Origin of the sequence: Niveispirillum sp. (assembly GCF_052437035.1) — a bacterium.
In the GTDB taxonomy this organism is placed as follows: domain Bacteria; phylum Pseudomonadota; class Alphaproteobacteria; order Azospirillales; family Azospirillaceae; genus Niveispirillum.
In genome coordinates this window covers 460,689-518,021 of the sequence record NZ_JBQVOH010000003.1, presented here as the reverse complement: position 1 = coordinate 518,021, position 57,333 = coordinate 460,689, and the positions used below count along the sequence as shown (strand labels likewise).

Here is a 57,333-nt window from a genome sequence, read left to right as displayed (position 1 = left end):
AAGGCCTTGGTTTCAAGATATTCCTCAATACCGGTCGGCCCGCCCTCGCGCCCCAGGCCGGATTGCTTGATCCCGCCGAAGGGTGCCATCTCCATGGCGATGGAGCCGGTATTCAGCGCCACCATCCCGGCCTCCAGCCCCTCGGCCACCCGGAAGGCGCGGTGCAGGTTCTCGGTATAGAAATAGGCCGCCAGGCCGAAGGGCGTGGCATTGGCGATGTCCAGCGCCTCCCGTTCATCCGTGAACCGGAACAGCGGGGCGACGGGACCGAACGTCTCCTCCGAGGCCAGCCGCATGTCGGTGCTGGCCCCAGTCAGGATGGTGGGGGTGGCGAAGCGGCCCGTGCCGGGGCCATCGGCTTGTGCGAAGATTTTGGCACCCTTGGACAGCGCGTCATCGACATGAGCGCTGACCTTGGCCACGGCGGCATCATTGATCAGGGGACCGATGGTTGTGCCGGGCGTGAAGCCGGGGCCGACGCGCAGGGCCGCGACGGCGGCGGCCAGCTTGTCCGCGAACCTTTCATAGACGCTATCCTGCACCAGGATGCGGTTGGCGCAGACACAGGTCTGGCCGGCATTACGAAACTTGCTGGCCATGGTGGCGGCCACGGCAATGTCCAGATCGGCATCGTCGAACACGATCAGGGGGGCATTGCCGCCCAGTTCCAGCGACAAACGCTTCACACTGTCCGCGCACTGCCCCATCAGCAGCGCGCCGATGCGGGTGGAGCCGGTGAAGGACAGCTTGCGCACCAGCGGGGACCCGGTCAGGGCGGCGCCAATCCCGGTGGGCCGGCCCGTGACGACATTGAACACGCCCGCCGGAATGCCGGCCCGTTCGGCCAGCACGGCCAGGGCCAGGGCGGTGAAGGGCGTCAGGTCCGACGGCTTGATCACCACCGGGCAGCCGGCGGCCAGGGCCGGCGCGCATTTGCGGGTGATCATGGCGGCGGGGAAGTTCCAGGGCGTAATGATCGCCGAGACGCCGACCGGTTCCTTCCAGGTCAGAATGCGGCGGTCGGTATCGGGCGCGGGGATCATCCCGCCATAGATACGCCGCCCTTCACCCGCGAACCATTTCACGAAGGTGGCAGCATAGCGGATTTCGCCGGTGGCCTCGGCCAAGGGCTTGCCCTGTTCCACCGTCATGATGCGGGCCAGATCATCGATATGGGCCAGGATCAGGGCGTGCCAGCGTTCCAGAAGATCGGCGCGGGCACCCGCCGTCAACGCCCGCCAGGCCGGCCAGGCGGCATTGGCGGCGGCAATGGCTTGTTCGGTATCCGAAGCATCGCAGTCAGGCACGCTGCCGATGATGGAGCCGTCGGCGGGATTGTCCACGGTCAGCATGGACAGGTTGCCGGCCTGACGCCATTCACCGCCGACGAAGGCGGACTGACGGAAAAGAACGGGATCGGAAAGGGTCAGCGTCATGATTACCCCAGCGCCTGGGTGACAAGGGAGAATGTCTGGAAATCCGGATCGTGGGCCGGCGGCGTGCCCCGGATCATGCGGGTGACGCGACCGACACATTGCAGGCCCAGTTCATCCAGCCACGGGGAAAGGCCGCTTGCCTCCGTCACGTCCACGCGACAGAACATGCCGGCATTGGTGCCCAGCCAGTGGGAGATCAAGGCCTTGGCACCGCCCAGGTCGGGGGCCACCGTGGGGCCGACGACATAGCCACGTCCGAATTTGCGGAACAGGGCGAAGCCCGCCACCTCATGCTCGCGCGTCAGCATGACGCCCAGCGCGTTTTTATCCATGGTGTCGATCAGGCGGCGGCGGTCCATGCCGGTGGCACGGGCGTCCAGTTCGGGAATGATCTCCATGTCCCGCTGCCCCATAGGACGGACCCGTTCATCGGGCAGAAGGTCGGGCAGCGGGACGGAGAAGGCCGTACCCTGGTGTTGCAGAACATCGCCGACAGGCCTGAACCCCAGGCTTTCATAAAGCGGCATCCCCTCCGGCGTGGCGTGCAACATGATGGTGCGGTCGCCCAGGATATCCATGACGCCGGCCATCAGCCGACGACCGATGCCCAGCCCCTGTGCCGCCGGTGAAACGATGACCATGCCCAGCGTACCCGCCTGTTCCCCGAACAGCCAGCACATGGCGGTGCCGATCACGGCCCCATCCCGTTCCGCAACCAGCCCCTGCCCGAATTCCAGAAAGAACTGCCAGTCCTCCATACGGTGCGGCCAGTTCAGTTCGCGCGACAGGGCATGGGCCTGTTCCAGGTCCGCCTCGGTCATCGCCCGCAAATTCACGGCGGGCCGGGTCGGTTTTTCCATCACGTCATCCCCTCGGATACCGGTTTGCGGCGGCATGAACTGCTGCGGCCGCAAACCCAGCTGTCATGCGGACATATTAAGCATGGGCGCATGGCATTCGCTGCCGGGATGCGGGTGATTTCGGAAGATTGTGGCGTGGCTCTTCCGGGTGATCCCGACCAAATGCCGTGCCATCGGGATTATCCATGGCGCATGTGGAATGCCAGCCGGAGTTGCCGTTCGTGAGCGCCTTTGACCCCAACAGCTTGACCCTGCCCGCCGCATCCAACTTCATCAATGGCGTCCGCGTGGCCGGCGTCGGGGCCGAAATCCCCGTGCGCCGCCCGTCGGACGGACAGGTTTATGCCCAGTTGGACAGCGCCGGTCAGACACAGGTGGATGCTGCCGTCCAGGGAGCCTATGACGCCTATCGGAACAGCGGCTGGGCCAAGGCCGATCCGCGTCAGCGCATGCGGGTTCTGCGACGCTGGGCCGACCTTCTCGATGCCCATGTCGCGGAACTGGCGGCACTGGAGGCGGTGGGGTCCACCCGCACCATTACGGAGGCGACGGCCTGGGACATTCCCTATTCGGCGGAATGCATCCGCTTTTACGCAGAATTCGCGGACAAGGTGGGGGGAGAGGTCGCGGCGACCACGCCGGACAAGCTGGGCTTGACCATCACCGAGCCCTATGGCGTGGTGGCGGCGGTTGCCCCTTGGAACCTGCCCATCGTTATGGCGATGTGGAAGGTGGCTCCCGCGGTGGCGGCGGGGAATTCTGTGGTGCTGAAACCGTCGGAGATGACGCCCTTTTCTATCGTGCGGGTGGCGGAACTGGCGATTGAGGCGGGCCTGCCGCCCGGCATCTTCAACATTGTGCAGGGGGATGGCCGCTCGGTGGGCGACACGCTTTGCCGGCACCCGCTGATCGCCAAGGTGACTTTCACTGGCTCCACCCGCACGGGGGCCGCCATCATGACGGCCTGTGCAGAGACGGGGCCAAAGCCGGTCACCCTGGAACTTGGGGGAAAAAGCCCGCAGCTGGTGTTTGCGGACTGCCCGGATATGGAGAAGACGGCGGCAATCGTAGCCCGCGCCATCACGCTGAATGCCGGTCAGGTCTGTGTGGCGGGGTCGCGTCTGATCGTACAGGAAAGGGTTGCTGGACAGGTGGTGGACCTGATCACCGGCCGGGTCCGCGCCCTGAACCCGGCACCGACCTGGGACCCAGCGGGCACCCTATCCCCGATCATCAGCCATCCGCAGCTTGACCGCATTCACGGCATTGTCGGGCGCACGGTGGCGGCGGGTGCAACCCTGGTGACTGGCGGGGGACGTGCCGCCGGGCCGCAGGACGGATCGTTCTTTCAGCCGACCATCCTTGCCGGTGTGGACGCAAATGCCGAGGCGGTGCGGGAGGAGATTTTCGGCCCCGTCCTGACGGTCCAGACCTTCCGGGATGAGGAGGAGGCCCTGGCCCTGGCCAATGACACACAGTTCGGCCTGGCCGCCGGCGTGCATACGGGCGATGTGGGCCGCGCCTTGCGGGCCGTAAGGGGCCTGGAGGCCGGGACCGTGTGGGTCAACCGCTATGGCCGCTCCAACGATTTCATGCTGCCCACGGGTGGGTTCAAGCGATCCGGTATCGGCAAGGATCTCGGGCGCGAGGCCTATATGGCGAATTTGAAGGTGAAGACGGCGCTGGTGGAGTTTTAAGTATCTGAATACCCGAACCGGGTTCATGACGTGCAGGCCTTGGAAAGCCTGCACGTCATCGGTGCATGTTTCGAAGTCATGCACGAGCCCTGTGGTGGCGATCACCACATCTGCTGTGATGCGTGCCCTACCCGTTCCTTGTTGCGTGTTTGGTCACACGCAATTCTGGCATCAATTATCAGTCGCGCCTCCAGATATGGATGTCGGCGAGCTTATCATTTTACGCCCGTAAACCGTTCCACCCGGTAATGCGACAGGTCGATCCCCGTGGCCCCCGTGGCGATCAGTTCGGCCATGGTCTGGCCCACGCCCGGCCCGATCTGGAAGCCGGAGCCGGAGAAGCCGAAGGCGTAGAACAGGCCACTGGTGGTGCCGCTTGGTCCCATCACAGGTAGGCTGTCATCCATATAGCCTTCGATACCGGTCCATACCCGGATGATGTTCAGCCGGGCCAGGGCCGGGGCGAGGCGGCGCAGTTGCTGCAACTGGGTCAGCGTGTTCTGCGGCTTCACGAAGGAGCGGTAGGTTTCCGCCACCGCCGGCCCGCGCGTGGACCCGCCCAGCACAATATTGCCGCGCGCCACCTGCCGGAAATAGACGGTTTCCACCTCCAGCGGCGTCATCACCCCGACGGCGGGGGCGATGGCATAGGGGACAGGTTCGGTGACCGACATGGTGGGGCTGCGCGCCGTCAGCTTCACCGGTTCCCCGAACTGCGCCGACAGTTCCCCAGCCCAGGCACCGGCGGTGATCAACAGGATGGGGGCCTTAAACACCCGCCCATCCTTCGCCGTGGCGATGAAATCGGTACCCGCCTTGGTGACATGGCTGATGCGGGTATTCTCGAAAACCTGCGCGCCCAGCTTCTGGGCCGCGCGCGCGAAGGCCGGGGCCGCAAGACGGGGGTTGGCATGGCCATCCAGGGCGGAATAGGACCCGGCCACCACATCGGTGCCGAAGAACGGGAACCGGTCGCGCAGCGTATTGCCGGTCAGGATTTCCAGATCCAGACCGTTCTGCCGCGCGTCCGCCGCATATTCCTCCATCTTGGCGATGTTTTCCGGCCGCTCGCGGTAACAGACGCGGATATGCCCGGATTGCAGATATTCGACATCCGATCCCAGCAGTTCATTGGCCTTTCGCCAGATTTCCAGCGAGCGGTTGGCCAAGTGCAACTGATGGATGGGACGCCCCTGGCGGCGAACATTGCCGAAATTGGTACCGCTGGCCTGCCGCCCCACCAGATCGCTTTCGATCAGGGTGACGGATTTGCCGTGGGTCTGGCGCAGGAAGAAGGCCGCCGACGAGCCCATCAGGCCGCCGCCGATGATCAGCACATCGCTATGCGTCACAGGGTTGGTCATCATTCCGCCTCCCCGATAGCGATAGGCAGGGGTTTCACCGGGGCTTGACCGCGCAGGCGGCCCGCATCGGCCACGGGGAAGTCGCCATGGGCGGCAATCACTTCGGCTGCCGCATGCCCGCAGTAACGGCCCTGGCAGCGGCCCATGCCAACCCGGCTGAATGCCTTGGTGCGGTTGGTTTCCGCCGCCCCCGTCACATCCATGGTCCGGCGCACATCCCCCACCGTCACGCATTCACAACGGCAGAGGATCGTATCATCGGCAAGCGCGGCTGCCTGCTGGTGCGGCCAGGGGAAGGCCTTGGCCAGACCGCGCGAGAAGCGGCCATAGCGCCCGACCTCCCGCCGCAGCATGATCATGGCCCCCTTGTCGACTGGCAGTCCCAGATCGGACAGCGCCGCCAGGGCGGCAAGCCGGCCCGACGCCTCCGCCGACCGCGCACCCAGCACCTTGGCCCCGTCACCGGCAAGATAGAGCGGTGTCGGCGCATCGGCCCTTCCATCCTCATCCCGCACCGGCAGGTACTGGCGCGTCAGCTTATCAAAGGCAAAGGTACAGCGCGCCAGATCGGCCAGCTGCGTTTCGGGCCGCAGGTGATACCCCATGGCCACCGCGTCCGCCGCGAAATGCCGTTCTTCCCCATTGCCCAGCCGCACCGTCACCCCGGTGACACCCGTTTTGGCATCCCCCTGAATGGCCACCGGTGTGACCCCGGTCAGCAGCGGCACGCCCGCCGCCTTGATGGCGCGGGTCAGGGCGATGCCGTTCCACAGCACTGATGGCAGGGCCAGAAGGTCGGGGAGGGCGGTGATGCGCGCGGTGAAGCTGGACGTATCCAGTACCGCCGCCACCCTGGCCCCCGCCTTGATATACTGCGAGGCCACCAGATACAGCAGCGGGCCGGTGCCCAGGAACACCACCTGCGACCCGATGGACACGGCCTGTGCCTTCAACGCCACCTGCGACCCGCCCAGGCTGTAGGTGCCGGGCAGGTCCCATCCCGCCATGGGCATCAACCGGTCCGTGGCCCCGGTACACAGGATCAGGGCGTCATAGGGCAGGGCCTCCTGCGCCTTGCCGCTGGCGGTCCAGACATGGCCGTCGGCAATGTTCCAGACCAGGGTTTCGGCCCGGTAGTCGATGCTGTCGCCCAGGGCGTCGAACCCGTCATGCACCGCCTTGGCGCGTTCTGCCTCAGTGCCATAGAGGTCGCCGTAGGGCCGGCGGAAATTGTCCGGCTGCCGGCGATAAATCTGTCCCCCGGCCCGCCGCCCCTCATCAATCACGATGGGGGTCAGGCCGGCGGCGGCGACGGTTTCGGCGGCCCGCACACCGGCGGGACCGGCGCCGACGATGATCACCCGTGGTTCGGCCATGATGCCCCCGGCTGGCTGGTGGTGACGGACATGCCATCCTCGGCGACGGTGGAACAGGCGCGCAGCCGGTGACCGCTTTCGGTCCAGACCCAGCAGTCCTGGCACGCCCCCATCAGGCAGAACCCCGCCCGGTTGCCCTCGGTAAATTCCGATTGGCGCAGCGTGCCGCCCGCCGCCAGCATGGCGACCATCAGCGTGTCGCCTTCCATTGCCCGCACGCGGGTCCCGTCGATACTGATATGGATGGCGGGCCGGTCCCTTTCGGCCAGCCGTACGAAACGCCCTTGGCTCACGATGCCCCCTCCGATGCGCCCTCTGGCCGATGGCAAAGGATGATATTGCCGCCCGGCGTCACATGCCGGGGCGGGGTGAACTCTTCACAGGTGCCGCAGATACGCCAGGAACAGCGGGGCAGGAACCGGCACAGATCGGCCCCGTCCTTGGGCTGGCCGATGACGGGCGGGGCAGGGCGCGTGCCCTGTTCCTCCAGCCAGCCGGACCGCAATTCCGGCACCGACCCGATCAGCAGGTCGGTATAGGGATGGCGCGCCACCCCGTCATATCCCTGCCGCCGGCCCGTCTCCACCTGCGTACCGGCATACAGCACCATGATATCGTCCGCGATGGCGCGGACCGTGCCGATATCATGGCTGATGAACAGGTAGGCCAACCCCAGTTCGCGCTTCAGTTCCGCCAGAAGGTCCAGGATGGCCGCCCCCACCACCGTATCCAGCGCCGATGTCACCTCGTCGCACATGATCAGGTCGGGTTTGGCGGCGAGCGCGCGGGCCAGGTTGATGCGCTGCTTCTGCCCGCCCGACAGGCCGCCACAGGGCCGGTCGGCCAGGGATGCGGGCAGCTTGATCAGGTCCAGCAGTTCCGCCACGCGCTTCGCCGCCGCCGGCCCTTTCAGCCCGTGATAGAAGGCAAGCGGCCGCCCAATGATCTCCCCCACGCAATGGGCGGGGTTCAGGGCCGTGTCGGCGTTCTGGAACACCAGCTGGATACGCCGGAACTGTTCCTTGTCACGCATGGACAGTGAGGGCGGCAGGCGGGCGCCGTCGAAACTGATCGCACCGGTGGAGGGCGGCAGCATGCCGGCAATCACCCGGGCCAGCGTCGACTTGCCCGACCCGCTCTCCCCGATCACGCCCAACGTGGCGCCCCGCGCGATGGTCAGGTTGATATCGCGCAGGATGGGCGTGGTGCCATAGCTGGCGCACATGCCCTTGATTTCCAGCAACGGGGCTGCTGTCACCTTCGGCGCGTCCACCGCCGCCCGTTCCGGGCGCGCCGCCGCCATCAGGGTACGGGTGTACTCATCTTCGGGCTGTTGCAGCACCTGCACCGCACGGCCATTCTCCCGGATGCGGCCCTTGTTCAGCACAACGATGGCATCAGCCATCTGTGCGACAACGGCCAGATCGTGGGAGACATAGACGGCCGTCGCGCCTTGTTCGCGCACCGCCTGCTTGAAGGCGCGCAGCACCTCGATCTGGGTGGTGACATCCAGGGCCGTGGTCGGTTCGTCCAGAATGACCAGTTCCGGCCCCGTGATCAGGGCCATGGCCGCCATCAAGCGCTGCAGCTGCCCGCCCGACAACTGATGCGGATACCGTTCGCCGATCGTGTCGGGGTATGGCAGGGCCAGCGACCGGAACAGGGCCACCGCCTTCTTCTCCGCTGCCGCGCGGTCCATCCTTCCATGGATCAGGGCGGGTTCCACCACCTGATCCATGATGCGCCGCGACGGATTGAACGATGCCGCCGCCGATTGCGCGATATAGGACACCCGGTCCCCACGCAGGGCCGCCAGCCCATCCTCATCCAGCGCCAGGACATCGGTATCGCCCACCCGCACCGATCCGCCCGCGATGCGGCAGCCAAGGCGGGCATAGCCCATGAGCGCCATGGCGATGGTGGTCTTGCCCGAGCCGCTTTCCCCGATCAGGGCCAGCACACCGCCGCGCGGAATGCTGAAATCCACATCCGCAACGATGGTATGGGCACCGGCGGTGACGCACAGGTCGCGCACTTCGACATGGGTCTGCATGCTTATTCCTTCCCGGCCATGCGGCGGCCCCGACCGGGCAGCGCATCGATCAGCAGGTTGACACCGACCGTCAGGGTGGCAATCGCGATGGCCGGCATCAGGATGGCGGGTGCGGCCTCTCCCAAACCGGAGATGTTCTCGCGCACCAGCGACCCCAGATCGGCATCCGGCGGCTGCACGCCCAAGCCCAGGAAGGACAGGCCCGACAGCAGCAGCACGATGAACACGAAGCGCAGACCGAAATCGGCCAGCATCGGGTGGATCATGTTGGGCAGGATTTCCCGGATGGCGATATAGGCCGCCCCTTCGCCCCGGCATCGGGCCACCTGCACATAATCCATCTGTGCCAGATTGACGGCCAGCGAGCGGGCAATACGGAAGGAACCCGGCATATAGGTGATGGAGGCGACCAGCAGAAGCAGCGGCAGGGAGGAACCGACGACCGCCACAAGGACCAGGGAGAAGATCTTCGACGGGATGGAGATCAGCGTATCCATGAACCGGCTGACCCCCTCATCCAGCCAGCGCGGGCTGACCGCCGTCAGCAGGGCCAGGGTGATGCCCGCCGTACTGGCCAGCAATGCTGCGGCGAGCGCCAGTCCGACAGAGTAGCGGGCCCCCGACAGCAGCCGGCTTAACACATCGCGGCCCAGATAATCGCTGCCTAGCAGGTGAGCGCCGGTGAAGCTGGCGAACACGTCATGGGCCACGAAGGCGCCGGGATCATACGGGGCCAGGAATGGGCCGATGATGGCGATCAACAGCCAGAACACCACCAGCGCCAGACCGATGAGGCCACTGCCGGAAAGGGCTTTCACCCAGGATCGGATCGCGTTCGTCATCGGTTGCGCAGCCTCGGGTTGGCCAGGATGGCGACGGTATCGGCAATCAGCACCAGCAGCAGATAGGCGGTGCAGAAGATCATGGCGCAGGCCTGCAGCAGCGGCATGTCGCGGCTGGTGACGGCATTGACCATGAGGCTGGCCAGACCTGGATAATTGAAGATCGTCTCAACGATGATCGCCCCGCCCAGAAGGTATGACAGCGACAGTGCCATAGCGTTGACGATGGGGCCGATGGCATTGGGCAGCACATGGGTCAGCACCACCCGCGCCGGCTTGATGCCCTTCAGCAGCGCCATCTCCACATAAGGCTGGCTCAACTGTTGGATGATCGCGGCACGGGTCATGCGGGCCATCTGGGCGATCACGATCACCGACAGGGTCAGGATCGGCATGGCCAGCGAGCGCAGAATCAGCCACGGGCTGGCATCAGGCGGGATAAGGGCGATGGAGGGCAGCCAGCGCAGCTGAACCGAAAAGACCAGCACCGCCAGCGTGGCGACCAGGAACTCCGGCAGCGCCACCATGGACAGGGTCGCCACATTCAGGCCCCGGTCCAGGCGGGCATCGCGGTGCATGGCCGACAGGATGCCGATGGTCAGGGCCACCGGTACCGACACCAGGGCCGACAGGGCGGCCAGCAGCAGCGAATTGGGCAGGCGCGCCGCGATGACATCGGAAACCGCCATGTTCGCGACCAGCGAATATCCCGGATCGCCCGTCACCATGCCGACCAGCCAGCGGACATAGCGTTCAGGCGCAGGTCGATCCAGGCCAAATTTCTCCCGCAGGGCCGCGACCGCATCGGCGGTGGCCGCCTGGCCCAGCATCTCCTGGGCAGCGTCACCGGGCAGAAGCTGGGCGATGAAGAACACGACAAGCGAAACCAGCAGCAGCGTCAGCATACCCGACGCAATACGCTTGCCGATCAGGGGCAGGGCGGTGGCCAGCAGGCCACGGGTCGCGGGTCCGGCCATGATGATCAGCCCTCCCACCAGACATGTTCGGGGAATTTATAGCCCATGAAGCCGCCCAGCGGGATGGGCCGCAGGCCTTTGACCCGCTTGTCGAACCCATCGATCAGGGTGATGAAGACGGGGATCGCCGTGCCGCATTCGGCCGCCACGATCTCCTGCATCTCGCCATAGATTTCCTTGCGCAGCGCAAAGTCCCCCTGGGCGCGGGCTTCCAGCAGCAGCCGGTCGAACCGTTCATTCTTCCAGCCGCTTTCATTCCAGGCGGCGGTCGATTTATAGAACAGGCTGAACATCAGATCGGCGGTGGGGCGCGGGTTGGTATTGCCGAAGCCCAGCGGGTGCTTCATCCAGTGGGTGGACCAGTAGCCATCGGCCGGCATGCGGTTCACTGCCAGCTTCAGACCGACCTTCGATCCATATTCCTGCAGCACCGACGCCATGTCGACCGACCCTTCCGCCGCGGGCGAGCAATAGAGCGGCAACGGGGTGGAGGGCAGACCGGCCCGGGCGAAATGATAGCGCGCCCGGTCCAGGTCCAATGTTCGCTGCGGCAGGTCGGCCCGGTAGAGCGGGTCGAAGGGCGGGATCGGATGGTCATTGCCGATGGTGGCGTAATCACGGAACAGGGCGCGTTTGATCAGTTCCCGGTCAAACAGATATTTCATGCCCAGCACGAAATCCGGGCTGCTCGTCGGTACTGCATCGCGGCGCATGATCAGGTTGGTGTACAGGCCCGACGGCGTTACCAGCAGGTCATGCGTGCCGCTTTCCCGGATGCGGCGGGTGGAACGGGGATTGATGGCCAGGATCATCTGCACATCACCCGACAGCAGCGCATTGACGCGCGCCACCTCGTCCGGGATGCCGATCAGTTCCAGACTGTCCAGATAGGGGCGGCCATCGCGGAAATAATCCTCGTTGCGCACACCCAGGGTGCGGACACCCGGCTGGAACGTCTGGCACCGGAACGGCCCGGTGCCGTTGGCCGTGCTGAAATTCGTCGTTCCGGCCTTGATGATGTAGAAATGCGACTGCGCAAGGATCGACGGCAGGTCGACATTCGGGCTGGTCAGCACAATCTCCACATCGCGCGGCGAGACGGCCCGAACAGACGCCATCTGCGATGCGATGGGCTTCACCTTCGATCCCGATGCCGGGTCCTGAAGGCGCAGCAGGGAGAAGACCACGTCATCGGCGGTCAGTTTGCTGCCATCATGGAACTTCACATCGTCGCGCAAGACGACGCGCCAGGTCATCTGGTCACTGCTGTCCAGGCTTTCAGCCAGGCTCAGGCGCGGCTGGGCATTGTCATCATAATCCGTCAGGCCGTTATAGAACATGGCATGACGGCAGTAATCGGTGGACAGCGCGCCCTTGGCGGGGTCCAGCGTGTCGGCGGTGGAACTGGACATGCAGGCGGCGGTGACATGGCCGCCGCGTCGGGGTTGCGCGCTGGCCATCCGGGGGAGCAGCGGCATTATGCCGGCGGCAAGGCCCGTGCCCAGCATCTGTCGTCGGGAAAGGCGCATGGGGCCCCTCAATGCAGGATGTCCTGGATACGATAGTAAAGACCGACCAGCGGCAAAAACCAGGGCTTGCCCAGATGGCCCGGAACCGGGGGCCAGGACAGGTCGGCCCAGGGGTTGGCGTCACGCTCGCCACCCATCACGCGGGCCATACGCTCGCCCATATGCACCGCCATTTGTGTGCCATGGCCGCTATAGCCCATCGCGTAGAAGATGCCGTCATGTTCACCGGCGCGGGGCAGGCGGTCGGCTGTAAGGTCGACCATGCCGCCCCAGCAATAATCAACCTTCACATCCTTCAACGCTGGGAACAGCATGCGCAGCGTGGTGTCCAGGATGCGCCCGCTTTTGGCGTCTGACAGCGGGTCCGACACGGCAAACCGCGCCCGCCCGCCGAAGATCAGGCGGTTGTCAGGCGACAGGCGGAAGTAGTTCCCGATATTCTTGCTGGTGACATAGTTCCGCTGGCCCGGAAACAGGCTTTGCGTCACCGCCTCTGACAACGGCTCGGTCGCAATCACGAAGGACCCGACCGACACGATGCGCCGCCGGAACCAGCCGAACGGACCCACCGGGCTGGCCCCGCCGGTAGCGACCAGCACCTGCTTGGCCTGCACAATACCCTTCGGTGTCCGAAGCTCCCAGCCGCCGCCGGCAGCGTTGGCCAAGCCGGTGACCGGTGCCCCTTCATGGATCAGGGCTCCCTTTCGTGCTGCTGCCTCCGCCAGGCCCACCCCGAACCTGCCGACATGCAACTGGCCGCTGGTGGTTTGCAGCAGGCCGCCGTGGAAATCGTCAGATTTGATTTCAGAGGCCAGATCGGCACGTGACAGCAGGTGGACATTGGGATCGACAGTCGCCAGCGTTTCCGCCGCGCGTGCCAGCTTGTCATAATGTTCGGGCTTGGCCGCCAGCTTCAACCGGCCACAGCGGCGGAAGGAACAATCGATCCCTTCCTCCCGCGCGATCCGCTCCACATCGTCCACGGCATCGACATGCGCCTGATAGAATTTGCGCGCCGTCTCCACCCCGAACCGCCCGGCCAAGGCGGCGAAATCATGGGCGGTGCCGCTATTGCACTGCCCGCCATTACGGCCCGACGCCTCGCCCGCCACCCGGCCCGCCTCCAGCACCATGGTGCTGGCGCCTCGCTTGGCCAGCGCCAAAGCCGCCGATAGGCCTGTGAACCCGCCCCCGATGACCGCCACATCCACCCGCCCCTCAACAGGCCCCGCCGTCCCACCGGTAAAGCGGGGGGCCGTGTCCAGCCAGTAGGAAAGGGTTTGCGATGCGGTCATTTGGGTACCTATCGTAGGTCAGGTCGAGCCAGAGGCGAGCCCTGACGGCATTGAATTTAAGACTTTTCTGTCAGGGCTCCGGCTTTCGCCTTCGACCTGACCTACGACGCTCACAACCCCAGCAGCGCCGGCAGGATGCCGATATGCGGGATTTCGTAATCGCGGTAATTGGGGTTGGTCGGCTCATGACCGCGCGCCACGAAGACACGGGCGCCGAAGCCCAGGTCGGTGGCGCTGTTCTGGTCATAACGGAAGCTGGAGGAGACATGCATCATGTCCTCCGGACCACAGCCCAGCTGATCGAACATATATTCAAACGCCTGGAAGCGTGGCTTGTAGGCCTGCGCCTGCTGTGCCGTATAGACGCGGTGGAACGGCGCGCCCAGCAGGGCCACATTATGGTGGATCTGCTCGTTCATGGCGTTGGACAGGATGACCAGCGGGATTTCCTTGGCGACCTTGGACAGGCCTTCGGCCACATCCGGATGGGGGCCCCAGGTCGGGACGGCGTCATAGATGCGGCGCGCTTCCTCGGGCCGGAACTCGACCTTCCACTTCTTGCACGTCCGCTCCACGGCATTGTGGATCACCTGATCATAGGGCTTCCAGGCGCCCAGCACCTCGTCCAGGCGATATGCTGCGAAGTCCTTGCAGAACTTCTCCATATGTTCGGGCGCGATACGGTCCGGGAACATCTCGCGCGCCATCTCCGACATGCGGAAACGGGTCAGCGTGCCATAGCAGTCGAAGGAGATGTATTTGGGCCGGAAGGGGGCCATGGCGTCGTCTTTCCATTGCTGCGGTGAAGATCGGGAGGGGCCGTTCAGCCCCCTGCACAAGAGATATTAGGCCATGGTGAAACCGGAACTTCTGTCCGAAAGCGGGAAGGGGACAGCAGGGAATGCGGATTTGCCGGCCACCTGTGCGGCATGTTCTGCTGTACCCCGCGGGGCTCAATATCCGCGCGAACGATCCACCTGTCCTTGCATCGGCTGGCCTGCCTGATGGCGGCGGATATTGCCGATCATAACCTCCACGGACGAATCATCTCTTGTCTGGCTGGCCACATGCGGGGTCAACAGGATACGGGGATGCGACCAGAATGGATGGTCCGCCGCCGCCGGTTCGGTATTCAGCACATCAATGACCGCCCCTGACAGCTGCCCACTGTCCAGAGCGCTCAGCAGATCATGCTCCACCAGATGCCCGCCGCGCCCGACATTGATGATGCCGGCACCGCGCGGCAGAAGATCGAAGCTTTTGCGGCACAAAATGCCGCGCGTCTCCCCGGTAAGCGGCAGCAGGCAGATCAGGACATCGCAGCCCGACAGAAAGGCGGGCAGGGCATCAGCGCCAGCGAAAATCTCCACCCCATTCACCGCGCTGCCCGACCGGCTCCACCCACGCAAGGGGAAGCCGAAGGGGCGCAGGGCGTTCAGCACCGCCATGCCCAGATTGCCCAGGCCCATCACCCCGACACACCGCTGTGCCGCCGGCAGGAGATGGCGTGGGGCCCAGCGATGGTCGGCCTGTGCGGTCCGGTAATCCAGCATGTCCCGGTGCAGGGCCAGGGTGGCGAAGGTGGCGTATTGCACCATGCCGTCGGTCAGGCCCGGTTCCATCATCCGCACCACCTGCACATGGGCGGGCACCTGCGACAGGTCCAACTGGTCCACGCCCGCACCCACGGAGAATAGGACCTCCAGGTTGGGCAGCCCCTCCAGCAGGTCACGCGTCACCGTCCAGGCCGCCATATAGTGGATATCGCCGGCGTCACCTACATCGGGCCAAGTACGGAATGGCATGTCGGGCAGCAGCCGGGTAAAGGCCTCACCCCAGACACGGCCACGTTCCGCCGATGATTTGAACAGGAAAGCCATGATGATCGCTCCTGTCAGAACAAACAAAAACCCCCGCCCAGGGGGAACCATCGGGCGGGGGCGTGGAGTTTACAAGGAAGGAGCGCGAGATCAGAAGTTGTAAGAAACCCGGCCCGTAACGGTGCGCGGCGTACCGGGCGCCACCCACAGGCGGGCGTAGGAGGAAGCGTAGTAGCGCTTGTCGAACAGATTGTTCACATCGACCGAAAGCTTCACCTGCTCCATCGGCTCGTAAGAGGCCTGGAGCTTCACCAGCGTGTAGCTGGGCAGGAAGAAGTTGACACCCGTCTCGCCCAGACGCTTGGAGACATGGTTGATGCCGCCGCCGACACTGGCCGTACCCGTGCCGACCTCGAAATCCTTGAACAGCATCAGGTTGGCCGTGTGCTTGGGCACATTGATCAGCGCGTCACCCTCGCGGATCGGCAGGGCGAAATTCGGATCGAGGAAATCCTCCGCCACCTCGGCGTCGGTATAGGCATATGTGATGAACAGGCGAGTATCGGCAGGCAGCTTGGCGTTCAGATCGAATTCCATGCCCTTGCTGCGGGCGGACCCGACGGCCATAGAGAAGCCGGCATTGACCGGGTCGGCCGTCAGTACGTTGCTCTTCTTCATGGTGAACAGCGAGACGGTACTGTTCAGGCGGCCATCCTCGCTCTCATACTTGGCGCCCACCTCGTAGGACTTGGACTTTTCCGGCTCGAACAGGGTACCATTGGCGGCGCTGCCGCTGTTGGGACGGAAACCTTTGCCATAGCTGGCATAGAGGCTGATTTCGTCCGTGGCGTTATAGACGATGCCACCCTGCGGGCTGAATTCCGTATAGGAACGGACCTTGGGATTGGTGGCCGACAGCGCTACGGCATTGTCGCGCAGGTTACGCTTGAAATCGTCATAACGGCCGCCGAAGCGGATCTTAAAATTCTCTGTGATGTCGATCTGGTCCTGCAGGTAGATGCCCCAGGCGTCCTGAACCTCGTGGGTGTTGGTCAAGACAGCATTGGGGGTGGCAAGATTGCCATAGACAGGGTTGAACACGTCGATGGCGTTGTTGGCGGTCGTGATCGGGCGACCGGCGGTGTAAGCCGGTGGACGATAACGGCGTTGCAGCGTGTCGATGGTGAACTTGTCCCAGTCGGCGCCGGCAATCAGGTGATGGGTGACAGCGCCCGTCGTGAAGGTGCCGGACAGTTCACCACGCACCACACCATGTTCGGTGTCATAGTCGCGCTGACGGCGCTGACGCGACAGATATTGATTGGTGGAATTCAGCGTCTGGCGCCCACCGGCTAGTTCCGCCTCGGTGGAGAAGCCCTCGAACGAAGTCTCCTTGTAGCTGCCACCCAGCAGCACAGCCCAATTATCGTTCAGATCATGCTGCAACTGTACCTGATGGCCCAGCACATCGATCTCGATAGGACCGTCGCCCGGTTCACCCAGGAAACGGGAGATGGGCAGGGCGCCAAGATCGCCGTTCACGGCCACGATACCGCGGTCAAACGGCACCTTCTGGTTCACATACTCCATCTCATAGGACAGTGTCGTATCCTCTGTCAGGACGGCCAGGATGGAGGGGGAGGCGACCAGCTTCTTGCTGTCCAGCGTGTCGCGGAAGCTGCCGGCATCCTCGTATGCCGCGTTCAGGCGCACGGCGATGCTCTGTGTGACGGGGCCGGTGATATCGCCTTCGACACGGTAGGTGTCATAGCTACCGGCAGAGGCTGCGACGCTACCCTTGGTCTTGAATTCAGGCTTCTTGGTGATGATGTTCACCGTACCGCCGGGCTCCCCACGACCGAACAGAGCGGAATTGGGGCCCTTCAGGACTTCGATCCGTTCCACGTTGGAGGCATCGCGGGGGCCGCCGTAACCACGGCCGCCATTGAAGCCATTGACCAGGAAGCCCGACGGGAAATTCTCGTCACCGGCAAAGCCGCGGACCGCAAAGCTGTCCCAGAGGCCGCCGAAATTATTCTGCTTGGCGATGCCAGACGCCAGTTCCAGGGCACCTTCCAGCTTCGTGATGCCCAGATCCTGCAACAAGGCACCATCCAGAACCTGGACGGCCTGCGGCGTGTCTTTCAAGGCGACGTCGCCGCGATAGGCCTGACGCTGGCCCACGACAATGATCTCATCCAGGGCGCCATCGGCGGGCTGGGCGATCGCCACAGGCGCAAGGGCCACGCAGGCGGCGGTGGCGGCAAGCGCCAGGCGGAACTGGTTAGTCACATACATCGTTGATCCCCTTTGTGAAGCTGCTCCGCTGTTCACTCATTGCGGCGCTGACCCTGAAGGGCCGTTATCTCGTGCCGCCTGTTATGTTATAACGTTCCTCCGGGGCAAGACCTTTTTTAAAAGACCCGAGGTCCTTGTCCCCTCACCCGATCAGCTTAGGCCGTACGGCAGATAATTTTGCTCGAAGCAGCCGGTTGCGGCGGTGTGTTCTATTGTTGTAAGGCCCAAATGCGCGGATTATGCCGGGGCGAAACCCGCGCTATTTCGGCGCTGTTACAGGTATTTCAGCCACCAGATGTCACGGCGGCGCTGCTTCAGGCCCGCGAACCAGCGGGTGGGCAGATAGAGCGGCACCAGCAGGATGGCGACCCAGATCCAGACGGTGGAAACATTGTCCACGCCGAAGAACTGACCCTTGTTCAGCCCATACAGGGCAACGGCGACCAGGTAGAGCGCCTTCAGCACATAAAGATGCAGCAGATAGAAGAACATGGGCGCCCCGCCGAACATGGCGAGATAGGGCATGATCCTGCTGTCCTGATACTTTTCAAACAGAGCCAGCAGCAGCACACCCGTGCCGACCGTCGGCAGCAGGAACAGCAGCGACGGCGGATATTTGGTCAGCGACAGGAAAGCCATGACGCTGTGCAGTGTGTCGACGCCCGGCACCCAGGGCTTGTCACCATAAACGTTCAAGGCGCGGATGATGACAAACCCGACCAGCATGATGCTGCCGGTCAGGATCAGGCGGCGGCAGCGGACCATCGCGTCGCTACCCTTGGCGAACCAAGGGCCGCTGGCATAGCCCAGCAGGATGACGCCGATCCAGGGCAGGATGGGGTAGGTGGTCTTGGCAATCAGGCCGCCGCCCAGTTGGATCACCGACCGCTGATGCAGCACGGCCCAAATCTCATAGAACGCATCGCCGGGCGCCAGCCGGATCGGGTCCAGCAGATTATGCCCCAGCACAATGACCAGCCCCAGCGCCACCTGCGCCGTGCGCGGCAGATGCAGCAGCCCGGCCAGCACGATCATCGAGATGCCGATGGCCCAGATTACCTGCAGCCAGAAGGTCTGCGGCGGAAACTGCGCCGACCAAGCAAAGCCTACGAAAGTCAGTTCCAGGAAGATCAGAAAAAGCCCGCGCTTCAACAGGAACATCGACGTCTCGGCCTTGCTGTGCGACTGGCCGTAGAGCCAGGCCGACAGGCCGGTCAGCGCCACGAAAGTCGGGGCGCAGAAGGTGGACAGAAGCCGCGTGAAAAACAGGCCAGGGTCCGTCGTTGTCGTATCGACCGGGTCCGTGACCTGCATGTGCAGGAACCAAGTCTCCCGCACATGGTCCACCAGCATGAAAACCATGACCAGACCGCGCAGCGCGTCAATCGCCACCAGACGCGCATGCGCCTTGGCGGCGGCCAGCGTCCTGCCGGCACCCGCTGCTTTGGCCTGTCCGTCCATACCCGTGATGCTGGTCATGCCGTGAACCCCCGTTCGCTGCGATGCGCCTTTTTGCGGCGTCTTGGATCAGATTATCCCTGCATGCGGTGCGTATATGCGGAAATGCGGGGGGCGGCAGTCAATGCTGCCGAAATGGGCGCGGCGGACAGCAGCAGGATATTTTTTGCGGCATCGATCTGCCTATCGTCGCCAGAACGAACAGTAATTTCCATAAGATATATTATCACGTTTTTTATGCGTGGGGGGTGGATTCTATTTTGAAGTGCGACTCTCTTTTACAATCAGATGGTTAGGTGGATTCTATTTTTAATGGTTACCAGTTCGGCGTTGCGTCACCCCCCGGTTCGGCGCCTGATCACATCGCTGAACGGGAATTCGATGTCGCAGCGCAGGCCGTCAGGTTCAAACCGCAATGCCGTGGCGCCTTGCAGTTCGTAGGCCAGCGAGCGCTGGATCAGGGTCGTGCCGAAGCCGGAGGTTGTCGGCACCGCCGTCTGCGGGCCGCCAGTTTCCTTCCAGCTCAGATGGATGCACGGCTGTTCCCCATCGGTCAGGGTCCACAGCACTTCCAGATGCCCTCCGGCCTGTGAGAAGGCTCCGTACTTGGCGGCGTTAGTGGCCAGTTCGTGGAAGACCAGTGCCAGGGCCAGTGCCGCCTTGGGCCGCAAATCGATGGCGGGGCCATCGATACGCACATCATGTGGTTCCTGGGCATAGGGGGTCACCTCATGCCGGATGACGTCGGCCAACTGCACCCATTCCCAGAAATGATCGGCTAGCAGGTTATGCGTCTCAGACAGCGCCCGCAGCCGGCCCTCGAACGATTGCCAGAAACTGTCCGTATCGGCATGACGCCGGCGGGTCTGCTTGCCGATCGACAGCACCGTGGCCAGCGTGTTCTTCACCCTGTGCGACAGTTCCGCCATCAGCAGTTCCTGCCGTTCTTCGGCCTGACGGCGTTCAGTAACGTCGATGATCTGCACAACGGCACCTGCCGGCCCCTCATCACCATCCAGCGGGGTGATCGAATACAGAACCGGGACCATTTGCCCATCGGGGCGTTCAAGGGTTGCGGCACTTTCCGCAACGGCCGGGATGGGAATGTCGCCCTTTCCCAGGGTTACGCCCAGTTTTTCAAACAAGGATGCGCCTTCCAGCTCAGCCCCCAGAAGGCCGATGGCGGGCGGGTTAAGGTATGTCGCCATGCCCGCGCCATTGGTCAGGATCAATGCTGCGGGCACATTTCGGGTGATGGTGGCGGTAATCAATGCCTGGTCTGCGAGGCGCCGGTTCACCGTCGCCAACTGGTCGGCCAGCATGGCCCGTGTGCGAGCGGCGTTGCGTTCCGCCTCCAACCGCAAGGCGCGCCCTTCCCTTTCCCGGAAATCGGCCAAAAGGCGCCGGTTCTGTTCTTCCAGAAAACGGCGGCGCAGGATGGCACGCAGTCGCGCACGCAGCGGCGGCAGCGGGGCCTTTGGATCGAACAGATCGTCGACGCCCGCACCCAGCAGCCGGTGGACCCGGTCCAAATCCTGCTGCCCACCCAAAGCCAGGATCAAGGCAGTACCGGTACCCAGGCTGGACCGGCATTGCCGGCAAAGCTCCAACCCGTCCATGTCCGCCAGTTGATCATTGACCAAAATCACATCCTGCGGCTCCAGCGCCAGGTGCGACAGGGCCAATGTGGCCGTCTTGACCGCCGTTATCCGGCACCCCTCCTCCAGCAGCAGCGCGCGAAGGGCGTATTCCAGGACAGATTCAAACCCGACCAGCAGGGCACGCGGCTGCCGGAACTGCGTCTGCGGCAGTACATCCATATCATCGTCGCGCCGCGCATGACGCAGCAGCTGCCGCACACGCAGCAGCAGCACGGCCGGGTCGGTGGATTTGGGCAGGAAATCGTCGGCGCCACTGTCCAGGCCTTCGCGCTGACGGGCCGGGGTTTCGTCGGCGGTGAGCATCAGGATGGGCATGGAAAGGGTTGCCACATGCAAGCGGATCAACCGGCAAAGATCGCCACCCTGCATGCCCGGCAGATGATGATCAACGATCAGCAGGTGCGGCAGCGTGCGGTTCAGAACGGGAAGCGCCGCCTCTGCGCTGTCTACCAGTTCGACAGTGTACCCCTCGTCCTCCAGCAGTATCTGGAGGCGCAGGGCCTGCGTGGGGCTGTCTTCCACCAGCAGGATGCGCCGGGCACCGTGTAGAGCTTCCGTCTCAAGCCTGGCCGACACCCGCCACCTTCATCATTTCGCCTGTCTCTGCCAGGAAGACCGATCGTGCCAGACGGGCCAGGTCCCGTTCCGCCACCGGTTTGCGAAGGACCGGACGGTCCCTCCATTCTGCCGGCAAACCCGCCACGTCATAACCGCTGGTCAGGATGAAGGGAACGTTGCGGGCAGCCAGGGCCGATGCCACGGGAAATACCAGTTGCCCGGACAGGTTGACGTCCAGGATTGCGCCGTCCAGACGACCTTCATCAATCAGGGCCAATGCCTGCTGGATGTTTCCGGCGGGTCCAATCACACCAAAACCCAGGTCGGCCATGATGTCAGCCACATGGATGGCGATCAGGAACTCGTCCTCAACAACCAGGATTTGCTTCTGTTGCCCCATGGACCGGAAATCCTGCAATCGTGAACTCAACGTCTCTTCAACAGTCTAACGCTGTCTGGCCCAAAATGGCCCCAAGCGTTTCGCCTTATTTCGAATGGTATAAGAGAAGACATAGGCATGCCAGTCTTCCACTTAAAGTCCAGGATTACCGCCAATTTCCGCCATGATGCGTCCTGCCGCCTGCCCGACCAGCCCACCCAGCACGGGCATACGCGTATCGGTTATGCGTGCCATGGGGCCAGAAAGTGAGACGGCACCAACCGGATCGCCATGTTCATTGAAGATCGGCGCCGCCACACATCGCAGACCAACGGCGTGTTCCTCATCGTCGATGGCGTAGCCACGTGCCCGTGCCGCAGCCAGATCCGCGCTCAAACCCTGCCTGTCGGTCAGGGTTCGGGCCGTCATCCGGGTTAGGCCATGCCTTTCCACATGACGGATCAGCGCCGCCTCACCCAATGCGGATAAAAGCGCCTTGCCGACGCCAGAGCAATGCATGGGCACCCGCGCGCCCAATCGCGCAAAGGTGCGCATCATCTCCCGGCATTCGACCTGCGACAGGTAGACAGCCGCCCCCTGATCCTCGATGGCAAGGTTTACCGTCTCGCCACTGGCCTCCATCAAGGCCCGCATATGGGGCCGGGCCAGACGGACCAGATCGCGGGTGCGCAGGAAGCCGTTACCCATGATGAAGGCCTGCACACCCACCGACCAAAGCTTGGTTTCCGCATCGAAGCGCACATAACGCTCCGACTCCAGCGAGGTCAGCAGGCGATGGGTGGTGGAGGCCGCCAAGCCCACGGCATTACCGATCTCCGTCAGGCTGGCCCCGCCATCGGCTTGTGCCAGATGGTTCAGGATGGCGATGGCGCGGGTCAGGACCTGGACATTGCCGTTGCGTTCGGGGCTGTCGGTGGCGGGTTTGGGCATGGCGCTTCCGGTGATTGTTCACATGAACCTACCAATCTTTCCGCATTGTGGAAAGACTTCCATTCTCTGTTGCGCGGCAACAAGGGCACTGATAGGGGTGGACAAACAACACCAGCCGCCAGGGAAGGTCCGCGTCCATGTCCGCCACCGTCGATATAAACGGCCTGAAGGTCGATGCCGAACTGCACCGCTTCATCGAGACGGAGGCCCTGCCCGGTACCGGTGTGGAGCCTTCCGCCTTCTGGTCGGGCTTCGTGGCGCTGTTCAATGATCTGGCGCCCGTGAACAAGCGGTTGCTGGACCGGCGCGAGGCGTTACAGGCCAAGATTGATGGCTGGCACATTGCCCGGCGCGGGCAGGATATCGATCCGGATGCGTATGAGGCTTTCCTGCGCGATATCGGTTATCTCATACCGGAAGGGCCGGATTTCGCCATAACTACCGCCAACACCGACCCGGAAGTCAGCCAGGTGGCGGGACCGCAGCTGGTTGTGCCGGTAATGAACACCCGCTTCGCCCTGAACGCCGCCAATGCCCGCTGGGGCAGCCTGTATGACGCGCTGTACGGCACCGATGCGCTGGGCGATGTCGGAACCGCCGGGGCCAAGGGATATGACCCCGTGCGCGGGGCTGCGGTGATCGCCAAGGGCCGGGAGGTGCTGGACCGCGCCGCGCCGCTGGCCAACGGCAGTCACAAGGACGCGACGGGTTATCGTGTGGCCGATGGTGCGCTGTCCGTGACGCTGGCTGACGGGTCGGTGACAGGGCTGGCCGACGCGGCACAGTTCAAGGGCTATAACGGTGACGTGGCTGCCCCCACCAACATCCTGCTGGCCCATCACGGCCTGCACCTGGATATCGTCATCGATCGTACGCACCCCATCGGTAAGGGCGATGCCGCCGGCGTTGCCGATATCGTGCTGGAATCGGCCCTGACTGCCATCATGGATTGTGAGGACAGCATCGCCGCCGTTGATGCCGCCGACAAGGTGACCGTCTATCGCAACTGGCTGGGCCTGATGAAGGGTGACCTGACGGCGACGTTCGAAAAGGGCGGACGCACGATGGAGCGCGCGCTGAACCCCGACCGCCGCTACACCAGCGCCGATGGCACCGGCACGGTGACGCTGCATGGCCGTTCCCTGCTGTTCATCCGCAATGTCGGGCATTTGATGACCATCGATGCCGTGACCTTTGCGGATGGAACCTGGGTGCCGGAGGGCATTCTGGATGGTATAGTCACCAGCCTGATCGCGCTTCACGACCTGCGCCGCACGGGCGGCCTGTCCAACAGCCGGGCCGGATCGGTCTATATCGTGAAGCCGAAGATGCATGGGCCGGAAGAAGTGGCCTTTGCCAACCATCTGTTCGACCGGATCGAGGATGTGCTGGGCCTGACCCGCCACACCCTGAAGATCGGCATCATGGATGAGGAGCGGCGCACCACCGTCAACCTGAAGGAATGTATCCGCGCCGCCAAGGACCGCGTATGCTTCATCAATACCGGCTTCCTGGACCGCACCGGCGATGAGATGCACACGTCGATGCAAGCCGGTCCCATGATCCGCAAGGCCGACATGAAGGCCTCCGCCTGGATCGGGGCGTATGAGAACTGGAACGTCGATAACGGTCTGGCCGCCGGCTTCCGTTCCCATGCGCAGATCGGCAAGGGCATGTGGGCCATGCCCGACCGGATGGCAGAGATGCTGAAGGTCAAGGTCGGTCACCCGATGGCCGGCGCCACCACCGCCTGGGTCCCCTCACCCACCGCCGCCACCCTGCACGCCCTGCATTACCATCAGGTCGATGTGGCGGCCCGGCAGGCCGAACTCTCCACCCGCCCCCGCGCTTCGCTGCGCGATATCCTGACCATTCCGCTGGCACGCGGCATCAACTGGTCCGAGGCGGAGATAAACGAGGAGTTGGAGAACAACGCACAGGGCATTCTAGGTTATGTCGTGCGTTGGGTCGATCAGGGGATCGGTTGCTCCAAGGTGCCCGACATCCACAATGTCGGCCTGATGGAAGACCGCGCTACCTTGCGCATTTCCAGCCAGCATATCGCCAACTGGCTGTTGCATGGCGTGTGTACCGAGGCACAGGTGATGGCCGTCATGAAACGCATGGCCGCCGTCGTGGACGGGCAGAATGCGGGTGACCCTGCCTATCGCCCCATGGCCCCGCATTTCGATAGCTCCATCGCGTTTCAGGCGGCCTGTGATCTGGTGTTCAAGGGTGTGGAACAACCCAGCGGCTATACCGAACCGCTGCTGCACAAGCATCGCCGGGCGTTGAAGGCGCGGGGATGATCAAGCGGTAGGTCCGGTCGGAGTGAACTAGCACCCTGACAGAAAAGGCTTTCGATCCAATGCTGTCAGGGCTCGCCTTCGGCTCGACCTGACCTACGCAGCTCACTTGATCAGCCGCAGCAGTTCCTTGAATTCCGGTCGGTCATAGCGTTCCAGCCATTCGAACAGCACCATCTCAACCGTGACCAGTTCCACGCTGTGGAAGCGCAGGCGGTCGAGGGCCGCCTGTTTGCTGGCTTCGGTGCGGGAGCCGACGGCGTCGATGATGACGGCGACACGCAGGCCGAGCGCTTTTAATTCCAAGGCGGTTTGCAGTACGCAGACATGCGCCTCGGTGCCCGCCAGTAGGATGGTTCCCCCGGCGGCGGCCCAGGCCAGGAAATCGGCCTGACGCGCGGCAGAGAAATGTGATTTGCCAAAGGTATGCGGGATCAGCGCGGCCAGGACCGATGTTGTCGGGCCAATGCCGGTGGGATTCTGTTCGGTGGCCGCGACCGGCACGCCCAGACGGTTAGCTGCCGTCACCAGCTTCACACAATTGCTCACAACGGCATCGGCGCCGTCGATGGCGGCCAGCAGCCGGTCCTGCACGTCAATGATTACCAGCCGGCTGTCGGTGGACAGAAGCAGGTTGGGGGGTGCCGTGTCGGTCATCACAGGGGCCTCTTGTAACAGCCACGCGGGGCAGCATGTGCGGTGGATCACTTTCCGACAAGCCTGGATCGCTGATCCTGCCCATGCTTTTGCACTGCAATAAAGGAGGCGGCGATGGGCCGCTTGATCCTGGTTCTGATCCCGATCTTCATGCTGGCCGCCTGTGGCGGTCCGCAGGCCGTCAGCCCGCCGCTGGCCGTAGCCGACGAACATCCGCATTTCGCGAATTGCGCCGCCTATATTCAGGCCTCCATGCCGGCCAAGGGTGCGGAACAGGCCCGCGCTGATGCGCTTGAGCGCTGTCTGGAACGCAATGGCAGCTCCAGACAGGTAGCCACAAGGCTTTGATAGGCCTGGACGGACGGCCCGCCCGTACTACATTGTCACCACGAACGTTCTTTTTACAGGTGCATCATGGGTGACAAGGTGACGACCCTGGGCCGGCGGGCCATGCTGGCGCTGGCCGGTGGTCTGGCGATGATGGGGGTGATGGGCATGACCGGTACCGCGCAGGCGGCCAACGCCTATGATTTCGGCTTTACCGCCATTGAGGGCAGCCCGCTGAAGTTTGATGCCTATCGCGGCAAGACCGTGCTGGTGGTCAATACCGCCTCCATGTGCGGTTACACGCCGCAGTATAAGGGCCTGCAGGCCCTGTGGGAGAAGTACAAGGACAAGGGGCTGGTCGTGCTGGGCGTGCCGTCGAATGATTTCGGTGGGCAGGAGCCGGGCAGTGCCAAGGAGATCAAGGAATTCTGCGAGGTCAACTTCGCCATCGACTTCCCCATGACAACGAAGGAACCGGTGAAGGGCCCCAATGCCCACCCGATGTACAAGTGGCTGGCCGACCAGAAGGGCGAGCCGAAGTGGAATTTCCACAAGTATCTGATCGGCACCGATGGCAAGCTGATCGAGGCCTATGGTTCCAAGGTGACGCCGGACAGCGCCGAATTGACCGCCGCCATTGAAAAGGCGTTGCCCAAGGGTTGACGAGATCAATCCCCGCCCCTTGTAATTGTCTTACAGGCTGGGTTAGGGTCGGGCATGCCGTCCATGTGGACGGGTCCGACCCATCCTGTTGATTTGCCTGGGAAGAGATGAGCTACGGCCTCTACGACCACCGCCGCCGCTACCGCCGTCGCATCTGGGGCCGTGTGGGCAAGGCTGCCCTGGTCCTGGCTGTACTGGGTGGTGTCGCAGGATTCTCCTATCTGGTTGGCGTGGAGCAGCTGAAATCCCGCGAAGGCTCCATACAGGAAGAATTGGCGAATATGACGGCGGCCAAGGACAAGGCCGAACGCCGCGCCCAGCAATTGCAGCAGATCGCCCAGACCCAGGAAATCCGCGCCAACGAGCTGGAAATCCGGCTGCAGCGTGAGGTGCCGAGCGGCGAACTGGCCAAGATCACCGAACTGGTGGCCCGCAAGCTGGCCGAGGGTGTGAACCCAGAACGCATGGCATTCGTCATCGAACAGACCAGCAACCCCCGTTCCTGTGCCAGGCCCGACACGAAGCGATTCGTGCTGCCCACCCCGATCTATCGCGGATCAAACACGCAGGTGGCCTTTGCCGATGGCGCCATCATCGTGACGGGTGAGGGTGTGCCCGCCCGCAATGATGGCGGCAGCCCGGAAGCCTGGTACGATCCGACCAAGCCCGTGAAGCTCCGCTTCACCGATGCCAATGGCAAGGTGGACGAGGTCAATGGCGTCCTGCCACTGACCCACAATCTGATCTCCAGCGACAAGGAAGTGCGCCTGACGGTCGGTGCCGGTGCCCGGTCGTTTGTGGAGGTTACGGGCGAGGTCTGCCGCTTCCCGTAACCGGTATTGCTGTTGCATCGTCCATGTCCGAAAACCGCGAGCCGCCTTGGGTGGCCCGTGGCAGGATCGGGGCATGGAAACGCTCGACCCCACCGCCTGCTACCGCGCTGTTGAAACCAGGGATGCCCGCTTTGACGGGCGATTCTTCACGGCGGTGCTGACCACCGGCATCTACTGCCGCCCCATCTGCCCGGCCCGCACGCCCAAGGCGGAGAATTGCCGCTTCTATCCAACGGCAGCCGCAGCACAGGAGGCGGGGTTTCGGCCCTGCCTGCGCTGCCGGCCTGAAGCCGCACCTGACCTTGCCGTCTGGCGCGGCACCTCCAACACCGTCTCGCGCGGGCTGGCCCTGATTGCGGAAGGCGCGCTGGATGGGGAGGAAGCCAGCGTCGATGTCCTGGCCGGTCGGCTGGGCGTGGGGGAACGGCAGCTGCGCCGCCTGTTCAAGCAGCATCTGGGCGCCAGTCCCATCGCCGTGGCGCAGACACGGCGCGTGCTGTTCGCCAAGCAGCTGCTGCATGAGACGGCGCTGCCCATGGCAGAGGTGGCGCTGGCATCCGGCTTTGGCAGCATCCGGCGCTTCAATGAGACGTTCCAGTCACTTTATGGCCGTGCGCCGCGTGATCTGCGCCGGCAGGCCCTGACGTCGGACCGGGCGGAGGGCAGCGTGGCGCAGGATGGGGTGATCCTTCGCCTGCGTTACCGCCCACCCCTGGACTGGCCCGATCTGCTGAATGCCATCGCGGCGCGAGGTGATGCAGCGGAGCAGGTGGCGGACGGGGTCTGGAGGCGGCAACTGTCCGATGGCGAGGTCACAGTCACTGCCCTTCCCGGCCAGGACGCGCTGAAGGCCGTGATCCGCACCGGCGATATCAAGTCACTGTCGGGCATCGCGGCCCGGCTGCGGCGGCGGTTCGACCTGTCGGCGGATATGGCGACTATCAACGCCCATCTGTCGCAAGACCCCGTCCTGGCCCCGCTGGTGGCGGACTGGCCCGGACGGCGGGTACCGGCCCCATGGGACGGGCCCGTTCCGATTTATGAAGGCGAGCGAAGATGGCATCCCTGGGGTGCCTATGCCTGCCGTCACCTTGATCTTCCCGTATTTCCGCTTTCCCTGGAAAAGGCATCATGACCAAGACAAAGCTTGAGATTTTCGACGCCCTGCACCGGGGCGATGGCCCCCTGATCCTGTGCAATGTCTGGGACGGGGGCAGCGCGCGGATGATGCGCAATCTGGGGGCCCAGGCCATTGCCACCACCAGTGCTGGTCTTGCCTGGGCCCTGGGCGTGGCCGACGGCAACAAACTGCCGGCGGATTTGCTGCTGCATGCCGCCACCACCATTGTGCGCGCCGTGCCCGACCTGCCCGTCAGCATCGATATGGAAGCTGGCTATAGCGACGATCCCGCCGCCGTCGCCGATCTGGCACGCCGCATCGTGACGACGGGTGTTGTCGGCGTGAATATCGAGGATGGGGCGGGCACGCCCGACCTACTGGCCGCCAAGATCCAGGCCATCCGTGCCGCCGTGGGGCCGGGTCTGTTCATCAATGCCCGTACCGATGTCTATCTGAAGGGGCTAGCCCCGGCAGGGGAACGCGCGGCAGAGGTGGCACGGCGTGGGCAGCTGTATACAGCTTCCGGAGCCTCCGGTTTGTTTCCAGCTGGCGTGACCGATTCAAAAGAAATCAAATATATAGCGGATAATGTTAAAGTACCGATGAATGTGATGGCCCGCCCCGGTCTGTTGCCGGCGGCGGAACTGTCGAGGTTGGGTGTGAAGCGACTGTCGGCGGGTTCGGCCCTGCCGGAATATCTCTGGGGCCGGGTGGCGGCCATCGGCGGGGCCTTCCTGCGGGATGGCGTGTCCGATCCGATCTGTGCCGATGCCATGCCCTATGGTCAGATCAACGCCCTGATGGCGGGGGCGTCGGCCTGAATTCAGCGGCCAGTGCCAGCAAACGGTCCCGTGCCTCCGCCACGGCGGGGCGCGGCGTGCCGGTGCGGGTGACAAGGTGATAGAGATAGGGGTTGGGGACCCAGAGTGGGCTGAGCGGCACCAGCCGGCCATCGGCCACCCAGGCATCGCCCAGGGGTGACCGCAGCATGCCGATCCCCAACCCTACCTCCAGCGCGGCCAGCACGGTGTCGTAATCCTCAAACCGTATGTCCTAAGGCCGGGGCTTGCTGTACTGCACGTCATGGGCCGCCAGCCAGGCCCGCCAGGAGGTGACGGTACTGTCATGCACCAGGGTTTCGGCCATGATGGTGGCGACAGACGGGTTGGGTCCCAGACGGGCGGCCAGCGATGGAGAGGCAACGGGATAGACCATTTCCTGAAAAAGGGGCGTACAGTTCACCCCCGTCCATTGGCCATTGCCGCACCGTACCGCGATGTCGACCTCTCCCTTTTCCAGATCGGCCAGCCGATGTTCGACCAGAAGGTCGAAGCGCAGGTGAGCATCCTGCAATTTGCCCAGCATCCGGAACAGCCAGAGCTTGGCGAAGGCCGGCAGGATGGAGAGGCGCACAATCTCTGTCCCACGGCGGTGACGCCATTGGTCGCCGGAACGAGCGATCATGTTGAACGCCTCCCCCACCCGCGCGATGAAGCGGTCGCCATCGGGCGTGGTGCGGACGCCGCGCCCATGCCGTTCGAACAGAGCCACCCCCAGCCAGCTTTCCGCAGCCTGTACCCGGCGGCTGATGGCGGCGTGGGTGACGCCCAGTTCCTGGGCGGCGGCGGAAAAGGAACCGGTGCGGCCGGCGGCCAGAACGGCGGTCAGGCTTTCCAGGGGCGGCAGGGATAAGCTGTGCGTCATGCGTACAGGTGTGCCGTCATCAGTACGCTATGTCAACAAATCGCAATCAGGCAGGATCACCATCATGTCGCCCCCGAACGGAAACTCTCCCATGACGGCCCTTGCCATCCCCCTGCCCCGGTCACGCTTCCTGCCCGCCCTTGCCGTCCTGGTGACGGTGGTAAGCTGGGGATCGGCCTTTCCCTCCATCCGTCTGGCGCTGGGCGGCATGGACCCGTTGCCGCTGGCGGCGGCGCGGTTTGCCATGGCCGGAACGCTGGCCCTGATCTTTCTGTTGGTGACGCGGCCCAAGCTGCCGCGCGGCATGGATGCGGTGCGGTTCGCGGCCTGCGGCGGGATCGGGATCGCGCTTTATAACCTGCTGCTGAATACCGGACAGAAGACAGTGGCGGCGGGGGCGGCCAGCTTCATCGTGAATGTTGCCCCGGTCCTGACCGTGATCTTCGCGACCCTGTTCCTGAAGGAAAGGTTCCGCCGCTGGGCCTGGATCGGCATGGGGATCAGCATGGCCGGCGTCGGCCTGATCGCGTCGGGACAGCCGGGCGGGCTGCGCTTTGGCAGCGGCGCCACGCTGCTGATCGGGGCGGCACTGGCCACCGCCACCTATTTCGTGCTGCAACGACCGCTGGTGGCGCGCTATGGCGCCCTGCCCTCATCGGCGCTGACCTTGGCAGCCGGCGCGCTGTGGCTGTCGCCCTGGCTGGGTCAGGGGGTGCAGCAGGCATTGGCGGCCAGTTGGCAGGTGCAGGCGGCCCTGCTGTTCCTGGCGCTGTTTCCCGCCGCCATCGGCTATGCCGCCTGGACCTATGCCCTGGGCCATTTCGGCGCGGCGCGGGGCTCAAACTTTCTCTATATGGTGCCCGTGGTCGCCTCCACGGTGGCCGTGCCGATGACGGGCGAGTTGCCCGTCTGGACGACACTGGCCGGTGGGGTCCTGGCCCTGGGCGGTGTGGCGCTGGTCAACACCAAGGGCCGGGGGTGAATCCGCCGTATGGGGCAGGATTAAACCTGCCCCGCCACCAGCACCTTGCCGGGATCATAGGTCGCGCGGTCGCCGTTCGGCTCGCTCTTGATCGCCAGAAGCGGGGCGTTGACCCGGCCCAGGACGCGGGAACCGCCGTCTGACAGGCGGATCACCTCCGCCTCTTCCGCCACGATGGCGGCCTGACAGCCAGCCGTGCGGGCCAGACGGGCATGGGCCGCCAGATGCATGTCGGTGCCATGCACCGGCAAGGCGATGCGCGGACGGACCAGGGCATAGAGTTCGCGGAGCTCGTTGGCACCGGGATGGCCGGAGACGTGCAGCGGCTCGCCACCCATCAGCTCATGCCCCATCAGCACCTCCACCCCGCGCGCGCGCAGCTTGGAGACGACCTTTTCCACCGACTCTTCATTGCCGGGGATGACGCGGGCCGACAGGACCACCGTGTCACCGGCGCCGAAGGGCGGAAAACGGCGTTCGCCGCGCGCCAGCTTGGCCAGGGCCGCCTTTTCCTCGCCCTGCCCGCCGGTGCAGATCAGGGCGATCTTGTTGCGGTCCAGACCCTTCAGATGGGCGGGTTCGGTCAGCGGTTCCGGTACATGGTTAAGCAGGCCCAGGTCACGGGCCACCTCCTCGCAATTGCGCATGGAACGTCCGGCCAGCGCCACCTGACGGCCTGCATCGGCGGCGGCGGAGATGGCAGACGCCACGCGCGCCACATTGGTGGCGAAGCAGCAGATGGCGATCTGACCCTTGCGCGTGGCGAACAGCCGGTCAAAGGCGCGGCGCACCTGCGCTTCGGACGTTGACGGCAGATCCTTGTGCGCGTTGGTGCTGTCACACAGCATGGCCAGCACGCCATCGTCACCCAGCTTGCGCAGAGCATCGAAATCGGTGGCCTGACCGATGCCGGGCTCCGGATCGAACTTCCAGTCGCCGGTATGCAGGACGGTGCCTGCCGCCGTATCGATGGCCAGTGCCACCGGTTCCGGGATCGAATGGGTCATGCGGATGGAGCGGAAGCCGAAAGGCCCGATGTTGAACGCGCCACCCACTGGGTAGCTGTTCAACTCCACCTTTTCCAGCACACCAGCCTCGTCCAACCGGCGGGAGATCAGCTTGGTCGCGAACGGCGTGGCATAGATGGGGCAGTCGATGCCCTGCGGCCACAGCCGGTCGATGCCGCCGATATGGTCCTCATGCGCGTGGGTAACCACCAGGGCCAGCAAGCGGTCGCGAATGGGGGCCAGAAAGGCGGGGTGCGGGACGATACAGTCCACGCCCGTCGTATCAGGATCGGGGAAGGCAATACCCGCATCGACCAAGACCCAGGCACCATCATGGCCGTACAGGGTCCAGTTCATGCCGATGCGGCCCAGGCCACCCAATGGCACAACCAAAACTTCGCCCTTGCCCGGCACGGGCCAGCGGCGGTCATAGTCGGTATAGCGGTGGAAGGGAATAACCGTGGCGTCCGCCCGGTCCATGTCCGCGCCAGCCCCGATGCGGGGGAACGCGGTGGCGCTTTCATGCAAAGCGTCGAAATCAGTCTCGTTCATGCCTGACCTTTATGTCGCATCGCAGCACCCAAGTCAAAGGTGCCGCACGCGGGTCAGGCATGGTTTTTTGGATCAGGAATGAGCCGCCAGATCAGCGCTCTCAAGCCAGCAGGCTATGGAAATGTCCATTCACGGGATTTACCACCAGGAACTTAATTCGGAGTCCAAATTAAATTCCTGGCAGCAATGATACCGCCGGGATGGACCTTGGGTTTGAAAGGGCTCCGGGCATTATTGTCAGTGCAGCGGAAGCCCCACATAGTTTTCCGCCAGCGACTGCTGCGCCGCGTGGGAGCCGCGCAGATAGCTCAGTTCCGCAATCTGCATGCGGCGGCCAAAGGCGTCGGTTTCTGGGAAACGATGCATCAGACTGGTGAACCACCAGGAGAAGCGTTCGGCCTTCCATACGCGGGCGAGTGCGCGGGCGGAATAGGCGTTGATGCCGGCCTGATTGCCCCGGTAATGATCGGCCAACCCGTCGGCCAGATAGGCAACGTCGGTGGCGGCCAGATTAAGACCCTTGGCCCCCGTCGGCGGCACGATATGGGCGGCATCCCCGGCCAGGAACAGGTTGCCATGGCGCATCGGTTCGGCCACGAAACTACGCAGCGGCGCGATGGATTTTTCAATCGAGGGCCCACGCGTGACACGGGGGGCGACTTCGCCCCCCAGGCGCAGGCACAGTTCATCCCAGAACCGATCGTCCGACCAATCCTCCACCTTCTCGGTATTGGCCACCTGCACATAATAGCGCGAGCGGGTGTTGGAGCGCATGGAGGCCAACGCGAAGCCGCGTTCATGGCTGGCATAGATCAGTTCATGGTCGCACGGCGGCACATCGGCCAGCACACCCAGCCACCCGAACGGGTACACACGCTCAAAGGTGCGCAGCACGTCGGCGGGAATGCTGGCGCGTGCAACGCCATGGAACCCGTCACAACCCGCGATGAAGTCGCATTCCAGAACGCGATCAATGCCATCATGCCGGAAAGTGACGCGGGGCCGCACGCTGGTGATGTCGTGCAGGGCAACGTCCTGCGTCTCGAACAGCAGAGGGATATCACGGTGGATGGCGGCATCGATCAGGTCACGCGTCACCTCCGTCTGGCCATAGACCATGACGGATTTGCCGGTCAGCGCTTTCATGTCGATGCGGGTATTGTCGCCATCGGTGGACAGCGCGAAGCCGTCATGCGGCAGGCCCTCGCGGTCCATGCGGTCATGCACGCCCACCTGCCGCAGCAGATCGACCGTCACCTGTTCCAGGATGCCGGCACGGATGCGGCTTTCGACATAGGCACGGTCACGGCGTTCCAGGATCACGCATTCCACGCCCGCCTTGTACAAAAGATGGGCCAGAAGCAATCCGGCGGGGCCGGCACCGATGATGGCAACCTGTGTGCGCATCGCCATCCTCCTCCCTATGTTATGTTGGCTATTGACGGGATGATAGCGTCGGCGAACCATTGAGGCAGGACACGCATCGTGTAAAAAGTTGGATTTTTCATCGATCCTTTGACATGCTGCGCTGCATGATCCGCAAAGCCAGCAATCCCGTGCCTCGCTTCTTTCTGTACGGAGAGGCGGAGGCCAAGGCAGATGAACATTTCATCCATGCCGAAACCCTGGAACGGCGCAGCCAGCCCAGCGGATGGCAGATTCGGCCACACGCCCATGCCGACTTGAACCATGTGCTGGTCATTGCCACGGGCGGCGGGGATTTGTTGGCGGGGGGGGACAAAGAGGCTTTCACGGCGCCCTGCCTGTTGCTGATCCCGGCGGGGGAGGTGCATGGCTTCAACTGGAACGCCGACAGCCAGGGACATGTGGTCACGTTCGTGGAGCCGATGCTGCGCAGGCTGGCGCGGCGGGAACCGGGGCTGGGCGATCTGTTCGGGCAGGCATCGGCTGTACCGCTTGGCGGCGATGGGGCGGATTGCCTGCGGCTGGCGGCCCTTTTGGAGGCAGAGATGGCGGGCGGCGGGGTGGGCCGCTCCCTGCTGGTGGAAGCGGCGCTGATGGCGCTGCTGGTCCATGCCTGGCGCGCCGCGCGCCTGTCGGCGGGCGGTGGCGGGGCGGCACGAGGGCCACGGGCGGCCCTGGTCGCGCGCTACCGTGATCTGATTGAGGAACAGTACCGGGCCGGATGGGGCGTGGCGCAGTTTGCTGACGCGCTGGGCGTGACGTCGGGCCGCCTTCGCGCGGCCTGCATCGCGGTCACCGGCCATCCACCCATCGACCTGCTGCATGACCGGTTGTTGGCGGAGGCGAAACGCAGCCTGCTCTATAGCGATCTGGGCGTGGCGGAGGTGGCGTTTGAGCTGGGGTTCAGTGACCCCGCCTATTTTAACCGGTTCTTCACGGGCCGGGTCGGTTGCTCGCCGGGGCGGTTCCGGCAGGGGGCGGCGGGATAGCCGCCCCCTGCCCCATCCTCACGCCATGCGCAGGCCCAGCCAGCGGCGGGCGTTGGGCAACTGGCGCAGAATGGCCAGATCGATCAGGGCCACCACGATCACCGACAGGCCCAGCAAGGGTAGGAACAGGGCGAAGAACAGCAGGATCATGCCCATGACCGCCGGGCTGCCCCGCATCCGCAGGGGCGGCGGTGCGCCCAGGGCGCCGTTTGGCCGGCGCTTCCACCACATCACGGCCCCGCTAACCGACAGCAGGACCAGGCCCAGCGCGGCGATGACGCCCAGGGCCTGATTGAACCAGCCGAACAGCTGCCCCTCATGCGCGGCGATGCCGATGCCGACGACGCGGTCGATGATGTGGCGGTCGGCGAAATCCTCCCGCCGGATCTGAGTGCCGGTGGCCCCGTCCAGATCGATGGAGATGCGGTCGGGCCGGTTGGCCGTCATCGAGCGCACCGCCCAGCTGCCCCCCGCCTTGGCCGGTAGGTTGATCTGAACGGGTGCTGGCAGTTTCAGGGGCGCCACCTGTGCCACGACATCGGCCAGGGTCACGGTTCCCACCATCATATCGTCCATGGACAGGCTGCCATGGTCCATCGGATGGTCTTCGGCATGTTCCTGGGCGTCATGACCGGCGCGTTCTGCCTTGCGGCTGGTGGTCCAGTCCTGCTTGACGGCGGCGGTTCCCGTCGCCTCCCGTACGGCCTTGAACGCTCCACCCCAGACGCTGGCCCAGGGCAGGCCGGTCAGCAGCAGGAACAGGGCCAGGAAGGAAATCCACAGACCGGTAACGGCATGCAGATCACGCCAGAAGGTACGCCCGCCCGCCGATAGCCGTGGATAGACAATGCCGGCCAGCCCCTGGCCCCCGCGCGGCCACCAGAGATAGAGCCCGCTGACTACCATGACGATGCCCCAACAGGCGGCCAGTTCCACAAACCAAGAGCCCTGGTCACCCATCAGCAGTTCGCCATGGAAGGTCTTGATCTGGTTCATCAAGCGGTCTTCTTCCGGGATCGAATGCAGGATTTCCAGGGTCTGGGGATGGACATAGACCCGCCACATCGCCCCCTGCCCGTCGCGGACCAGGACGCGGACGGCATCGTTGGCCTCGTCGGGCAGGATGTAGCTCTTCAAGCTTCCACCCGGTACGGCGGCAAGGGCCGCAAGAGCCTGGGCATTGGCATCTGCCACAGGGCCAGTCAGCACCAGATTGTCATAAGGCCTGTCGATCAACGCCTCCACCTGCGGCTTGAACAGGTAAAGCGAACCGGAAAGGGCCAGAGCCACGATGAAGGGCACACAGAACAGGCCGGCATAGAAATGCCAGCGCCAGATGGTGCGGTAATCCAGCCAGCCCTTGGCCGGCGGTGCCTTGATCGACAGGTCGGTCATGGCGTCAGCCCTTCCATTTCAGTTCAAGCGTAAAGGTGCGTTGCGGATAGGGGTGGAACACCCAGGCCTTGTCATTGCCGATGTTATCGACACCGATGCTGAGCTGGGTTTCCGCCGTCACCTCCCAGGACAGTTTGGCATCGAAGATCATCAGTTCCGACGTATAGCCATAGGTATCGCCGCGCTGCGTCCCTTCCAGATTGGTGTTGGGACGCGACGCATAGCGCCAGCCGGTGGAGAATTGCCAGTCATCGGCGAACCTGTACCGGGCATTACCGTTAAGGCGCCATTTCGGAATGCGCGGGAACTGCACCCCCTCCGATGCCGGGACGGACCGGTTGCGCACCGTCTGTGCGTCGATCCAGGCCGCATTCAAATCGACATTCAGGCCCTCGATTCCGGCAAGGTCCGACGCTTCGACAATGCCCTCGATACCCCACTGGCGCACGATGTCGATATTCTTGAAGGACGAGGTGACAACGCCGAACTGGTTGAAGCCCTGCTGGCTGAAGATCGCGTCTTCAACCCGTTGATAGAAGACACTGCCGGTTAAACGGATATCATCGAAGGCCCGGCGCAGCATCAGGTTGGCGTCACGCGACTTTTCCGGCTTCAGGTTGGGATCGAAACTGTTGATATCGAAATTGCCATTGCCATCCAGCTTTCCCTGGAACAGCTCACCCACCGTGGGAAAGCGTGTGGCGGTCGCGAGGCTGAGCTGTCCCACCCAATCGGCGGGCAAGTCGGCCTGGATACCGGCGGATGGGTTGATGGAGGTTTCTTTGCGGTCGGCATAGGACTGATATTTCGGCGCGCCGGTAACACGGGTGCCGATGCGCCCGTCAAAGGCACGCCAGCTGTCCAGGCGCACGCCGCCCGTCAGTTTGATGCCCGGCACGACCTGCCAGGCATCATCGACGAAGGCACCAAGCTGGCGAGAACGGCCCCCGGTTCGCGTGTTGAAGGTGGGCGTGGCACCGCTGCGCCAGTTGCCAACGCCGTAAATGGTCTGGTCGGTTTCATACAGGCTGCTGTTGAAACCCACCGCCAGCTCATGGTCGCCCAGGCTGCGCTCCAGCTGTCCGTCACCGGTCCACCAACCGGTATCGCCCTGGCGCGTGTCGGTGCCCGCACCATCACTGATCCCGTTTGCATAACCGGTGGAGGCGCGGGTACGCTGTTTGTCGATCACGAAGCGCGACAGGTTCAGGCTGGCCTGCCAGTCGCCGAGCGGACCAGAAAGTTTCAGCCCACCCAGCATTTCCCGCCGCTCATTAAGTGATAGGTTGATGGTGGGCAAGGAGTACTGCTTGCCATCGACAAGGACGCGAAGGGTGGGATCGGGTTTACCCGTCGCATCGCGCAGATAGAAGACCGGCTGGCCCGCCGCGTCACGCAGATAGGTGGTGGGGGTGGTGCCGTCATAGTCGCTGGTCCACAGCACCGCCAGCAGTGACGCGTTCCAGCCATTGGCAAAATCATAGCCGATGCGGCCGCGCAACTGGTCCTGCGTTGTGTCTTCTACCGAATAGGCACCGGAAACCGGTGTCTTTGTTATCAGGTTGGGATCATTGGCAGCCCCGGTTACAACGATGGGCGGCGGCTTGCCCGACGCCACCCCCGTGACGCCATTCAGCTGATAGAACTGCTGGGGATGGCCTTCATTTTGAAGACGGCGATAGGAAAGCCGCGCACTCCACGGGCCATCGCTCTGCTTCCACCCGAAACCGGCCTCGCCCGTGTAACCGTCAAAATTGCGGTCGGTGCCATATTGCTTATAGGGCTGGACGAAATATTGCGCGGTGGCAAATCTCTCCAGCCCCTCCTTCGGAGGCTTGGTGGTGATGGAAATGATGCCGCCCATCGAATTGCCCGGATAACGGGATGAATAGGGACCATAGACGATGTCGAACTGCTGCACCTCGCCCGGCCCGACCACACCCCATTTCGGCGGGAAGCCGAAACTGTTGCCCAGCAGGTTGGAGACGGTGAAGCCATCCACCAGCACCAGCGAGCGGGCCGATTGCGTTGAATGGGTGCCACGGAAGCCGGGAACGGCGTTGGCATCACCGATAAAGCGTTTGCGCACAAAGAAATTGGGCGCGTACTTCATCAGATCTTCGACATTGACGGCATTGATTGCCGCGAACTGTTCCTGGCCCAGCGAGACGGAAAGGCCGCGCGGTACGATGGTGATCGGGGCATCACGCTGGCCGATGACGATCACTTCCTGCACCGGGGCGGCATCGGCCACCTGGGTATCCTGAGCAAAGGCAGGCGTGGATAGGGCGATGAGGGCGACCGAAGCCAGGCTGCGGACGCGAAAAGGCGTGCGGGGCACTGTAATATCCTCCGGCGACCGGCCCCGCGATCATGCTTTTCTCAAGCGGGGGGCGCCAAATACGGGAATTGTCCTGGGATGACGGGTGTCAATAAGCCCAGGACAGGGGCGGTGCCCGCGCCCCCAGGGTCGGCCCGCACAGCAGACGGCGCCGACGCGTACCCATGAAGGGCCGCAGAACAACAATATCCCCCGCCACCGGCAGCAGCAGCGCCAGCAGCAGCAAGACGGGACCCAGCAGGGTCATGGCCAGATAGGGGCAAAGGCCCTGATGCCCGGTATCGGCGGGAGCATTGTCATCCCCGCCATCGCCATCAATCTGGATGCTGGCGGAACCGGCACCGGTACAGATGACCAGCCAGCCCTTGCCATTGTCGGGGTTCATGTTGGGCATGTAGCCGCCGGGGATCATCCCGCGCAGCAGCAAGGCAAGCAACAGCAGCCACGGCGCGAAACGCCGTGCAACACCAATTGCAGAAAGGAGAATGCCCTTGCCCATGAAAGGTTAATGACGCCAAGCCACCGCGCGGTCAATGGCCCCGTGATGCGACCGAATGGCATTCGCGTCATGACGGGGGCGCGCATAATCCCCACCCCCGTCCGCATTCATCAGATGCCGGCCACCGATCCCAGGATCAGCAGAACCGACGCGGTCAGCAGCATGACCCAGGTCAACAGAATGCCCAGCAGGCGACCGGGGGTTTTACCGTCGGGATTGGAGGTCAGACCCTGGGCATGCAGGACGCGGCCTAGGAACAGGGCAGCACCCAGCCCATGCACGATGGCCGGTTGCCGGCCCGTCAGTTCCACCAGCAGCAGCAGGATCAGGGCGGTGGGCACATACTCCACGAAATTGCCCTGCACCCGGATGGCGGTATGCAGGCCCTTATGACCGCCATCGCCCAGCGAGATGCCGTGGCGGCGGCGATACATCGATACGCGGTAGCTTAAAACCAGCAGCAGCACGCCCAGCAAACCCGCATACAGCGCGGTGATACCCATCTGCATGTTTCCCCCCAATACAATCATTGTGTCGTAAAGATCACCATACGGGGGGATCATTCCCCCCGCAACGCGAAGCCCACAGCCCGTTCGATGACACCGACATCCGACAGCAACCGGCGATGGCCCAGCCCCTGCACCAGATGCATCCCGGCACCGGGCCAGACAGACGCCAATTGCAGGGCATCTGCCACCGGCGTGATCCGGTCATCCGCAGAATGGATCAGAAGGACCGGTGTACCTTCATCCCCATGCAGATGCAGGGCGGCCAGCGGCTGTCCCAGTGCCCGGTCAATCTCCCGCCCCAGCGCATGTTCGCTGTCCAGGTCCAGGCGCAGAACATTGGCTATCTGGCGCAGCGGCAGGGTCAGGTCGGCCAGGGGCGACAGCAGAATGGCGCGTCCCGCCTGGAACCCATCCTGGATCGCGAGTGTCAGGGCGGTGGCACCCAGGCCATGGCCGATCACCGCCGCCACCTTGCCGCCCGCGGCGACCGCCACAGCCCGGATGGCGCGGGCCATTTCCAGCAGGTTGGTCTCGTCGCCCGAACTGCGGCCATGGGCCGGCGCATCAAAGGCCACGACGCGGGCGCCGGCATTCAGCAGCGGCTGCACAAAGCCCAGCATGTCATGCACCTGCCCTTCCCAGCCATGGGCCAGCAGCACCAGGGGGGCCGCCTCCCCCCGCTCTGCCCCCCAAAGGCGGGCGGCAAGGTGGGGCGTGAAGCCCGGAACCGCCAGCACCATGGCGCCCGCCGGTTCCGGCAGGGCCGGCGGTGCCACCGCCCGCTCTGGCTCCAGATACATGCGCCGCCCCTCGGCCAACAGGTGGCGTTCGCGTGACCAGGGGTGGAACAGGTCCGTCAACCCATCCAGCCAGGACTGGTCGGGCCGCTTATTATTACGAACGTTCGTGCTTTTTTCAGACGAAAAATAGGCCATGGAACTCTCCCCCCGATGGGGGCGTCCGTCCATCCGGGCGGGCGCCGTGATGAAACTGGTCCGGCCCCGCCGCACGCGGAACCGGACGAACGCTCTACTGACGCACACGCGCCCGGTCGATCAGACCATGGACAGCGTTGCGGGCCCAGACCTCCGATTTCGGGTTCTTCAGAAGCCGATAGGACTGGGTGAAACCGTAACAGAGCGAGATCCCCTCGAACGCGAATTGCTCCACATCCAGGTCGGCCCGCAGGTGCCCCTCCTCCACCGCGCGGCGGGCGGCACCGATGACCACGCGGCGCATATCCTCCTGCTGCTTGACGATCAGGTCCTGGATGGGACCGGGGCGGTCATCAAACTCGATAGAGGCGGCCTGGATGGGACAGCCGCCGGGCAGAACCGGGTCCATCGTCCAGGCAATCCAATTCTCAAACAGTCCCAGCACACGCGGCAGGCCACGCGGCTGTGCCAAGGCGGGACGCACCACGGTATCGGCGAAAAGTTCCGCCGCCCGTTCCAGCACTGCCGCCTGTAGCTGTTCCTTGCTGCCGAAATGGGCGAACAGCCCGGATTTCGACATGCCCAGCCGGTCGGCCAGTGTCCCGATGGTCAGGCCGGTCAATCCGTCCGTGCTGGTCATTGCCAGCGCTTGGTCCAGGATTGCGGCGCGTGTGCGTTCGCCCTTGCTCATAAGGTCCAAATAATACGAACGGTCGTACTATTGTCAAGCCCATGGCAAATGGGAAGCAATCAGCGTAAAGCTTGGCTGGCCTGCGCCTGTCGCGGGTGCCGCCGCTGCCAAGGGGTCCGCTGTCATGTCCGCCGCTTTCGAACGCCGAACTTTCGCACCGGGTGAGCTGATCTTCAAGGAGGGTGATCCCGGCGACAGCCTTTATGTGGTGGAAAACGGTCGTGTGCGCATCTGGCGGGGCGATGTTGAGCATCCGACGGTCATCGGCCGGGTCGAAACCAGCGGCATTTTCGGGGAAATGGCGATTTTCGACCGCAAACCGCGCATGGCCCATGCCAGTGCGGAGATGGAGTCGGTCCTGATGCGCATGCCGGCCAGCGTGCTGCGCGAGGGGCTATATGGTGCCGACCCGCTGCTAAGGCAGCTGGTACAGCTTCTGATCGACAATATCCGCACCATGGCAAGGCGCCTGGACGAGTTGGAGGCAAAGCTGGGCGGCGAATGACATTCGCCCGATCCCGTTGATTTTGCAGGTGCGTCTGGTCACGCCGCTCCCCATACTGCAGCGCCTGATCCATTGTTTTGCGCCCAAGGTCAAACCGCGTGCCCCACGACACCAGTCTGCTTGCCACCCTGTCCATCGCTTTCGTTCTGGCTTTCGGTTTCGGTTTCCTGGCCGACCGGCTGCGTTTGCCGCCCCTGGTCGGCTATCTGGTGGCGGGTGTTCTGGTCGGGCCGTTCACGCCCGGATTCGTGGCAGATGGAAAGCTGGCGCTGGAACTGGCGGAGATCGGCGTCATCCTGCTGATGTTCGGGGTTGGGTTGCATTTTTCCGCCGCAGACCTGATGGCGGTGAAGGGGATCGCCATCCCAGGTGCAGTGGGACAGATCATCATCGCCACACTGATGGGCCTGGGCCTGGCGCTTTACTGGGACTGGGGCCTGGGGGCCGGGATCGTGCTGGGCCTGTCGCTGTCGGTCGCCAGTACGGTGGTGCTGCTGAAGGCCCTGGAAGAACGCAATCTTTTGCAGACACCCAATGGCCGGATCGCCATCGGCTGGTTGATTGTCGAGGATCTGGCCATGGTGGTGGCGCTTGTGCTGCTGCCGGCCTTCGCGGGCTTGTTGGGCGGCACGGTACCGGCTGATGGCGGCGGACATGGTGCGGCCCCGACCGATGCGCCGGTCTGGTTGACCTTGGCCATTACCCTGGGCAAGGTCGGTCTGTTTGCAGCGGTCGCCTTGATCCTGGGGCCGCGTATCGTCCCCTGGCTGCTGGCCCAGGTGGCGCGCACAGGCTCGCGGGAACTGTTCACTCTGGCCGTTCTCGCCATCGCCATGGGTATCGCCTATGGCTCGGCCCAGGTGTTCGGCGTGTCGTTCGCGCTGGGCGCCTTCTTTGCGGGCGTGGTGCTGGCCGAAAGCCGGTTCAGCCACAAGGCGGCGGCGGACAGCCTGCCTCTGCAGGATGCGTTCTCGGTCATATTCTTCGTGTCGGTCGGCATGCTGTTCGACCCGTCGATCCTTCTGCGGGAGCCGCTGTCGGTGGCAGCGGTCCTGCTGACCATCATCGTGGGCAAGTCGCTGGTGGCATTCGCCATCGTTCTGGCGCTGGGATACCCGATGGGTGCCGGCCTGTTGATCTCCGCCAGTCTGGCCCAGATCGGGGAATTTTCGTTCATCCTGGTCGGACTGGGCATCAGCATGAATCTGCTGCCGCCAGAAGGGCGCGATCTGGTGTTGGCCGGGGCATTGCTGTCGATCACGCTGAACCCGCTGGTTTTCGCGGCGGTGGAAAAGGCGACGGCCAGGGTAAAGGCGCAGCGTCCCGACTGGTCCAACTATGGCCAGACCAAGTTCAAGCGCCTGACGCAGCAGATCAACAGCGTCCGCGACCAGATGGCGGAGCGGGAGAAGGCGCATGGTCTTCAGGTGCAGAAGCTGGTGGAGACATTTCCTGTACTGTCCAGGCTGGGCAAGGATGAGTTGGAACGTCTGCTGCTGATGTTCCGGCCGGCGGCGGCGGTGCCGGGTGAACGCGTCATCCGCAGCGGCGATCCTGCCGACGGCATGTATTTCCTGGCCAGCGGGGCCGTGGAGGTGCAGTTGCCCGATCACAAGATCAAGCTGGAGACCGGCGCCTTCTTCGGGGAGATGGCCCTGCTGTCAGGCCGTCGCCGCAGTGCCGACATCACAGCGCTGGATTACTGCCAGTTCCTCATACTGGAACGACGCGATTTCAACCAGTTCACCCGCCAGCATGGAGAGTTGCGCGCCGCCATCCTGGAAAAGGCCAATCAGCGCCGAAAGATGAACCAGGCTGCCAAGGAAAAGCCGCAGGAGACGGAGCCGGAAGAGGCGGCAACCGTCACGCCGACCGCAACTCCTTCTTGAACCGCTCCGCCAGGGCCGGGTGGGCCAACGCATCGGCCAGCAGAGCCGGATCAGGCCGCTTGTCTAACAGCAGGGCGTTCAGACGCCCGACCGTCCAGGCCGCCTCCCCACGCTCCACCAGGGTCACGGCATCACCCGCTGTCACAATGCCCGGTCGCACCACCTGCATGTACCAGCCGGGCGTGCCCGCCTTCATGGCCAGCGGCCCCAGCGCCTTTACGCCCGTCAGGACACCGGGCCAGGAACAGCGCGGCACGGGCTGGTTCACCATCACCTGGGCGGTGCCGATAGCCAGAACGTCGCCGATGCGCGCCTCGGCATCGGTGAAGCCTGCGAACAGCAGGTTCTCCCCAAAGCCGGGGCGTTGTATCGACCGGCCAAGGCTGGCTTCCAGCGCCTCATAGGACTCAAACGCGAAGCCATGCAGGGCCGTATCGCCTTCCTTCCGGCTGCGATAGGCGCTTTCATCGCCGTCCAGTCCGCTGGGACCCAGGGGGAGCGGACCGGTGACAGGCTGCTTGCCGATGCCCGTCCCCTCCTCCCGCCCCTTGGCGTTGATGCGGGTGATGATACGCCCGATATTCACTTGAAGGATCTGCATGTCCAACCCGGATATGGAAAGGGCCGGTCGCGATGGACCGGCCCTTCTCAAATCTAAAATGCTAATGCCTTACTTGAAGGCTTCGGTGTTGTCGATGATGTGGCTGACGATGCCATATTCCTTGGCTTCTTCCGCCGACATCCAGAAATTGCGGTCGGTATCCACGGCCACGCGCTCATAGGGTTGGCCGGTTTCGCGGGCGATCTCTTCATTGATTCGCTTGCGCATCTTGATGATTTCCTTCGCCTCGATCGCGATATCGGTGGCCGGACCACCCACACCGCCCGCCGGCTGATGGATCATGAAGCGGGTATTGGGCAGACAGAACCGGTCCTCCTTGGCAGCGCCCAGGAAGATATGCGCGCCGGCAGACGCGACCCAGCCGGTGCCCAGCACCAGCACGCGCGGCTTCACGAAGCGGATCATGTCGTGGATCGTATCACCGGATTCGACATGGCCGCCCGGCGAATTGATGATCAGCTTGATCGGCTCGTCATTCTCTGCGGCCAGACCCAGCAGCTGGGCCGTCACGGCCTGTGCCACCTTCTGGTTGATCTCGCCGAACAGCAGGATGGTGCGGGCCTTGAACAGATTCTGCGCGATTGAGGGCGGGGCCTTTGCCTTTTCCTCCTGGGCATCGGACTCCGGCTTTTCGTCCTCAAGACGGATCGGATTGACGAGCAAGGCGGCACTCCTGAATTTGGTATTCTGCATTCACTGACCTAGCGGGAAATCGGTCGCGGTTCAACCCATCATTGGGTCGGGGTTCCATACTTATGAGAGGTCGATCCAGACGCTTTTCAAGTCCGTGTATTTTTCCAGCGCATGCAGGCTCTTGTCGCGGCCGAAGCCGGACTGTTTAAAACCGCCGAACGGGGTGGTGATGTCGCCCGCATCGAAGCAGTTGATCCAGACCGATCCGGCCTTGATGGTGCGGGCGGCCTTCATGGCGGTGGAAATGTCGCGGGTCCAGATGGCCGACGCCAGACCATAGATCGTGTCATTGGCGATCTTGAATGCCTCCTCCGTGGTCTTGAAGGTCAGGGTGGACAGGACGGGGCCAAAAATCTCTTCCCGCGCGATGGTCATGGAACTGTCCACGCCGTCGAACAGGGTGGGTTCGATATAGTAACCACCCGTATCCGTGCGCGCCGCCGCCCCGCCAAGCCGCAGGGACGCCCCCTCTGCCTTGCCCTTGTCGATATAGGACAGCACCCGTTCATGCTGTTTGGCATCGACCATGGCACCCATAGTCGTCGCGGGGTCCAGCGGATCGCCGGGGGTCCAGCGACGGGAATGGTGGATGACCTTTTCCAGGAACTCGTCCTTGATGCTTTCATGCACCAACAGGCGGGAGCCGGCGTTGCACACCTCGCCTTGATTGAAGAATATGCCGCCGGCGGCATTGGCAGCGGCCTTATCCAGATCAGCGGCGTCGGGCATGATGATATGCGGGGTCTTGCCCCCGCATTCCAGCGACACGCGCTTCAGGTTGCTTTCCCCTGAATAGCGCATGAAATACTTGCCAACCTCGGTCGAACCGGTGAAGGCCAGCATGTCCACATCCATGTGGCGGCCAATGGCCTGCCCCGCCGTTTCCCCAAAACCGGGTACGACATTCAGCACACCGGGCGGCACGCCCGCCTCTACCGCCAGTTCGCCCAGACGAATGGCGGTCAGCGGTGATTGTTCGGCGGGTTTCAGGACCACGGAGTTGCCCGTGGCCAGGGCCGGCGCCACCTTCCACACCGCCATCATCAGCGGGAAGTTCCAGGGCACGACCACGCCGATCACGCCCAGCGGTTCACGCAGGATCAAGGACATGGCATCCGGCCCGCTGGGACCGACCTGATCATACAGCTTGTCGATGGCTTCGGCGTAATATTGGACACAGCGGATCGACAGGGGGATGTCGATGGAGCGGCTGTCGCGGATAGGCTTGCCCATATCCAGCGTTTCCAGCAGCGCCAATTCGTCCGCATGCTCCTCCATCAGGCGGGCCAGCTTCAGCAGCACGGCCTTGCGGGCACGCGGATGCTGATCCCGCCAGACACCGGATTCGAAGGTGCGGCGGGCTGCCGCCACGGCGCGGTTCACATCCTCCGCGTCGCATTCGGCAACCTGGGTCAGGACCTTGCCGTCGCGTGGGCTGATATTGTCAAAGCTTTTGCCGCTGGCGGCGGACACATAGGCGCCGTCGATGAAGGCCTGGGTGCGGAATTGCAGCCGGTCGGCGCGGTCCTGCCAGTTGATGGCGGCGATGGCGTCCATTCTAGGGCTCTCCCGTTAGAGTGTGATCGCTGGTTGAAGCGATCACACAACGAAACCTGCGGCGGGCGCTGCCCGCCTGTCGAGGGAGAGAGTGCCCGGCCCGACGCGCGGCGGCAACCCCCAAGGGTGGGGCAATTGTCACGGACACATCTTGGCAATTGCGTCAGTAATGCTGACATGTTCCGATCCTGATCCCGATATCATCCAGCCGGATGTCCCCCCATGCGCCCTCTCCACATCGCCCTCGCCTTTCTAGTCGCCATCATCTGGGGGGCCAATTTTGTGGTGATCAAGCTGGCGCTGACCGGCTTTCCGCCCATCCTGCTGACGGCCCTGCGCTTCACGCTGGCCTGCCTGCCGGTGCTGTTCATCCCACGTCCGGCGGGGATCGGGTTCAAACAGCTGGCGCTGGTATCCACCTTCCTGTTCACCGGTCATTACATCTTTCTGTTCGTGGGCATGGACCGGGGGATGGCGCCGGGTCTGGCCTCCATCGTGCTGCAATGTCAGGCCTTCCTGACCATGCTGTTCGCGGCGGGCATGCTGGGTGAGCGGCCCAAGGGCCAGCAACTGGCCGGCGCCGGGGTGGCGGCGGTGGGCCTTGCTGTGACAGGCAGCACCGTCGGGCTGGATGTCACCTGGATTGGCTTCATCCTGACCTTGTTGGCGGCGGCCAGTTGGGCCATGGGCAATGTGCTGATGCGCCGTCTGCCGCCCATGCCGACCTTGCCGCTGATGGTCTGGCTGTCGACGGTGCCGCCCTTGCCGGTCTTTACCCTGTCACTGATCGTAGAGGGGCCGGATCGGGTGTGGGCGGCGCTGACGGGCTTCAGCTGGACCGCCGGCCTGTCGCTGCTCTACATCGTTTGCCTGTCCACCCTGGTGGCCTTCGGCATCTGGGGCATGCTGCTGCGGGAATACAAGGCCGGGGTGGTGGCCCCCTTCTCCTTGCTGGTGCCCGTCACCGGCACGGTGGCAGCCCATCTGGCCTTTGAGGAGACGTTCGGTCCGCTGCGCCTTCTGGGCATGGCGCTGCTTTTCGCTGGCATCGTCATCACCATCCTGCCACTGCGTAAACGGCAGGTGGCGACGGTGTGATCAGGGTTCGACCAAGACCTTGGCCCGCATTTTGGGGTGAATTCGACATTGGATGATGAATTCACCCGGTGCCGTGAAGGTCACCGGCGTCTCTGTGCCGGGGTCCTGCAAGCCGATGTCGAACACGCCATTCATGCTGGGTGAATAGACATTGTGGCCGAACGGGTCCTCGTTCCGGAACGTGACCTGATCACCCACCTTGATCGTGACGGCCCGTGGCGTGAAGGAAATGTCGCGTTGGGCAATGACGAACGGATCCTCTGCCGCGCTGGAGCCGGCCAGCAGGCCCAACCCCATCACGGGTGCCAGAGTGAACCCCCATTTACGCCACGCACGCGACATCGCCATCATTCCCCTCACATCCCCATCGTCTCGATTATGGTTGTCAGACCTTATCGCTTGTCCAGAATGGCGATATCGATCACGTCGCTGCCATCGCCGATGCGGCCCATCTTCTTCATGCCACCACGGGTGACATTAATCTCATAGAGCGCGCCCCCGGCCACAGCGCGGCCATGATATTCATCCTGGGCGTCGGTGAAGATATCAACCCCTTCAACGATGGTGCCCGCCGGCACGCCCAACGGGCCGATGGTGCGCAGCACGCCGTCATTGGGCGGGTCCTGCGACAGCCAGGCGCCCGTACCGCTGTCGATATCGAACAGCTGCGTCTGCGTCGCCCCGGCGAAGGAGTTGATATAGGCGCCGGCATAGACGGCAGGCTTCTTGCCGGCATTCACCTTGTCGTTGGGGTGATAGGCCAGCGGTTTGTCCACGGCGGCGGCACCTGTCTCCACGTTGACGCGCAGGTTCTGCCCGTCCGACCCTATGACACGCAGGCGGTCCGCCTGTGGGTTGAAGTCCGCAACCACATGGTCAATGGCCGTCAACGCGACCGACAGTTTCGGCCCCGCCGTGGCAGCGCCGGTTTCAAGATCGATAGTGTAAAGGCTGTTGTCGCTGGCGATACCGTAAAGCTTGCAGTTGGCCGGACGGACGTCGATGCCTAGCAGCTTGCCCTTCACGCCCGTTACGGGCAGCACCTTCACAGTGCCCGGCGATTTATCGGAGAACAGCAGCAGTTCGTTGCGCTGGTTCAATCCGGCAATATCCAGCGCCAGCGACGGCATAGCAGTGCCGGTCAGCGCTATCCCAATAGCAATGGTTGCGACCTTGTTCTTCATCGACCCCTCCCAACCGCCGGCGGCGTTCTGCCACCTTCGCGATTGAACAAGGTAGGTCAAATGGGCCGCCTGTCATTAGTCCATTAGATCAGGCCGTCAGACCTTGATGTTGAAAATGGCGCAGATTTTCTGACGTAGCTGCAGGGGGGAGAATGGCTTTATGATATAGGCGTCCACCCGGTTGGCACGGGCGGCCTGTACGAAATCCACCGTTTGATTGCCGGTCAGCATCAGGAAAGGCATGTTCTCCCAGGTTTTGCGCACATGCTGGAGCAGTTCAAGGCCGGTCACATTGGGCATGTTCCAGTCGGAAATGATCAGATCAAAGCGAATTTCGCTTTCTTCCAGCGCCTCGATCGCCGCTTTCCCGTCCGCCACGATATGGATGTTCTGCACACCCAGTTGCAGCAGCACTTGACGTGCCAGCCGCTGGGCGAAGGCATTATCCTCCACCAGCAGGACGTTCAGCTTCTCAAAGCCGGGGATGTGATCACGGTTATGCATGGGCGCGGTCTTTTCAGGGACTGACAAGCTGTGTGATCCGGCTGGCCAGATCGCGAGGGGAAAAGGGTTTCACCATATAGGCATCGACGGCATTGGCCTTGGCCAGCCTGACGAAGTCAACCGTGGCATGGGCGGTCAGCATCAGGAAGGGTGTATGCCGCCAGATGGCCCGCACATGCCGCAGCAGGTCAAGGCCCGTGCTTTCCGGCATATTCCAGTCAGAGATGACAAGATCGAAGGGCACTCCATCCGGCGTGACCGCACCAATAGCGCCAGCCCCGTCGCGATGATGGTCCACATTGCCAATACCCAACTGGCGCAATACGCCAACGATCAGCCGCGCCTCAAACGCATTATCCTCGGCCAGCAATACGCGCAGCCGGCTGCCATCACGCAGGCCCATCATGACCCGACCTCCGCCATCGCGGCCTCGAACGCCTCACGTTGGGTCCGCAACCAGGCCAGCCCCTCATCCAGATCCCGCCGCAGGGTGGGCAGCAGCGACAACAGCGCGTCGGCATCCCCCTGATGTCCCGCCAGTTCCACGGCTGAGGCGGTGCGGTAGACCTGGGCCATGCCAAGGCTGCCCGCAGCCGATTTCAGGGAATGCGCAACCTCACCCACCTGATGCGGGACCGGTGCGCCATCGGCAGGGAACAGGTCGGGTTCCACCTCCGGCAGGATGGATAGGAATGTGTCGATCAGGTCGAGCGCCATGTCAGGGCCCATGCTGTCGGCCATCTCCATCAGCATTTCCGGTGCGAAAGGCTCTGTCCCGGTCAGCAGTGCGTTGGCCGTTCCACCGGCCTCTTCCATCTCAATATCCATGGAGGCGGCGGCATCGGGCCCTTCCCCCAGGTTCTCTTTCAGACTGCCTTCGGGGAAAAGGCGCTCAATCACCTTGAACAGGTTGGCCGGATCGATGGGCTTAGACACATAGGCGTTCATGCCGGCATCCAGGCAACGCTGGATACCGTTGGTGCCGACGCTGGCCGTGGCTGCAACGATGGTCACCTGTGAGGCCGGACCTGGCAGGGCGCGGATGGCACGGGCGGCGCTCATCCCGTCCATGCGGGGCATGTGCACATCCATCAGGACGAGGTCCAGCGCCGGATCGGCGTCACGTACGGCGGTCACGGCCTGTTCGCCATCCACGGCAAACACGACCATGTGCCCATGTTCGGCCAACGCGCCGGCCAGAACCTTGCGGTTCACGGCATTATCGTCGGCGACCAGCACGCGCAGCGGGCGAACGGCATGGCCATCGAAATCACCCGTCGGATCGCCGGTGACGGCACTGCCTTCCAGCAACGGAATTTCGAACCAGAAGGTGCTGCCCTGCCCCATGATGCTGTCGACGCCGATGGCGCCGCCCATGGCCTCCACCAGCTTCTTGCAGATGGCAAGCCCCAGGCCGGTGCCGCCGAAACGGCGGGTGATGGAACTGTCGGCCTGCACGAAACTGCCGAACAGCTTGGCACGCGAAGCTTCGGAGATGCCGATGCCGGTATCCATCACCTCCACCCTCAGACGGGCGGGTTCGGCCAGAGCGCGGGCACGCAGCGTGACACCGCCCGACTCCGTGAACTTGATGGCATTGCCGACAAGGTTCAGCATGACCTGCCGCAGGCGGTTGGGATCGCCCTTCAGGTAGGAGGGCAGGTGCCCGTCCACCTCCTCCCGCAGCCAGAGGTCCTTTTCCTCCGCCCGGTTGCGCATCAGCATGGTGGTGCCGGAGATCAGGGACAACAGCTCGAAATCCAGAATTTCGATATCGGCCTTCCCGGCCTCCAGCTTCGAGAAATCCAGGATGTCGTTCAGGATGCGCAGCAGCGACTGACCCGATTGCAGGACGGTCGTGGCCAGTTTGGCCTGTTCCTCATTCAGTCCCGACCGCAGCAGCAGGCGGGTGAGCCCCAGCACCCCATTCATTGGGGTGCGGATTTCATGGCTCATCATGGCCAGGAACTCGGATTTGGCGCGGGTGGCGGCTTCCGCCTTCTCCTGTGCCTCGCGCACGACCTCCATTGCGCCTTTGAACACGCCAAGGGCACCGGCGACACTGCCGATCTCGTCCCGGCGGCTGGTATGGGGCACCCTGACATCCATGTCGCCACCCGCCAGTTGGATCGTCGCGCGGGTCAAGCGGTTCAGCGGGGTTACGATGTTGCGGATCAGGGCGATGGTGATGCCCACCACCAGCGTGAACAGGGCCGCGATCAGGAATGTCGTGCGATCAGCCGCATTCTTGATCGTCTCTTCCGCGGACAGGCGGAAGCGGTAGCCATCTTCCGCCGCCATCTGGGTGACAATCTCAAGGTTGCTGATGATCCCCGCCCCCAGTTCCTCCATACCCTGCATGGCGTCGCGATGGTCGGGGGACGTGGCCGCCATGTCCGTCAGTTTCCGGACAGCCTCCATCCAGGCCTGATTCTGTTCCCGGATGCGGGCGACATATTTTCGAATTTCAGGGTTCAGGCCGCGCTCTTCGGCCACCGCAAGGCTGGCCAGGAAATCCTCGTCATTGATTTCCAGGTCTTCGCGGAAAGTTTCGGGCAGACCGTTGGGTGATTTCAGGGCGCGGTCCACCATCAGGTCCAGCGTCACGAAATTGGTCTGCGCCAACCTTGCATAGTTGATGGCCTGCAGGGGTTGATCGTACATGCGGATGACAAGATCACCCGTGGACCGCACCACGAACACCGCCACAATGCCGATTGTCACGGCGGCCAGCACCGCCACCGCAAACGCCGCCGCCAGCTTAAAGCGGATGGTCCTGAACATGCGCGACGGCCCCGTGCCGAATTTAACTATCTTTCTATATGCGCGCTGGGGCCGCACACAGCAAGCTGGCACTGACTGCCCGCAAGGTTACAAATGCGACAGGGCACCCACGCTCCCCGCCCGCCTTGACACAGGCGCCCACCCCTGGTGCCATGCCGCTGTTTCAACAGCACCAAGGGACCAGCCCCGGAATGACCACCAGCCCCGACCTGTTCCGCGAGATCGAGATGTTCCGGCAGCAGCATCCGGCCGTCACGGCGGTGGATGTGCTGTTGCCCGATCTGTGCGGGGTGTTTCGGGGCAAACGCGTGCCCATCGACGAATTGTCGAAGGTCTGGAAGGAGGGCGTGGCCTTTCCGGGCTGCACCTTCGCCGTCGATATCACGGGCGATACCGTGGAAGAGACGGGCATGTCGGTGAATAAGGGCGTGCCGGACCGCATCTGCCGGCCCGTCACCGGCACCCTGACGCCCGTGCCGTGGGCTGCGAAGCCGCTGGGCCAGATCATGCTGTCGATGCGTGATGGCGATGGGTCACCCTTCCCCTACGCCCCGCGTGCCCTGGTCGAAAATCTGGTGACAGAGTTGTCGCGCCGTGGTCTGACGCCCATGGTCGCCATCGAACTGGAATTCTATCTGTTCGATCGCGACCGTGCAGCCGATGCCCCGCCCTCCCCGCCCGTGTCGAAGCGCAGCGGACTGCCCCAGAACCGGACTCAGGTCTATGGCCTGACGGAGCTGGAGGATTTTGACGACGTACTGGACGAGATCACGGCGGCGGCGCAGGCCCAGGGCATTCCCGCCGGCACCGCCATCGCCGAGTATGGGCCGGGCCAGTATGAGATTACCCTGTCCCACCGCGCCGACGCCCTGCGCGCCGCCGACGATGCCGTCCTGTTCAAGCGGGCCGTGCGCGGCGTCGCCCACAAGCACGGCTATGAGGCGAGCTTCATGGCCAAACCCTACACGGATCAGGCCAGCAGCGGCATGCATATCCACATGAGCGTGCTGGACAAGGTTGGCCGTAACATCTTTGCCGATGAGGCACCGGAAGGGTCCGAGGCGCTGCGCCATGCCATCGGCGGCATGGCAGAAACCATGCCCGCCTGCATGGCACTGGCGGCCCCCGGCGCGAACAGCTGGCGCCGGTTCCAGACGGGCTCCTATGCCCCGACCGTCATTGCCTGGGGCGTCAATAACCGTACGGCCCCGCTGCGCATCCCTGCGGGCGGGCCGGACAGCCGACGGGTCGAGTACCGCATCGCCGGCGCCGATGCGAACCCCTATCTGGTGCTGGCCGGCATGTTGACCGGTCTTCTGCACGGGCTGGACGGCAAGATTGATCCCGGCCCGGCGCTGGAGGGCAATGCCTATGAGGCGGATGCCCCCCGCCTGCCAGATGAATGGGGCAAGGCCCTGGACCTGTTCCAGGGATCGACCGTGCTGCGCCGCTGGCTGGGCGAGGCGTTTGTGGATACCTATGCCATCACCAAACGGGCCGAACGGGCCAAGTTCAACCAGCGTGTCACGCCGCTGGAATGGGAATGGTATCTGCGGGGGTGAGGAGGACGGGGGAGATCATACCAGCAGCATGAGATCTAGACTCATGCTGCTGAAGGCCGGCGACTGCCTGCCCGCGCCCCCAATGGTTGCGCAAGCCAAGCCGCCGGATGGCGGCGCACGGCGCCTGAGGGACGAGTATTAAGCCGCCGCCGTCAGGTCGCTCAGCTTCGTCAGCAGGTAATCGACATCGTCGCTGGCCAGTTCCTCGAACTGGGTCAGGATGCGTTCCAGCATCCGGCGGCGATGGCGCTCCAGATCATGGTCCAGACCATCGAAATCCGTCTCGCTGGCCACGTCCAGCGCGATGCGCAGGGCGGGATACAGCTTCGGCGGCAAACCGGTGCGGTCGAACAGGGACTTCAGCCCCAGACGGCCCGCATCGTGGATCAGCAGGCGGGCATTGGTGATCGGCACCTGCCCCAGCTGCGACAGCGCCATCTCAAAAAATGGCACATCGCCCATGCACAGCGCCCGCAGCAGCAGCGACGGGGTCAGGCGGTGGCTGCGGCGCAACTGCACCACCAGCTTTTCCAGATCCGCATCACCGGCGCCGCCGACAAGGCCATAGGTCGCCTTCTCGCGGGTCTGGATCACGATATCGGCGGCGATATCGTTGGGCAGTTCATGCTTGGCGACCAGCCGTTCGCGCAGCTGTTCCGACACCAGTGCAACCAGACGCTCCGCGACCGTGACCGGCAACTTGGCACGGTTGACCATTGGACCGGCCACAACCTCGCTGTCCGGGAACCGGTCCAGCGCCTTGACCATCGCGCTGTCGGCAATGGCGGCAGTATCGTTCGCCATCAGGGTGGCGACCGCCTTCTCGCTGCCGCGTTCCACCAGGGCATCGGCAACGGACTCGGTGACATTGGGCCGCTTGGCGACGGCAGTCTGCTTTTCCGAGGAACCGGAACGGATGATCTCCACCAGATCATCGTCGGTCAGGACCGTCGACACCTCAATGAAGGGCAGCGACACCTCCTCCACATCGCGGGCCATGGACATGGCGATATCGCGCGGGATGGTGGCGTTGGATTTCAGGCTTTCGGCCAGGGCGGACCGTACACGCGTGGCGACGTCGCGCGCCATGATGCGCACGATATCCTCCGCCAGCACCCGCTCGGACGCGGAAAGGTTGGGCGCGGCGAAATGCTGCGCGACCTTCCCGGCCATTTCGGCGCGGGTCGTGGGAGAAGGATCGGTCAGCAGCCGCTGAACATCCTGCGTGGTCAACATGTCGGACATGGGTTGAACAAACCCTCCCTGGGACGACCATGCGACTGAGCCACCGGCCAACGGCCGACAGGGTCGCATCGCACCTGTTTCTTTAACATTTAGTGCAGGGCGCTGCCAATTGCGAACGCCAAAATCAAGAACAGACCGAAACAATCCACTCGTGCCACGCAAGGCGGCGTAACTCCACCATCCTGAAGGATAGGTCTTGCCTTGGCTCCTTGCACCAATCGCCTTGCCCCGCACGCCCATGTATGCCGGCCTTCAACGAATCGTTGGGATCAGGGCTTGGCAGGTCCGCTGGCGGCAAAAGCCTTCTCGGCAGCCGGGTGTAGCGGCGCGGTCCGGCCCCGGTCCCCCATACCATCGGCTGGTACCGTGCTGAAAACCGGATGCTGATCCACCAGATCCGGTCGTTCCTCCAAAAGGACGCGCACGACCTCTGCGATCACCGCGTCGGGCACGTCGGCGCGGGTAACCAGCGTGGCGGCCACGCCAATGGTCGCCACATCCTCCTGTACACCGGGATAGAGATTGGCCGGAATGCTGGTGCGGGTCAGGTCCTTGCGGCCGGCCAGCAGCTTGTCGATGCCCTGACCGGCAATGGGAAGCGCTACTGCACCGCAGGTGGAGGTTGCCTGCTGAACTGCGGCATTGGGATGGCCAACGGCAAAGAAAGCGGCATCCAACTGCCCCGCACAAAGGGCGGCCAGTGCCGCGTCCGGTGCCTGACCGGCATCGTCGCTGATGCGCAGACCGGAGGCGTCCACCACCTGCTGCGAAAGATTGCGCAGGGCGGAGCCGCGTGGGCCCAGGTTCACGCGCTTGCCCGTCAGTTTCGACAAGTCGTCGATTTCCGCGTCAGGCCGGACAAGCAGGGTCACCGTTTCGGCATGCAGGCTGGCAACGGCGCGCAATTCCTTGAACGGTCCGGCACTGGAAAACCGCCCATCACCCCGCACGGCGGCGGCCTGCCAGTCCGACTGGACCACCGCCAGATCAACCTCGCCCGCACGCAATGCCGTCAGGTTCTGAACCGGACCTTCAGTGGCCTCCACCAGGCAACGCAGGCCATGGCGGGCCTTCTCCTGATTGACCTGCCGACAGATTGCGCCGGCGACGGGATAATAGAGGCCCGTGACAACCCCGCTGGCGATAACCAGCGGCTTTGTGGCCGGTGCCTGGGCCAGGGCGGAACCGGTGAACGCCAAGGTGACGACGACCAGTGAAGCAAAACGAATCAACAGCGTAATCCCGGATCAACGGTAAGCGGCAGGCTCTGCGGCCCAGGCCAGCGGATAGACATCGACATTGGCCATGCCCTGCTGCAGCGTCCATTCGACGATACGCCGCAGGACGGCACCCGTCGCCTGATCAAAGGCCTTGATGATGTCATCCAGGGCCGGGCTGGCGGCGCGGACGGTGGATTCGAACGTGTCGCCCGCCACAATATTGCGGCGGGGCATGCGCACCAGCTTGGCATTGATGCGTACCGTCGCTTCTGGCGCGGTATCGCTGGGGTCGTGGCCCTTGTAGTTGGCGTGGAAATCGCGCAGGTCCGTTTTCAGGATGAAATCAGCGCGTAGGCCCGAGCGTTCCACCCCGACGGACACGATACGCCGGCTGTTCTCAAAACTTTCAACCAGCAGGGTCTGCATCATGTCAGGCCCGGTATCGGCCCAACTGGCGCCCGAATAGTAGGTCATGCGGTTGGAGGTCTCGCCCAACACGATGCGCGGCGTGTCGATGGCAGCGTTGGCCAGCGGCGTTTCCACCAGCAACTGCCATGGGGCACGGGCCAGACCGGCGGTAAATTCCCGCGCCGGGGTCAGCACATAGACTTTCTGCACCTTGCCACCCGTCAGCAGGGAGGCCGGCGAACAGGCGGCCAGCGGCATCAGGGAGGCCAAGGCCAGCAGGCGGCGGCGGTTCAGGGGCTTGTCGGTCATTCCGCTTTCACTCCGCTGTTGCCGCCGAACAGAAGATCGGTCGGATCGCGCTCCAGCCGGCGGGAAACGCGGCTGAGATTGTTGGTCAGGTCCTGCAGATGGATCAGCAGCTGCGACAGATCATAAAGGCCGGTGGCCGTGAAATCACGGATCGGTTCCCGGTTTTCCTCGATCATGCCGGCCAGCGACGCTGACAGCTTGTTGATTTCCTTGCTGGTCTTGGCCAATTCCGCCGTGATGACGGTGGTGTCGCGCCCGACCTTG

Annotated in this window: 51 protein-coding genes and 1 pseudogene (2 of these 52 running past the window's edge); 13 read left to right on the top strand and 39 right to left on the bottom strand. The window is 63.8% G+C overall.

Annotation, left to right across the window (positions count from 1 at the left end; translation table 11 throughout):
* Positions 1-1,436, bottom strand: partial view of an NAD-dependent succinate-semialdehyde dehydrogenase gene (locus ACT6Q8_RS11435; protein WP_054169413.1) — the 5' portion only. Its footprint begins 37 nt before the window's first position; 1,436 of the gene's 1,473 nt are visible here — the first part of the coding sequence; it begins with the start codon at positions 1,434-1,436; its stop codon lies off the left edge, out of view.
* A 2-nt stretch (positions 1,437-1,438) separates the two neighbouring features.
* The gene (locus ACT6Q8_RS11430; RefSeq protein WP_444732143.1) at positions 1,439-2,296 is read right to left on the bottom strand and encodes a GNAT family N-acetyltransferase; all 858 of its coding nucleotides are present in this window, start codon (positions 2,294-2,296) and stop codon (positions 1,439-1,441) included.
* A gap of 185 nt (positions 2,297-2,481) precedes the next feature.
* Between ACT6Q8_RS11430 and ACT6Q8_RS11425 the strand changes: the two genes are divergently transcribed.
* Positions 2,482-3,993, top strand: coding sequence for an aldehyde dehydrogenase family protein (locus tag ACT6Q8_RS11425; RefSeq protein ID WP_444732144.1), 1,512 nt, complete (start codon positions 2,482-2,484; stop codon positions 3,991-3,993).
* A 215-nt stretch (positions 3,994-4,208) separates the two neighbouring features.
* On the opposite strand, the gene ACT6Q8_RS11420 is transcribed toward ACT6Q8_RS11425, so the two are convergent.
* The 15 genes from ACT6Q8_RS11420 to ACT6Q8_RS11350 all read right to left on the bottom strand — a co-directional run bounded on the left by ACT6Q8_RS11420 (position 4,209) and on the right by ACT6Q8_RS11350 (position 22,554).
* On the bottom strand, positions 4,209-5,360 hold the full coding sequence (locus ACT6Q8_RS11420) for an NAD(P)/FAD-dependent oxidoreductase (RefSeq protein ID WP_444732145.1): 1,152 nt from the start codon (positions 5,358-5,360) through the stop codon (positions 4,209-4,211).
* Positions 5,357-6,733, bottom strand: coding sequence for an FAD-dependent oxidoreductase (locus ACT6Q8_RS11415; protein WP_444732146.1), 1,377 nt, complete (start codon positions 6,731-6,733; stop codon positions 5,357-5,359). The genes ACT6Q8_RS11420 and ACT6Q8_RS11415 overlap by 4 nt, the downstream gene beginning before the upstream one ends.
* Positions 6,715-7,026, bottom strand: a complete 312-nt coding sequence (locus ACT6Q8_RS11410) for a (2Fe-2S)-binding protein (protein ID WP_054169417.1) — start codon at positions 7,024-7,026, stop codon at positions 6,715-6,717. The genes ACT6Q8_RS11415 and ACT6Q8_RS11410 overlap by 19 nt, the downstream gene beginning before the upstream one ends.
* Complete coding sequence (locus tag ACT6Q8_RS11405) at positions 7,023-8,786, bottom strand: ABC transporter ATP-binding protein (RefSeq protein WP_156344756.1); 1,764 nt, start codon at positions 8,784-8,786, stop codon at positions 7,023-7,025. The genes ACT6Q8_RS11410 and ACT6Q8_RS11405 overlap by 4 nt, the downstream gene beginning before the upstream one ends.
* Before the next feature lie 2 nt (positions 8,787-8,788).
* A complete protein-coding gene (locus tag ACT6Q8_RS11400) occupies positions 8,789-9,628 on the bottom strand; it encodes an ABC transporter permease (protein ID WP_444732147.1) in 840 nt (279 codons plus the stop codon).
* Positions 9,625-10,605: an ABC transporter permease gene (locus ACT6Q8_RS11395; RefSeq protein ID WP_082372532.1), complete on the bottom strand. Its 981-nt coding sequence runs from the start codon at positions 10,603-10,605 to the stop codon at positions 9,625-9,627. Before ACT6Q8_RS11395 ends, ACT6Q8_RS11400 begins: the two co-directional genes overlap by 4 nt.
* A 5-nt stretch (positions 10,606-10,610) precedes the next feature.
* Positions 10,611-12,134: an ABC transporter substrate-binding protein gene (locus ACT6Q8_RS11390; RefSeq protein ID WP_444732148.1), complete on the bottom strand. Its 1,524-nt coding sequence runs from the start codon at positions 12,132-12,134 to the stop codon at positions 10,611-10,613.
* Between the two features lie 8 nt (positions 12,135-12,142).
* Complete coding sequence (locus ACT6Q8_RS11385) at positions 12,143-13,429, bottom strand: NAD(P)/FAD-dependent oxidoreductase (RefSeq protein ID WP_444732149.1); 1,287 nt, start codon at positions 13,427-13,429, stop codon at positions 12,143-12,145.
* A 110-nt stretch (positions 13,430-13,539) separates the two neighbouring features.
* On the bottom strand, positions 13,540-14,208 hold the full coding sequence (locus ACT6Q8_RS11380) for a haloacid dehalogenase type II (protein ID WP_444732150.1): 669 nt from the start codon (positions 14,206-14,208) through the stop codon (positions 13,540-13,542).
* 174 nt (positions 14,209-14,382) lie between these two features.
* Positions 14,383-15,309 carry a 2-hydroxyacid dehydrogenase gene (locus ACT6Q8_RS11375; RefSeq protein ID WP_444732151.1) on the bottom strand — a complete coding sequence of 309 codons (927 nt, stop codon included), beginning with the start codon at positions 15,307-15,309 and terminating at the stop codon, positions 14,383-14,385.
* A gap of 90 nt (positions 15,310-15,399) precedes the next feature.
* Entirely contained in the window at positions 15,400-17,547 is a 2,148-nt protein-coding gene (locus tag ACT6Q8_RS11370) for a TonB-dependent siderophore receptor (RefSeq protein ID WP_054169422.1), read from the bottom strand.
* Between the two features lie 273 nt (positions 17,548-17,820).
* Positions 17,821-19,026 (bottom strand): DUF1624 domain-containing protein, encoded by a 1,206-nt coding sequence (locus ACT6Q8_RS11365; protein ID WP_444732152.1) that lies wholly within the window; start codon positions 19,024-19,026, stop codon positions 17,821-17,823.
* Positions 19,027-19,340: 314 nt separating this feature from the next.
* Positions 19,341-21,242, bottom strand: a complete 1,902-nt coding sequence (locus ACT6Q8_RS11360) for a response regulator (RefSeq protein ID WP_444732153.1) — start codon at positions 21,240-21,242, stop codon at positions 19,341-19,343.
* A complete protein-coding gene (locus ACT6Q8_RS11355; protein ID WP_054166614.1) occupies positions 21,226-21,624 on the bottom strand; it encodes a response regulator in 399 nt (132 codons plus the stop codon). Before ACT6Q8_RS11355 ends, ACT6Q8_RS11360 begins: the two co-directional genes overlap by 17 nt.
* A 132-nt stretch (positions 21,625-21,756) precedes the next feature.
* Positions 21,757-22,554, bottom strand: coding sequence for an IclR family transcriptional regulator domain-containing protein (locus tag ACT6Q8_RS11350; protein ID WP_054166566.1), 798 nt, complete (start codon positions 22,552-22,554; stop codon positions 21,757-21,759).
* A 137-nt stretch (positions 22,555-22,691) separates the two neighbouring features.
* On the opposite strand from ACT6Q8_RS11350, the gene ACT6Q8_RS11345 reads away from it, so the two are divergent.
* A complete protein-coding gene (locus ACT6Q8_RS11345; protein WP_444732154.1) occupies positions 22,692-24,863 on the top strand; it encodes a malate synthase G in 2,172 nt (723 codons plus the stop codon).
* Between the two features lie 102 nt (positions 24,864-24,965).
* Here ACT6Q8_RS11345 and ACT6Q8_RS11340 read toward each other — a convergent pair whose 3' ends face one another.
* Positions 24,966-25,517: an isochorismatase family protein gene (locus ACT6Q8_RS11340; protein WP_054166564.1), complete on the bottom strand. Its 552-nt coding sequence runs from the start codon at positions 25,515-25,517 to the stop codon at positions 24,966-24,968.
* Between the two features lie 114 nt (positions 25,518-25,631).
* Between ACT6Q8_RS11340 and ACT6Q8_RS11335 the strand changes: the two genes are divergently transcribed.
* The 5 genes from ACT6Q8_RS11335 (at position 25,632) to ACT6Q8_RS11315 (ending at position 29,281) form a co-directional block, all read left to right on the top strand.
* A complete protein-coding gene (locus tag ACT6Q8_RS11335; RefSeq protein ID WP_054166563.1) occupies positions 25,632-25,865 on the top strand; it encodes a hypothetical protein in 234 nt (77 codons plus the stop codon).
* Between the two features lie 66 nt (positions 25,866-25,931).
* Complete coding sequence (locus ACT6Q8_RS11330) at positions 25,932-26,507, top strand: glutathione peroxidase (RefSeq protein WP_444732155.1); 576 nt, start codon at positions 25,932-25,934, stop codon at positions 26,505-26,507.
* A 107-nt stretch (positions 26,508-26,614) separates the two neighbouring features.
* Positions 26,615-27,340: a hypothetical protein gene (locus ACT6Q8_RS11325; RefSeq protein ID WP_054166562.1), complete on the top strand. Its 726-nt coding sequence runs from the start codon at positions 26,615-26,617 to the stop codon at positions 27,338-27,340.
* Positions 27,341-27,413: 73 nt separating this feature from the next.
* A complete protein-coding gene (locus ACT6Q8_RS11320) occupies positions 27,414-28,475 on the top strand; it encodes a DNA-3-methyladenine glycosylase 2 family protein (protein WP_054166561.1) in 1,062 nt (353 codons plus the stop codon).
* Positions 28,472-29,281: an isocitrate lyase/PEP mutase family protein gene (locus tag ACT6Q8_RS11315; protein WP_444732156.1), complete on the top strand. Its 810-nt coding sequence runs from the start codon at positions 28,472-28,474 to the stop codon at positions 29,279-29,281. The genes ACT6Q8_RS11320 and ACT6Q8_RS11315 overlap by 4 nt, the downstream gene beginning before the upstream one ends.
* Here ACT6Q8_RS11315 and ACT6Q8_RS11310 read toward each other — a convergent pair.
* A pseudogene (locus tag ACT6Q8_RS11310) lies at positions 29,250-30,164 on the bottom strand (LysR substrate-binding domain-containing protein). The gene ACT6Q8_RS11315 and the pseudogene ACT6Q8_RS11310 overlap by 32 nt on opposite strands.
* Positions 30,165-30,255: 91 nt before the next feature.
* On the opposite strand from ACT6Q8_RS11310, the gene ACT6Q8_RS11305 reads away from it, so the two are divergent.
* Complete coding sequence (locus tag ACT6Q8_RS11305; protein WP_054166558.1) at positions 30,256-31,146, top strand: DMT family transporter; 891 nt, start codon at positions 30,256-30,258, stop codon at positions 31,144-31,146.
* 20 nt (positions 31,147-31,166) lie between these two features.
* Here the strand turns inward: ACT6Q8_RS11305 and ACT6Q8_RS11300 are convergent, their stop codons facing one another.
* Together ACT6Q8_RS11300 and pobA are read right to left on the bottom strand one after the other, a co-directional pair.
* On the bottom strand, positions 31,167-32,705 hold the full coding sequence (locus ACT6Q8_RS11300; protein ID WP_054166557.1) for a ribonuclease J: 1,539 nt from the start codon (positions 32,703-32,705) through the stop codon (positions 31,167-31,169).
* Between the two features lie 237 nt (positions 32,706-32,942).
* The gene (gene pobA / locus ACT6Q8_RS11295; RefSeq protein ID WP_444732157.1) at positions 32,943-34,112 is read right to left on the bottom strand and encodes a 4-hydroxybenzoate 3-monooxygenase; all 1,170 of its coding nucleotides are present in this window, start codon (positions 34,110-34,112) and stop codon (positions 32,943-32,945) included.
* A 113-nt stretch (positions 34,113-34,225) separates the two neighbouring features.
* Between pobA and ACT6Q8_RS11290 the strand changes: the two genes are divergently transcribed.
* A complete protein-coding gene (locus tag ACT6Q8_RS11290; RefSeq protein WP_054166556.1) occupies positions 34,226-35,119 on the top strand; it encodes a helix-turn-helix domain-containing protein in 894 nt (297 codons plus the stop codon).
* An 18-nt stretch (positions 35,120-35,137) separates the two neighbouring features.
* Here the strand turns inward: ACT6Q8_RS11290 and ACT6Q8_RS11285 are convergent, their stop codons facing one another.
* The 6 genes from ACT6Q8_RS11285 to ACT6Q8_RS11260 form a co-directional block, all read right to left on the bottom strand.
* Entirely contained in the window at positions 35,138-36,514 is a 1,377-nt protein-coding gene (locus ACT6Q8_RS11285) for a PepSY-associated TM helix domain-containing protein (RefSeq protein WP_054166555.1), read from the bottom strand.
* Between the two features lie 4 nt (positions 36,515-36,518).
* The gene (locus ACT6Q8_RS11280) at positions 36,519-38,855 is read right to left on the bottom strand and encodes a TonB-dependent receptor (RefSeq protein ID WP_444732158.1); all 2,337 of its coding nucleotides are present in this window, start codon (positions 38,853-38,855) and stop codon (positions 36,519-36,521) included.
* Positions 38,856-38,943: 88 nt separating this feature from the next.
* The gene (locus tag ACT6Q8_RS11275; protein ID WP_444739379.1) at positions 38,944-39,291 is read right to left on the bottom strand and encodes a DUF2946 family protein; all 348 of its coding nucleotides are present in this window, start codon (positions 39,289-39,291) and stop codon (positions 38,944-38,946) included.
* A gap of 173 nt (positions 39,292-39,464) precedes the next feature.
* Complete coding sequence (locus ACT6Q8_RS11270) at positions 39,465-39,857, bottom strand: MAPEG family protein (RefSeq protein ID WP_444732160.1); 393 nt, start codon at positions 39,855-39,857, stop codon at positions 39,465-39,467.
* A 56-nt stretch (positions 39,858-39,913) separates the two neighbouring features.
* Positions 39,914-40,798, bottom strand: coding sequence for an alpha/beta fold hydrolase (locus ACT6Q8_RS11265; RefSeq protein WP_444732161.1), 885 nt, complete (start codon positions 40,796-40,798; stop codon positions 39,914-39,916).
* 94 nt (positions 40,799-40,892) lie between these two features.
* Positions 40,893-41,489: a TetR/AcrR family transcriptional regulator gene (locus tag ACT6Q8_RS11260; protein ID WP_444732162.1), complete on the bottom strand. Its 597-nt coding sequence runs from the start codon at positions 41,487-41,489 to the stop codon at positions 40,893-40,895.
* Between the two features lie 124 nt (positions 41,490-41,613).
* Here ACT6Q8_RS11260 and ACT6Q8_RS11255 point away from each other — a divergent pair, with 124 nt between their 5' ends.
* Together ACT6Q8_RS11255 and ACT6Q8_RS11250 are read left to right on the top strand one after the other, a co-directional pair.
* The gene (locus ACT6Q8_RS11255; protein WP_444732163.1) at positions 41,614-41,994 is read left to right on the top strand and encodes a Crp/Fnr family transcriptional regulator; all 381 of its coding nucleotides are present in this window, start codon (positions 41,614-41,616) and stop codon (positions 41,992-41,994) included.
* Between the two features lie 98 nt (positions 41,995-42,092).
* A complete protein-coding gene (locus tag ACT6Q8_RS11250; RefSeq protein ID WP_444732164.1) occupies positions 42,093-43,883 on the top strand; it encodes a cation:proton antiporter domain-containing protein in 1,791 nt (596 codons plus the stop codon).
* On the opposite strand, the gene ACT6Q8_RS11245 is transcribed toward ACT6Q8_RS11250, so the two are convergent.
* The 3 genes from ACT6Q8_RS11245 to ACT6Q8_RS11235 all read right to left on the bottom strand — a co-directional run bounded on the left by ACT6Q8_RS11245 (position 43,858) and on the right by ACT6Q8_RS11235 (position 46,755).
* Positions 43,858-44,484 (bottom strand): MOSC domain-containing protein, encoded by a 627-nt coding sequence (locus tag ACT6Q8_RS11245; RefSeq protein WP_444732165.1) that lies wholly within the window; start codon positions 44,482-44,484, stop codon positions 43,858-43,860. The genes ACT6Q8_RS11250 and ACT6Q8_RS11245 overlap by 26 nt on opposite strands.
* 69 nt (positions 44,485-44,553) lie before the next feature.
* Entirely contained in the window at positions 44,554-45,198 is a 645-nt protein-coding gene (locus tag ACT6Q8_RS11240; RefSeq protein ID WP_054166546.1) for an ATP-dependent Clp protease proteolytic subunit, read from the bottom strand.
* Positions 45,199-45,258: 60 nt separating this feature from the next.
* Complete coding sequence (locus ACT6Q8_RS11235) at positions 45,259-46,755, bottom strand: aldehyde dehydrogenase (RefSeq protein WP_444732166.1); 1,497 nt, start codon at positions 46,753-46,755, stop codon at positions 45,259-45,261.
* A 222-nt stretch (positions 46,756-46,977) separates the two neighbouring features.
* On the opposite strand from ACT6Q8_RS11235, the gene ACT6Q8_RS11230 reads away from it, so the two are divergent.
* On the top strand, positions 46,978-47,853 hold the full coding sequence (locus ACT6Q8_RS11230) for an EamA family transporter (RefSeq protein ID WP_054166611.1): 876 nt from the start codon (positions 46,978-46,980) through the stop codon (positions 47,851-47,853).
* On the opposite strand, the gene ACT6Q8_RS11225 is transcribed toward ACT6Q8_RS11230, so the two are convergent.
* The 5 genes from ACT6Q8_RS11225 to ACT6Q8_RS11205 form a co-directional block, all read right to left on the bottom strand.
* Positions 47,854-48,195: a plastocyanin/azurin family copper-binding protein gene (locus ACT6Q8_RS11225; RefSeq protein ID WP_444732167.1), complete on the bottom strand. Its 342-nt coding sequence runs from the start codon at positions 48,193-48,195 to the stop codon at positions 47,854-47,856. It abuts the gene before it with no gap.
* A 50-nt stretch (positions 48,196-48,245) separates the two neighbouring features.
* Positions 48,246-49,037, bottom strand: coding sequence for a DUF4394 domain-containing protein (locus ACT6Q8_RS11220; RefSeq protein WP_444732168.1), 792 nt, complete (start codon positions 49,035-49,037; stop codon positions 48,246-48,248).
* Between the two features lie 96 nt (positions 49,038-49,133).
* Entirely contained in the window at positions 49,134-49,541 is a 408-nt protein-coding gene (locus ACT6Q8_RS11215; protein WP_054166542.1) for a response regulator, read from the bottom strand.
* A gap of 13 nt (positions 49,542-49,554) precedes the next feature.
* Positions 49,555-49,947, bottom strand: a complete 393-nt coding sequence (locus tag ACT6Q8_RS11210; protein ID WP_054166541.1) for a response regulator — start codon at positions 49,945-49,947, stop codon at positions 49,555-49,557.
* On the bottom strand, positions 49,944-52,325 hold the full coding sequence (locus tag ACT6Q8_RS11205) for an ATP-binding protein (RefSeq protein WP_444732169.1): 2,382 nt from the start codon (positions 52,323-52,325) through the stop codon (positions 49,944-49,946). The genes ACT6Q8_RS11210 and ACT6Q8_RS11205 overlap by 4 nt, the downstream gene beginning before the upstream one ends.
* Before the next feature lie 191 nt (positions 52,326-52,516).
* Here ACT6Q8_RS11205 and ACT6Q8_RS11200 point away from each other — a divergent pair, with 191 nt between their 5' ends.
* Positions 52,517-53,887, top strand: a complete 1,371-nt coding sequence (locus ACT6Q8_RS11200) for a glutamine synthetase family protein (protein WP_444732170.1) — start codon at positions 52,517-52,519, stop codon at positions 53,885-53,887.
* 138 nt (positions 53,888-54,025) lie between these two features.
* On the opposite strand, the gene ACT6Q8_RS11195 is transcribed toward ACT6Q8_RS11200, so the two are convergent.
* From ACT6Q8_RS11195 to ACT6Q8_RS11180, 4 genes are all read right to left on the bottom strand, one after another.
* Positions 54,026-55,132 (bottom strand): DUF2336 domain-containing protein, encoded by a 1,107-nt coding sequence (locus ACT6Q8_RS11195; protein WP_054166538.1) that lies wholly within the window; start codon positions 55,130-55,132, stop codon positions 54,026-54,028.
* Positions 55,133-55,401: 269 nt separating this feature from the next.
* Positions 55,402-56,364, bottom strand: a complete 963-nt coding sequence (locus ACT6Q8_RS11190) for a TAXI family TRAP transporter solute-binding subunit (RefSeq protein ID WP_054166537.1) — start codon at positions 56,362-56,364, stop codon at positions 55,402-55,404.
* A gap of 15 nt (positions 56,365-56,379) precedes the next feature.
* Positions 56,380-57,069 (bottom strand): ABC-type transport auxiliary lipoprotein family protein, encoded by a 690-nt coding sequence (locus ACT6Q8_RS11185; RefSeq protein WP_054166536.1) that lies wholly within the window; start codon positions 57,067-57,069, stop codon positions 56,380-56,382.
* A protein-coding gene (locus ACT6Q8_RS11180) for an MlaD family protein (protein ID WP_444732171.1) crosses the window boundary here: on the bottom strand, positions 57,066-57,333 show its 3' portion. 671 nt of this gene lie beyond the right edge of the window; 268 of the gene's 939 nt are visible here — the last part of the coding sequence; its start codon lies beyond the right edge, outside the window — the gene reads right to left on this strand; it ends in the stop codon at positions 57,066-57,068. The genes ACT6Q8_RS11185 and ACT6Q8_RS11180 overlap by 4 nt, the downstream gene beginning before the upstream one ends.

Coding starts and splice junctions, on each gene's coding strand:
- ACT6Q8_RS11350 (WP_054166566.1), bottom strand. CDS start 22,554: ATGCCCAAACCCGCCACCGACAGCCCCGAACGCAACGGCAATGTCCAG.
- ACT6Q8_RS11335 (WP_054166563.1), top strand. CDS start 25,632: ATGGGCCGCTTGATCCTGGTTCTGATCCCGATCTTCATGCTGGCCGCC.
- ACT6Q8_RS11405 (WP_156344756.1), bottom strand. CDS start 8,786: ATGCAGACCCATGTCGAAGTGCGCGACCTGTGCGTCACCGCCGGTGCC.
- ACT6Q8_RS11420 (WP_444732145.1), bottom strand. CDS start 5,360: ATGATGACCAACCCTGTGACGCATAGCGATGTGCTGATCATCGGCGGC.
- ACT6Q8_RS11415 (WP_444732146.1), bottom strand. CDS start 6,733: ATGGCCGAACCACGGGTGATCATCGTCGGCGCCGGTCCCGCCGGTGTG.
- ACT6Q8_RS11305 (WP_054166558.1), top strand. CDS start 30,256: ATGACGGCCCTTGCCATCCCCCTGCCCCGGTCACGCTTCCTGCCCGCC.
- ACT6Q8_RS11385 (WP_444732149.1), bottom strand. CDS start 13,429: ATGACCGCATCGCAAACCCTTTCCTACTGGCTGGACACGGCCCCCCGC.
- ACT6Q8_RS11320 (WP_054166561.1), top strand. CDS start 27,414: ATGGAAACGCTCGACCCCACCGCCTGCTACCGCGCTGTTGAAACCAGG.
- ACT6Q8_RS11225 (WP_444732167.1), bottom strand. CDS start 48,195: ATGTCGCGTGCGTGGCGTAAATGGGGGTTCACTCTGGCACCCGTGATG.
- ACT6Q8_RS11185 (WP_054166536.1), bottom strand. CDS start 57,069: ATGACCGACAAGCCCCTGAACCGCCGCCGCCTGCTGGCCTTGGCCTCC.
- ACT6Q8_RS11195 (WP_054166538.1), bottom strand. CDS start 55,132: ATGTCCGACATGTTGACCACGCAGGATGTTCAGCGGCTGCTGACCGAT.
- ACT6Q8_RS11365 (WP_444732152.1), bottom strand. CDS start 19,026: ATGACCAGCATCACGGGTATGGACGGACAGGCCAAAGCAGCGGGTGCC.
- ACT6Q8_RS11400 (WP_444732147.1), bottom strand. CDS start 9,628: ATGACGAACGCGATCCGATCCTGGGTGAAAGCCCTTTCCGGCAGTGGC.
- ACT6Q8_RS11330 (WP_444732155.1), top strand. CDS start 25,932: ATGGGTGACAAGGTGACGACCCTGGGCCGGCGGGCCATGCTGGCGCTG.
- pobA (WP_444732157.1), bottom strand. CDS start 34,112: ATGCGCACACAGGTTGCCATCATCGGTGCCGGCCCCGCCGGATTGCTT.
- ACT6Q8_RS11345 (WP_444732154.1), top strand. CDS start 22,692: ATGTCCGCCACCGTCGATATAAACGGCCTGAAGGTCGATGCCGAACTG.
- ACT6Q8_RS11260 (WP_444732162.1), bottom strand. CDS start 41,489: ATGAGCAAGGGCGAACGCACACGCGCCGCAATCCTGGACCAAGCGCTG.
- ACT6Q8_RS11265 (WP_444732161.1), bottom strand. CDS start 40,798: ATGGCCTATTTTTCGTCTGAAAAAAGCACGAACGTTCGTAATAATAAG.
- ACT6Q8_RS11315 (WP_444732156.1), top strand. CDS start 28,472: ATGACCAAGACAAAGCTTGAGATTTTCGACGCCCTGCACCGGGGCGAT.
- ACT6Q8_RS11375 (WP_444732151.1), bottom strand. CDS start 15,309: ATGGCTTTCCTGTTCAAATCATCGGCGGAACGTGGCCGTGTCTGGGGT.
- ACT6Q8_RS11285 (WP_054166555.1), bottom strand. CDS start 36,514: ATGACCGACCTGTCGATCAAGGCACCGCCGGCCAAGGGCTGGCTGGAT.
- ACT6Q8_RS11380 (WP_444732150.1), bottom strand. CDS start 14,208: ATGGCCCCCTTCCGGCCCAAATACATCTCCTTCGACTGCTATGGCACG.
- ACT6Q8_RS11290 (WP_054166556.1), top strand. CDS start 34,226: ATGCTGCGCTGCATGATCCGCAAAGCCAGCAATCCCGTGCCTCGCTTC.
- ACT6Q8_RS11240 (WP_054166546.1), bottom strand. CDS start 45,198: ATGCAGAATACCAAATTCAGGAGTGCCGCCTTGCTCGTCAATCCGATC.
- ACT6Q8_RS11200 (WP_444732170.1), top strand. CDS start 52,517: ATGACCACCAGCCCCGACCTGTTCCGCGAGATCGAGATGTTCCGGCAG.
- ACT6Q8_RS11355 (WP_054166614.1), bottom strand. CDS start 21,624: ATGGGGCAACAGAAGCAAATCCTGGTTGTTGAGGACGAGTTCCTGATC.
- ACT6Q8_RS11395 (WP_082372532.1), bottom strand. CDS start 10,605: ATGGCCGGACCCGCGACCCGTGGCCTGCTGGCCACCGCCCTGCCCCTG.
- ACT6Q8_RS11325 (WP_054166562.1), top strand. CDS start 26,615: ATGAGCTACGGCCTCTACGACCACCGCCGCCGCTACCGCCGTCGCATC.
- ACT6Q8_RS11255 (WP_444732163.1), top strand. CDS start 41,614: ATGTCCGCCGCTTTCGAACGCCGAACTTTCGCACCGGGTGAGCTGATC.
- ACT6Q8_RS11270 (WP_444732160.1), bottom strand. CDS start 39,857: ATGGGTATCACCGCGCTGTATGCGGGTTTGCTGGGCGTGCTGCTGCTG.
- ACT6Q8_RS11220 (WP_444732168.1), bottom strand. CDS start 49,037: ATGAAGAACAAGGTCGCAACCATTGCTATTGGGATAGCGCTGACCGGC.
- ACT6Q8_RS11215 (WP_054166542.1), bottom strand. CDS start 49,541: ATGCATAACCGTGATCACATCCCCGGCTTTGAGAAGCTGAACGTCCTG.
- ACT6Q8_RS11235 (WP_444732166.1), bottom strand. CDS start 46,755: ATGGACGCCATCGCCGCCATCAACTGGCAGGACCGCGCCGACCGGCTG.
- ACT6Q8_RS11205 (WP_444732169.1), bottom strand. CDS start 52,325: ATGTTCAGGACCATCCGCTTTAAGCTGGCGGCGGCGTTTGCGGTGGCG.
- ACT6Q8_RS11210 (WP_054166541.1), bottom strand. CDS start 49,947: ATGATGGGCCTGCGTGATGGCAGCCGGCTGCGCGTATTGCTGGCCGAG.
- ACT6Q8_RS11390 (WP_444732148.1), bottom strand. CDS start 12,134: ATGCGCCTTTCCCGACGACAGATGCTGGGCACGGGCCTTGCCGCCGGC.
- ACT6Q8_RS11430 (WP_444732143.1), bottom strand. CDS start 2,296: ATGGAAAAACCGACCCGGCCCGCCGTGAATTTGCGGGCGATGACCGAG.
- ACT6Q8_RS11245 (WP_444732165.1), bottom strand. CDS start 44,484: ATGCAGATCCTTCAAGTGAATATCGGGCGTATCATCACCCGCATCAAC.
- ACT6Q8_RS11340 (WP_054166564.1), bottom strand. CDS start 25,517: ATGACCGACACGGCACCCCCCAACCTGCTTCTGTCCACCGACAGCCGG.
- ACT6Q8_RS11300 (WP_054166557.1), bottom strand. CDS start 32,705: ATGAACGAGACTGATTTCGACGCTTTGCATGAAAGCGCCACCGCGTTC.
- ACT6Q8_RS11425 (WP_444732144.1), top strand. CDS start 2,482: ATGGCGCATGTGGAATGCCAGCCGGAGTTGCCGTTCGTGAGCGCCTTT.
- ACT6Q8_RS11230 (WP_054166611.1), top strand. CDS start 46,978: ATGCGCCCTCTCCACATCGCCCTCGCCTTTCTAGTCGCCATCATCTGG.
- ACT6Q8_RS11370 (WP_054169422.1), bottom strand. CDS start 17,547: ATGTATGTGACTAACCAGTTCCGCCTGGCGCTTGCCGCCACCGCCGCC.